Below are 41,302 nucleotides of genomic sequence, written 5' to 3'. Positions count from 1 at the left end.
CAGATCCTTAAGCTTCTGTGCATATGATTCATAGTTCTTCTTCACAGTAAGGGAATAACCTGTACCATCACCTGTTGCACTGGAATTCGTAATATCCTTTTTCCCCAGTATGAGTACATGCAGGTTGTGTACTGCAATTATGACCTCCTCATCTGAATATAGTCTTTCTATGGTTTTGTATGATACATCTATTCCTGATAACATGGAGAATATGGCAAGCATGTTTGCAAACATCCTGTTTGATTCACCCACAAGCTGCTTGATCATCAACAGCTTGACCCTCTGTTCCAGGGTGAGAGAATGTGGATGTCCAGCTCTTGGAACTATCCGTATCATTGAAACAGCTTCATTTATCAATGGATCAAGATCCTCCATCGCCATCTTGATTCTCTGTGCAAATTCTTGCTCGTAGGTTCTCCAGTCCCTTTCCTTTTTAGGGTGTTCAAGTACATATTTCTTTGATAGGATGCTGTCAAGTTCATGCAGTTTATCCTTAATGTCCCCGGATACGATTCTTGACATAAATGGTAATGTAACAAAAGGTTAAATAGTTATCTATAGATATCCATATACATGGTAAGAAGACTTGAAGTGGATAATGGAAAACTTATACTGAACGAAAATGAGATTGAGGGTTTTCTCGAGCGCACGGTAACACCCATAGGAACATCAGGAAAAGCGGATGTTCCAAGAAGGTATATTGGACGTAGGGTTTATGTGATAATCACAAAAAATCCCGGAACAATTCAGGAAAAGGGTAAAAAATAATTACGTCCCACACCCGTTAAGCCTGTAACAGACATTTATGCAACAGTAATCGGGATCACACACAGTACAGTGGTACTGGAGAGATACCGTATCATTGTAAGGGCGTGGAAATGGTTTGAGTCTGTAAGGAATGCCTTAAGGGTATCAAGGGATATGAGTTCCCATGGATTCAAAAATGAATCAATGGATATCAATGCAATGGGGAAGGACCTGGATGATGCACTCTCTGATATAATAAAAGAGGGTGAATTTACAGGTGGTGAACTGAAAAGGATATCTGGAATATTCAGCAAACGGATAGAGGACCATAGAAAAGAACTACTGTCGCCTGTAACAGGAAAGAACGGCAAAACAATTAATGTTGTGAGGCACAATGGAATAGAGGAGATTGGGCACAGGTGGTCAAGGATGCATATACGCAGGCGGACTGGAAGATCACAGACAGCAAGGGAGATGGGAAAGTATGGTGCACTTACTGCAGTTCTTTCCAATGTGGAGAATAAGCATTACATAGAGAATATTCTTTCAAAGATTGATTTTCTTAAAGAATTCACATCCATAACAGAGGATGAACTTGACAGTGCAAGAAAACTTATAAGGCCCAACCCATGTGAGCCAATAATAGGGAAGGACAAAGAAAGAAAGCCTGCTCTAATAGCCCTGGTGAAGATACTGGAGATTAACAATAACTTATCCAGTAAGGATCTGAATGCATGGGTTGAATCAATCAAAATCTAATCGGATTTTGATACCATATAAAAATAATTGCCAAATATTGAAAAACATAATATATACCTAATAATTATAGGTGTATGGGAGAAAGCCTTGCTGATATTGAGATATCTAAAGATGGTGAAATATACTATGTCCGCATGACTTTGCCGAGTGGCGAGGTTGTGAGTATGGAAAATGAAAACTTTGAAGAGATACTGGAAGAAATTGCCAATGATCTGCAGGACAGGTATCCAGCGTAAATGCGGGGATGGCCCAGTGGTACGGCGGCAGCCTGCTAAGCTGTTTCTCGAAATGAGAGCATGGGTTCAAATCCCATTCCCCGCGTTCTAATTTTAATTTCTTAAATATTTTTGGTCAATCCGAAATTATGTAAAACTGTGAACTACCTCATGCCGTGTCATAGAGGCTCCCTGTTTCACATACAAAAATTACATAGGGGTGTATATAAAATTCTTTCAGTATGGAGGCACCATGCCTGAATTTCATGTACGACACTGGAACGGTTAATTTTTTTAAAAAATCCTTAAATTTTTGTGGTCTCACCTTATAATAAATGTTATTTAATCTTCTTTACAAGAATTTACCACATAATAACACGGTGACTTTCTTCTAGATTGATATACAAATTAAATTCCACCCAGAAGGAAACATATCATGCCCCATATCATTGCCACCTTCGAAACCTTTTGCCCTCTCGATATATTTGCATTTAAATACCATATTGTAAGGGCGAATAATAAATCATCAAGTAGCACGGCGTACAGGTAATAGATAGAAAGTATATGGAAATAATAGGGCAAAAACGATATAAAAATTGTTGTAACCACAAATGCAGCAGATACAATTTTTGCATTCTTGATTCCGTATCTTTTTGGAAGTGTGATTCTGTCAATATCTCCTTTGACATCTTCAATATCTTTCATTATTTCTCTGGACATATTAGAGAAAAATGCCAGGAAGAAGAGCAGAATCATTTTTGAAAGCATGTCCGTGATAAAACCCCCATAGAGGAATATCATACCTATGAGAAGACTTATTGTAATATTTCCGGGCAGACCAAGTTTTTTTGTTTTGAACTCATAGCTGACAAGAAGCAATTCAGCGAGTATAACTACTGTGCTGATAAGCAGAGATATGAAAATAGAAATTAAAAATCCTAAAATGAAAAACGACAGCGCCAGGTAATATGCAGATTTTTTAGTTATGGTTCCTGCAGGCAATGGTCTATCTGGATGATTATACCTATCCGTTTCAAGGTCGCTTATATCATTTATTATATTTCCTCCAGCCGTTACAAGAAATACACTTATTGCACCGAGAGTCAGAGGGATTATAAATTTGGTTATGTGCACGTTTACGGCTATAAATCCAACTATGTATATTGAAAAGAAACCCATGAATCCATTCACCGGCCGTGTAATTTTAAGCCATCTATTCATTTAAAGCCTAATAATCACATTAATATTATATTTTTGTTACCTTTTCATAGGCAATCATGAAAATTATGAGACTATATGCAAACGTTTATATATGAAATTTTATATAGACAACTATGGATATATCAGGTTACATATTATTAGCAATTGCATTAATTGATGGTTTACTCTTTGGTCTAGCGATTAAAAAGGGAATTGTTTCGGCTATTTTACTTATAATCGCCTTTATTTTGGCAGGTTATGCCGGGTTGTCATTTATACCCAATATTTCAACTAGCAAGGTAATATCTTATGCCACTACGTTCTTTTATAAGAATATGAGCAATGCCCCGGGATTACTGAATCTTGGGCATGCAGGCGCAGTGACAATTGTCCTGGTATTATTCCTTATAGGACTGGGAATAGGTATATGGAAAGGATAAAGATTTTTTAACTTTTCATTTATACATTTTAAGAATTTCAGGAAATGAGTCAATATAGAAATAATTGGTATTAAAATGCCCACTGGGATATTCTTTATAATAATGCTCTATTTTGTTTTTCTCCAGTATTTTGTGAATCATATTCATGCCAATGTTGATTTTGTATTCGTCTCGATTCCCTGTCTGGAGTATTATTTTTTTCCCGTTTAGTTTTTCAGTTTCATCAATAAGCCTTCTAACAGGATCAAATTTCAGCCATTTATTCCATATATCTTCTATTATTTCGCCAGTATCCAGTGAAAATGGCAGTTCTATTTTTGTACCATTTGGCGAATATGAGGCCGCCATGGCCACGACATTATATGCTGTCAGCTCATCCTGGCTATGTATAAACTCCTCCCTGTATTTTTCTATGAAACTATCGAGAGTATTATCTTTCATAACCATATAGGCTGTTGCAAAATCAGGCATATAACAGTATGGAAAATATGAGTCCCCGGATATATCTATGAATCCTCTGAACATATTGGGATAATCCATAACAATGGAAATAGAACCAAAGCCTCCAGAAGACTTTCCGAAGAGGTAAATGTCCCGATCTCCATATAGTTCATGAATATAATTTACAAGGTCAAGGACTATAAAACTTTTATAATTACCTATTGCTGTAGAATCCACAAATTGATTTCCACCAAATTTTGTCATTGTATCTGGTAATATTATTATATAGCTATATTGATCTTCCATTTTTTTCAATACATCCATGAAATCGAAAGATGTATAACTTTTATTTAGAAAACTATTTCCTGAACCAAAAAATCCTGGAAGTCCTATGAATACAGGAGTATTCGAGGTTACACAATTTTCTATTCTTATTATTTTTCTTTTGTATTCATCTCCCAGGGGATTTCCATTCAGCGATTTGGCGACTAATTTATCTTCCATAATTTTATACATAATATCCCATGTTTTTGGCATATAAAGATTTGATCCCTTTTATAACCTTATTTTCAAAATTGTAAGGAAATCTACCAAAAAGCTTATTAACCCATAAATTAATTTAGTTATTGGAGGTGCTTCAATGGTCAGTTTCACAATGCATTACGACGATGAAGATGATGATGAAGATGAGGACGACGATGATGACGAGTAATCCGATTCTCGATAAACTCCTTTTAGCAAAGACCTATTATATTTTATATTGATTTTTTGTTAAATTTAATCTTTAAGGTTAAATAAACCTTTGATATGAATAGCCATGAATATTGTTATTATTGGTGGAGGAGCAGCTGGTATGTCAGCCGCATCTAAGGCGAGGAGAATGGATAAAAATGCCAGAATAACCGTACTTGAAAAGACAGGCTATGTATCCTATGCAGAATGCGGAATGCCATATTATCTCTCTGGTTATTTTGAAAATGTCAATGACCTGCTACATTATCCTCTCAGTGAATTTATCGAGCATAGAGGCATAGATGTAATCACAAACGCAGTTGTGGACTCAATAAACAGAAAGGAAAAATATATAGAATCAAATGGAAAAAAATACCCATATGATAAGCTGGTCATAGCGACGGGTGCAGAGCCCAGGATTTCGGAGGGATTTGCCAATTATGTGCTGGCACTGAGGAACATGGACGATGTGATTCGAATAAAAGGAAAGATCAGGGGTGTTAATGATATTACCATAATAGGTGCAGGTGTCCTGGGAACAGAACTGTTTTCATTGCTTGGAGAAAAATATAATGTAAGGCTTATTTCCAAACACGAATATGTACTACCCCATATGGACAGGGATATGGGAAATATACTTACAGATATTCTAAGTAGAAATGGGAAAGAAATAGAATATAATTCAGTTCCCACAGCAATATCCGGTTCTCCGGGAAATTATTCTGTAACCACAAGTAGAGGTACATTCAATACAGAACTTGTTATATCTGCCACAGGAATAAAACCTTCAACTGAACTTGCAGAAAAAGCAGGACTGAAACTCACCGCAAATGGACTTATAAGTGTGAATGAGTTTTTGCAGACATCTGATCCCGATATTTATGCCGCCGGAGACAATGTGGCTACAAAAAATATTGTTACCGGATCTTCTGATTATTATCCACTTGCACAGATTGCAAATAAGATGGGGAGAACCATAGGAATCAACATATTCGGGAATAAGAGGGTGTTTCCGGGGGCACTTGGAACTACCATTATAAATGTAATGGGATACCAGGTAGGATACACCGGAATAAATGAAAATACTGCAGCAAAACTGGGAATTAATTATGGAAGCGTTTCCATAAAGGCAAAGAGTAAATCTAACTATCTGAATGGTTCCGATATATTCCTAAAGATAATTTATAATAAAAATACCGGGGAAATTGCTGGTGGGCAAATTATAGGAAAGGACAACGCTGCATGGAGGCTCAACGTAATAGCCACGGCAATATGGGGACATATGAAATTGTATGACCTGCTTTACGATGATCTGGGTTATGAACCTGAGTACGGACCGGTATGGGATCCCATACTAATATCTGCCAGTCTTGGATTAGACAAAACGGATCAGGACAAATGAAAGAATAACCATCAGTATGGTAAGTGAAAACAGGCTAACTATAAGTTTGAATATTTTTTTATTATAAATCACAAAGAGAAAGAAATTTACTATTTCTCGCATTTTAAGCTTTGATTTGCCTTCAGTTCTCTTGACGAATACCACTGGATATTCGGTAATCTTGAATCCATGATGTGTGAGCCGATTCACAATATCAACCTGGCCCACATAACCATTTTCTATGTCAACCTGTTTTCCCAGATAATCACATGCTTTTCTACTGTACACCCTAAATCCAGATGTGCAGTCATGGAGATTTATGCCAAAGGAAAGCCTGAAAAGCAAATTTGCACCCCTGCTTATTATTTTTCGAATAAATTCATCGTTGGTTATTCCACTGTCAGTATATCTGGAACCTATGACAAGATCAGATGATGTGTTTATAGCCTGCTCTACCATTCCTGGAATATCCTCTGGCCTGTGGGAAAGGTCAGCGTCCATCACAACAACATACTCAGAAGCGGTTAATCTCATCCCATCTATCTCAGCGCTTATAAGTCCCAACCTTCCCTTCCTGAAAAGAAAATGAACGTCTGGAAACTGTTTAATCAGATCGGCAGTACCATCTGTGGAATTGTCGTCTATAATATATATGAATGAAATATTATCTTTTTTAAGATCGGGTATAAGCTTGCCAAGATTTTCCTTCTCGTTCAGGGCAGGGATAACAACAGAGGCATTAAATTGCATATTAAACCAGAATAATCTTATTCAATTTAAAATATTTGATATTTTCAATTATCATCCAGTATATTAAAAGTCAGAGAAAAAGAAATTATTTACCGGGAATTTTTTCAGCATTCAACCTAAATTTTTCCAGCCTAATATCCTCGATACGGGTAAGTCTCCCTCCAACTGTGAATACTCTTTCATCAGTTTCTATTAAAAATGAATTCTTGTATCCAGGAATTACATCAGTTCCTTTTATACTTCCACTGACATCAATTTCACCATTTTGTGTGCCACCTATAACCTGCCCGGTCAGTTTAAATCCATTATTCATGAAGACATTGATTGCCTCACATGATATCCATGAAGTTTTAAATTCCCAGTTATTTTTTATCTGGAACTTTGAGATGTAAATTGATGGTTTCCATACAATATTATAGTAATAATAATTGATTATGTGAATCATTTCTTCCTCCTGAAAATCTATGGCATATTTTGTTTTTGTGCTTATATTATCCACATATACTATTGCTTCATCCCTGTCCTTAATCATTATTTCTGGAGAAATACCAGGTCTTCTCTTTATCACCACCTTATTAACAAGTTCCACAATATCATATCTGTCAGAATCCGGGAATATTGTCAGTATTACAGAAATTCCCCTTTCAGCAGCATCCAGTATATATTTATCCAAATATTTCAAGAGAGGAAGCCGTAATGATACTATAATTTCAGTTTCGGCATTGATGATCATATTTTTCATCTGTTCCCTGATAAGATTTGCATTATCCATGTACCATAGATAGGGGTTATATTTGGTATTCTCTGGTTCTGTGACCTTTACATATTCCGAAAGTTCATCCTTATATGTCGTCATTTCATTAATGATCCTGTTCAGTGCGATATCCACAGGAACTGCCCTGTATATTTTTTTCTTTCCTGGGCTGATCTCTATCAATCCCTTGTTCAGGAGATTATTAAAAAGATCGTAAACTCTTGGCTGTGGAACACCTGCGGTTGACACTATTGATGTGGATGTCTGTGGCCCGTTCAGCAAAAGAGTCTTATAAACTTTGATTTCATACGGCGACAACCCAAACTTCGAGAGTTTATCAAATAATTCATCACCAGTCATATAGGTTTATTGTAATAACATAAATAAATATTTATATTGAAAAATAAAAAAATTATAACTTTCCTATGTCTTTTACTATATTTATATCCAGCGGAGATTCTCCGGGAGTCCAGTCTGCCGGGATTGCACACATATGCCCTTCGCCTTCAGGGGTGTCATGCAGTACCTTCAATCCCATGAATGCACCATATATATGTCTTACATCTTTACCAAGACCATCATTGAACAATGCTTCATACTGTATTTTACCCTCGGGATCTATAATCACTAACCCCCTCTGTGCCTGGTAGCCCTTTGAGTCAAGGAACCCGTAGTTCTTTGCTATATCCTTTGTATAGTCGTCTATCAGCGGTATCTTGCTTTTGCTTACCCTTGGGGATGTGTCGCACCATGCCTTGTGTGAAAATACGGAATCCTCACTGATGCCGAAAACCTGGGCCCCTTCCTTCAGGAATTTGTCATATGACCCCATAAGGGCTTCAATATCTGTTGCGCAGACGAATGTAAAATCCCCTGGGTAAAATGTCAATATTACCCATTTTCCCCTATAGTCTGACAACTTAATCTTCTTAATCTCTTTCTTTTCCGGAAAATATGTATCCGTTTCAAAGTCAGGTGCTGAGTCTCCTATCTGTAACATTTCTATCAGTATTGGATAATTAAATGTTATATTAATTTAATCTTTTAAAATAAAATATAAATAAAAGATTTATGTTATTGAATGAGCTTACTGGCAAATTAATAAAATAGATATAATACAAAAATTTAATTAGGTATACCGAATTTATATATATGAATTTTAAAAATAATGAGGAGGATTACGTTAAAACTATTTTTTCTCTATGTGAAGCTTTTGGCACTGCGAATGAAAATCAGATCAGTAAGGACCTTGGTGTGTCAATGGCTACGGTTTCAGAATATCTGTCGAAGTTGGAGAAGAAACACCTTATAAGGAAAGACAACAGAAACATATACCTGACAACAGAGGGATACACCATGGTGATTCCTGTAATTAAAAAACATAGAATTTCAGAGGTTTTTGCTGTAAAAATGCTGGAAGTCCCATGGGAATATTCCCATTCCGCAGTAATGAATTTAGAACATACTATAGATGACAGATACTTTGAATCATTCGCCAAAAATCTTGGAAACCCACACACATGCCCTCATGGAAATATGATATACAGAAATTATGATGTGAAAGATGTAAATGCAAGGCTGGCCACGCCTGGAAAATACAAGCTGAACAGAATTGTATATGAAGATACAGAAATACTGAAAAAATTGGCAGACCTGGGCATGTATCCCGGTACGGAGATAGAAATTATTCCGGATAATAACACAGTGATATCCAATGAAAATGGAGAAATAAAGTTATCACTTTTATGGGCGAAGACAATAAGACTTGTTAAGTGAGCTACCTCATGCTTAAAACATTGAGGCTTCCTGTTTCACTGACAGAACTTGCACTTACTGCTGATTGAATTGTAATTTATTCTTCAATATGTAAATTATAATTCAAAATTAAAAGTATAATGAGGAAATTTATATGTACCAGTATTCCTTTTAAACTTGCTTCATGGACTGCTTTTCTTTGTCTTCATAGATTTTTTGGTTGTTATAGAGCGTTTTCTCACGGTCATATTACTTTCCAGAAGAAAACGGTATTTTTCCAGCAATGCCTTGAAATTATCATTCGCTGCATTTAATAATTCTAATGTATCCTTTAAACTCTTTTCATTTATTTCATGCGTTCTGATTTCCATGTTAAGTTCATAGTTATGCATTTCCAACTCATTTATATTGGAATTCTTTCCCTTCAGTTCATTTTGCTGAGAAACGATTTTTGATGCCTGCTCCCTATTTGCCATTGAAAGTTCCCTTATGTTATTCTCCATCTGTTTAGTTTTTGCCTCAAGTTCAGAAATATATTTCATATTTTTAGTAATTTCCTCATTTAGTTTTAAAATCGAATCCTGACTGGAAGCACCCCTATTCTCCATATCATCCTTAAGTTGCCCATTTTCTGCCCTTAGCATCTCAATTTTTTGCTCCAATGACTGGATAATTGTCCTGTTATTTTCCAATTCCGTATTTCTGTCTTCCAGTTCCAGCTGCATATTTTGGTTTTGTTTACCTGCGGCCTCCAGTGCCTCATTGGCGTCAAGAAGGGATTTGTTAAGAGATTCGTTCTGGTTTTTTAACTCTTCCTCCCTTTGTTGGCATGACGCCAGTTTATCATTAAGAGTGTCAATCTGGGATGTTAATTCTTGATTGTCTTTCTGAATTTTTTCCATGCCCATGTGCATTTTCTGGATTTGTTCCTGGAAATCTTCCAGCTGTTTTTTTGCATTTACCATAGTAGAATATATATTATTCAATATATAATTCTTTGTATGAAATATAGGTGGATAAATTATTAAAAAATTCTAATTTCAAACACAAATATCAACACTTTTGGGTTATAATCAGAAAATTTGCCCTATTATGAATAGTTTAAGTATTTATTGTAATTGCTGAATGCATGATTAAAATTGCTGGGCTTGGAATATCTGGAACATACCTCTATCACAGGCTAAAAAACGCCGGTTTTGATGTCAGTGCATACGATCCCAGAAAAGAAAAATACTATATTCCATGTGGTTACGCAACAAATGAGTTCAAAATATCTGAATATATGTCCAGAATAAATATGGATTTTGAGGATTATATACTGAACAGAGCAGGTGATATTACATTCACCGGGAACAATTTTGCCGGAAAAACATTGCAGTCTTCAGGGTTGTGCACATTTGATAAAAACTCACTGGAGGCTGATGCACGTAAAAATATTCACACTGAGCTGTTGAGGGTGCAAAATGATGATATTATAATAGACGCTACAGGCATTTCAAGGGCGTACATTGGCCACAAAATAGGCGATGTCCAGTATAAAACGCTGGAATACCTGACTGAACGTTCAGATTATAAAGATTTTTATTTTTATTTTTTGCCTGGAGGAAGGGGCTATTTCTGGAGTTTCCCATTAGGGAAAAATTTTCATATTGGCGTAGGAACTTTGTCGGAAGAGGATTTTTCATTGGTAAGAAAGTATAAGAAAATAAAGGTTACCTCAAGAAATATCAGGATGGCACCAATGTTTGAAAATGTTTACCATGGAAATGTGATTGGTGTTGGAGAAGCAATCGGAACTGTCTCTCCAATTACTGGTGAGGGCATTGTCCCGTCACTTCAAAGTGCGGAAATACTATATGAATGTCTAAAAATAAATAAAGCCGATGATGTTGGTATCAGATACCAGGAGAAAATTAGAAAGAAATTTGGATATTATAATAAATTGTCTTCAATGGTTTCTAATATACAGAAAGGGGATGTGATAAAAGTTGAGAATATATTGGCATTAAAATCCGTAAAAAGAACTATAAATGACTTTGGAATCAAATTTGATATAGTTCCATTTCTCAGACATTTTATATGATAGAATTGTTATTTGATTTTTGCAAGGAATTCTTTAATTCTTTCATTGAACCCCTTGCTGTCATCAAGATAACATGCATGCTGTCTTCCTATATTGGAAAATTCGGCAGATTGATTGTACCGCATCAACAATTCATAATTTCCTGGAGCTGAAATTGAATCATTTTTTCCCCAAATAAGGAGCATGGGCTTTCCATCAAGTTTGCTTAAATCAGATTCAAATTCAGCAATTCCCACTGCTCCAACGAGGATTAATGCCTTCACTTTGTCTGGATACTTGGTTGCAAAGCCTGTGACTGCCTCACCACCCATGGATGCACCAAGTATAACAACGGGTTCCAGTTTTAGTGCATCGATAAAGCTGGAAATGAAGGTAGACATCTCCATGGCAAGATTCTCAGATTTCCCATAACCGGGAAAATCAATGGACATAGCATGGAATCCCGAGTCCACTACTGCCTGTATTGTTCCTGTTTCTTCGTATGTTCGTGCATTAAATCTGGCGCCATGGCAGATGATAAAGGGAAAACCTTCACCATCCTCTATATAATGTATTTTTGCATCATTAATTGTTACAAATTTGTCTTCCAACATAGCTGACTATGTTTCCCTCTTAGTTAAAATTTTTGCATTTAATGAATATAATCAGCCTCCTATTCTATACAATTATTTTATTTAAAACTTTTGTTTTAATGTATCCTATAATAAATTTATAGGAAATATGTTGAAAACAATTAAAAATATGGCATTTTGAATCAATTAAAATGAATAAAGTAACATACAGATTAAAATTTTAGAAACTTTCACTATATATTATCTACGTGGATTGACGAAAAATTGCTATTATTATGGGTAGTAGTTAAATATCAAAAAAAAATATTTAATCAATGACAGATAAAATCAGTGCCAGAATACTGTGGTTTAGTGAGATATCAAAGGAGGATTTGCCCATTGTTGGAGGGAAATCGTCCAACCTTGGCGAAATGGTAAGGTTGAAAACTATTCCTGTTCCCAATGGATTTTCCACAACAAGTTATGCCTACAAGGAATTTATTAGGGAGAACGATCTGGATGATAAGATTCTTGATATAATAAAAAAAACAGATATAGACGATTCAAAAAAATTGAAAGAGGCAAGTGAAGAAATCAGACAGCTTTTCCTTAATGCACAGTTTAATGACCTATTGGCTCATGAGATCAGGGATTATTACCGCAAGCTCATTGACAGGGAAAAAAATATATACGTTGCCGTTAGATCATCCGCCACATCAGAGGATCTTCCAGACGCAAGCTTTGCTGGAGAACAGGACACATATCTTAATATACATGGAGAGGACGATGTAGTCCAGAACATAAAAGCATGCTATGCAAGCCTTTTCAGTCCAAGAGCGATATATTATAGGGAAAAGAAACACTTCGGGCATTTCAATATTTCCCTGGCCGTGGCTGTTCAGAAGCAGCTATTTTCTGAGGTTTCCGGAGTTATGTTCACTGTTGATGTCTCTACTGGGGACAGTTCCAAAATAATTATTGAGTCAAGTTACGGTTTGGGAGAATATATAGTTGGAGGTGTGGTAACTCCAGATACATACTATGTGGATAAGGCTACAATGAAGATAACCAATAAGATAATAACCAACAAGAACAAGATGCTGAAATGCCTAGAAACAGGTGGTACTGAAGAGCTGGTAGTTGAAAAAGAAATGGCAAACAGGCAGTCACTAACAGATGAGGAAATTATTCATCTTGCCAATTACGGCCTTCAGCTGGAGAAGCATTATGGAAACAGCATGGATGTGGAATGGGCAAAGGATTCCTTTGACCATAAAATATATGTTTTACAGGCAAGATTTGAAACTGTCTGGAACGAGAATAACAGGGGTGGAGAAAAAGTGCAGCAGGAAAAAGAAGCGGATGAAAATGATGTTATTTTAAAGGGATTGCCTGCGTCTCCTGGGAAGATTGCAGGTGTTGCCAAGGTATTGCTCTCGGTAGATGAAATGGAGAAATTCAAGGATGGTGACATACTCGTAACCAGGATGACCGCACCTGACTGGGTGCCCATTATGGGAAAGGCCAAAGCCATAGTTACAGATGAAGGTGGGCTTACATGCCATGCCGCAATAATATCCAGAGAACTTGGAGTACCATGCATAGTCGGTACATCATCCTTCGGGAAAAAGGCTACAGAGGTTCTAAAGGATGGAGAGACTATTACAATCGATGCAAAAAATGGCCTTGTATACCGTGGGGGGATTACCAATGTGGCGGAAGAGGAAGTCCCTGCGCAGAATGTTTACCATGAAAGCGACATAATAACTGGAACAAAGGTTCTGGTAAACATGGGTGAACCACAGCTCTCTGAGAAAGTTTCAAAGCTTCCATCCGACGGAATAGGACTTATGCGGGAAGAATTCATATGGGCGGAAATAGGTGAACATCCCCTCTCTTTGATAAAAAGTGGAAGAGGTGAATATTTTGTGGACAAACTATCCTCAGAGCTGGCGAGGGTCTGCAGGGATTTTGCCCCAAGGCCAGTTGTTCTGAGATTTTCCGATTTCAAATCTGACGAATATCAGAGCCTGAAGGGGGGAAAGGAATTTGAACCTGAGGAAGACAATCCACTCCTGGGATGGAGGGGTGCTTCAAGATATTATGATGACCGCTATAAAGAGGCATTTAAGCTTGAGCTTAAGGCCATAAAAAAGGCAAGAGATGAATATCTTTTAAAAAATCTATGGGTAATGATACCATTCACTAGAACCGTGGAGGAATTGAAAAAAGTGGTAAAAATTATGGAGGACAACGGACTGGAAAGGACAAAGGACTTCAAGCTGTTTCTTATGTCTGAGATACCAAGCAACATTATCCTTGCGGACAAATTCAATCAGTATGTTGATGGATATTCTATAGGTTCAAATGATCTTACCATGCTTCTTCTTGGTTCTGACAGGAATAATGGGAAAATGAGCTCAATGTTTGATGAACGTGACCTTGCAATAAAGAGGGCAATAAGATATCTAATAAAAATAGCACATAGAGACGGAAAAATAGTTTCAATATGCGGCCAGGCACCGTCACAGTATGATGAAATTGTTGATTTCCTTGTGAGATCCGGAATAGATGACATATCAGTTAACCCCGATGCAGTTACGCATGTAAGGAAAATGGTAGCATCTGTGGAAAAGAGGATACAGCTAGAGGCTGCACTGGGAAAGGTTCAGACAGACCCGGACTGGGATCTGCCATAATCAGTCAAAAATATTTTTTTCTGTCAATTTATAATTTTTTTTAAAAATATAGGCATTGTTATTTTTATCAAAATTTATCAGAACATAACCTGCTGAAAAGATTTCGTGAAACTTCTGTCTCAGCATCAACTTTGTTTTAACTGCCTTATCAAGATCCGTTTTTTTGAACTCATAAAAATCCCGGATAATTTTTATCCCTATCACTTCCTTTTCTGCTTTTTCAACGAATTCCAAATTATAACCATCCACGTAATTTATGAACTGTGGGTTTTCGTAATTCACATTGTAATGCTCCTTTATATGCCATTCGGCAACCAGCCTGTCCGTTGGAAGCCCTCTGTTAATACCGTCATTCATGGTACCATAAAAATTGTCCAGATAATTCCTTGACACTGCGCCAAGCTTGCCTATATTGAAATATCCGTTGAGGCTCATTACGGGATCAAATGTCCATGCTATCATCCTGTAACCGTAAGCAAGGGCAAGCTCCTTTTGCTTCATTTTCATCATATAACCTGCTCCTGAGTATTTTTTCTGGTCAATGACACCGGTCATATGAGAATATAAATATGTATAACCCTGTTTATATCCGGGATAAGAAAAACTCATTCCAATTAATTTACCTCCATCCCATGCCCCGAGGACTAATCCACCATGATATGCCATTGAATGTATGGTATCCTTAAATCCATATATGACAGTATCACTATGCCAGGCAGATTTGATAATTTCCATGAAATCTTCTATCTCCGATGAATTTTCTACAATCCGGACATCCATGTACTTCCATTGCAAACTAAACTTAAATATATCTGGGTGGAATCATAACATGTCATATTATAAGCAGAAAAAAACCGGAATAAAAAACTTATTTATATGTACTAATGATTACCCCATATGTCAATTAAGAACAAGGAAATACTTGTCACCGGTGGCGCAGGTTTCATAGGGTCTAATTTAGTAAATACATTGTCAAAGGATAACCATGTCTACGCACTTGATGACCTCCAGACTGGATCTGTACACAACCTCAGGGACTCAATAGAAAGGGTGGAATTTATCAAGGACAGGGTAAAGAATATAAACGACTACGAAATAAATCCTGATTATATTTTCCACATAGGTATATATTCATCATCCCCAATGTACAAGAACAACCCCCATTTAATGGCAAATGCCATAGATGACCTTATAACTGTACTGGAATATGCAAAAAAGAACAAATCAAAAATAGTTTATGCATCAACATCATCCATTTATAACGGCATAAAGGAACAGAAAGAGGATGTCATACCAAAAGTATCTGACTATTATACAGAAGCCAGAATAGCAATGGAGAGAATAGCCAACCTTTACTGCAATCTATATGGCATGGACGTTTCCGGAATGAGATTTTTCTCAGTATATGGTTACAATGAAAGATCTAAGAAAATATATGCAAATCTCATTTCTCAGTTCCTCTGGGCAATGCATGACAATATTTCACCGGTATTGTATGGTGACGGAGAGCAGAAGAGAGACTTTGTATTCATTGAAGACCTTGTAAATGCACTTATTCTTGCTGCCGAAAATAACAAAAAATTCAATGTTTACAACGTGGGAACTGGAAAAAATTATACCTTAAATGAACTTGTACAGATACTAAACAAGCATCTTGGCAAAAACATAAAACCAGAATACATTGAAAATCCTATGAAGGACACATATGTTTACTATACACTGGCTGATATCAAAAAGACAGAGGAGAAAATAGGGTTCAAAGCTAAAGTTTCACTTGATGAGGGAATTGATAAACTCATAAAATATTATAATTATTAAATTTTAAAAATCATTATTTTCCAGTAAAACAAACATAAATTTTAATATTATTTTTTCATTGTTAATGATATGGCAGTATCACCAAGAAAAGGAATGTTTATCCCCAAAAAATCAACATTCGTACGAAAAAGAAAACATTCATCCAGGGAACGGTTTGAACCCGGATATCTGACCAAAGAAAAACAGAAATTGAAAAATGAAAAGGATAACATCACAAACCTTAGAAAAGCCCTTAATAAATGTGGGGCCAGGATGGACTGTGCCAGGAAGGTTATAAAGAGAAGCAGAATCTGCAGGCATAATTTTGAGGAAATTGAATCTGGCTATCATAAGGTAATAAGGGTTTACCTGCGCAATGGTGGATACATGCATCTGGAAAATGACAGGTGGATATACCATAAAAAAGAATAATCAATCAACATAATTCCTGATCTCCCTTAATAAGGATATGAAATCCTCCTTCTTCAGGAGTCCGGTATTCACATTTCTTGGACTCGGATGGTATGAACAGTATACCCTTATGCCAGAAATATCGTAGTGCGTGCCATGAGAAAACCTAATGCCAGAAATTCTTATACCCCTGGATTTAAAGTCGTTTATTACAGAATCAAAGGCTATCTTTCCAAGGGACAGTATGGCTTTCAGATTTTTCATAAGCCTAATTTCATTTTCAATAAATCCCCTGCAGTTTTCAAGTTCGCTTTTAAGTGGTTTATTGTCCGGTGGAGCACATCTAAGTGCCAGTGTAATATACATATCATTATATTCCAGCCCATCACCGGTTCTTTCCGATGTGGGAATATTTGTAAGACCAACTTCATACATTGAAGATATTAAAAAATCCGAACTTTTATCCCCTGTGAAAATTCTGCCTGTTCTGTTGCCCCCATTGAAGGCAGGTGCAAGCCCCACAGCAAGAATTCTACCATTTATATCTCCGTGACCTGTGATAGGTTTATTCCAGTAGTTTTCGCCAGAGTATCTTCTAGGAATGCCCATGCTATTTCTGTATTCAACCAATCTTGCGCATTTTCTGCATGAAATTACCCTTTCATTTAATTTACCGGGGTTCATTTCAAGCTATGTCCCCCATCGACCGGTATCACAGCACCATTTATCCATGAGGACTTCCCTTCAATTAAGTAATCGATCACATTTGATATGTCTTCCGGAGGTGTTTCTAAGTCTCCGTACTTCCTCATTTTCGAATAATCTCTTCCTATTTCAAAACTCTGTTTTATGTATTCCGGCGCAATCACATTTACCCTGACACCTTTCTGAAGCAGCTCGACAGCCATCGTCTTTGCAGCCTTTTCCAGTGCATACTTTGAAATGGAATATGAAAGAAGGTTTGTTTTGTTTTTTGTTGATATTGAAGAATTACTAATGAAAATTATGGAAGACCCATATGCCATGTGTTTTACTGCGTATTTTGAAAGATAAAGTGGAATTTTCAGATGGTTCAATATCATCTGATCCAGCCCTTCCAGCCCCTCAATGGAGTCTTCCATAAATCCGCCTACCATTACGACCAGTGAATCAAGAGATTTGAAATATTTGGATGAGTCTTCAATAAGTGCCTTGCAGCTTTCCTCATCCTTCAATTCCATTGCAATAGAACGAATACTGCCGTAAATGGAATACTCCGAAACAATCTCTTTGAGTTTTTCCTGATTTCTTGAATTTATTATAACATGGTTGTTCTGCAGAAGGAGATCGTAACTAAGAGATTTCCCCAATTCCCCGATTCCTGCAATCAGTATATTTTTTCCAGACATAGATATATAATCGACTGCTATCTAAAATATATTTGGTATTTGCTGGAATCTCAATATTAATATATTATAATCAGATTGATTTTACATGGGGCAGATAATAATAATAGGTTACATACTTGATACAATAGTGGCATTTTTTATTGGCGCATGGTTTTCCAGATTCTGGCTGAGACATCCTTTCAGGGTAAAGCCAGCAACTGGAAAGGATTCGCTCATTGGAAAAACTGGAGAAATAAAATCCACCTTAAAGAACAATTTTTATGAGATAGCTGTAGATTCACAGATATGGCGGGCTCTTCCTGACGATCCCAGTGAGACTTTCCAGAAGGGGGAAATTGCCTATGTGAAATCGGTTAGAGATTTAACGCTTTACATATCGAAAATCAAATAATTATATACTTTTTAATACTGTATTATTATGTACGGATATCACATTGGGGTAATTGGCGGAAGTTTTGCAGATGAAAAATATTGTAATATAGCATATGATGTGGGAAAATATCTTGCCGAAAATAATTGTGCTGTATTCTGTGGAGGAAAGGAGGGTATAATGGAATGTGTTTCCCACGGGGTATACGACAATAATGGCATGGTTGTTGGCATTATTCCCGGAGAAAACCGGATGGAAGGAAATAAATATCTATCCATAGCCATGCCTACTGGTATCGGGTATTTGAGAAATTTCTTTATTATAAGAGCATCTGATGCAATAATTGCCATTGAAGGTTATTCCGGAACTACATCAGAGGCAGCCTTCGCAATATCAGAGGGAAAAAGCGTTGTATCCATTGGAGATCTACAGATCAGGACAAAGGATAATGATGGAAAAATAATATATGAGAATGATCCACAGAAAGCCGTTTTCATAGCATTGCATGAGGCAAGAAAATATATTGAAAAATTTCGTTAATTTTTGTTTTTCATGAGATGAACCTTGGTAAGATGTGATACCATGAATAATATGAAGAACAATCCTATCAAATATTCAACTATGACATCTCCCAGAAGTCCGAAATGCACCACGAACATCTTGTATGGCACAAGAAGGTAATAAAGCAGCACTATTCCTATTATCACAATAACAAGTATTGTAAGCCCAGGTTTTAATGATCTCAATTTCTTGAAATAGAGAAATGCTGGGGATACAATGAACACTATACTGAGAGGCAATGCAATCTCACTGAATTCATTCCATTTTACATGGGCTATACTCTTTATCTGCACTGATGCAACTATCATTAAGATAATACCTACTATTATTATTCCAATTTCTATGTAAAGTTTAACATTGGATTTGGGCTTTTCCGGAGGAACATTAACAGGCTGCTGATTCTGGTTATTTGTCTCTGGCCCCGCTGTATTTTCCATATTCTGGGAAAAGTTCTGTTCTTGATTAGAATCCTCGCTGTTTTGATCTGACATTCTGTTCACATAATTTAGTTATTATTAAATTTTCCTATAATCGCCAATAGACGAAGGTAAAATACATAAAGCCATGGGTTATATGGAAAATATGTCAGATGTATATATTGTTTCTGCAAAACGTACACCTATAGGAAAATTCGGGAAATCACTTTCAAAAATCAAGGCGACTGAACTTGGTGCAGCTGCGATTAAGGGCGTGATACAGGATTCAGGCATAGATAAAGACCTCATAGAGGAGGTTATAATGGGCAATGTCATCCAGGCAAATGTTGGTCAAAATCCTGCAGGACAGGCTGCTTTTTATGCAGGGCTCAAACCAGAAGTGACAAAAAATACAGTAAATGTTGTATGTGCTTCCGGCATGTTAGCTACTGAAAATGCCGCCAGGGAGATTATGCTTGGAGAACACGACATTATTGTTTCAGGAGGATTTGAAAATATGAGCAATTCTCCCCTTATGATGCCATCAGAATTCAGGTGGGGTCCAAAACAGCTTTTGTACAAAAATTTGAAAATTGAAGATTCAATGCTTGTTGATGGACTTGTTGATGCCATTTACGGAGACCATATGGGTGTTTCGGCAGAGCGTTCAGCCAAAAAATACGGTATAACAAGAACCCAGACAGATGAATTTTCCGTGGAAAGCCAGAATAGGGCTATCAGAGCCACGGAATCTGGAGAATTTGCAAAGGAAATTGTGAAACTTGACAATCTTGAAAAGGATGAAGGCATCAGGAAGACATCCATGGAGGACCTGGCAAAATTAAATCCTGCATTCGACAGAAATGGAATACTTACAGCTGGTAGCTCTTCACAGCTATCAGACGGTGCCTCCGCATTGATGCTTGCCTCAGAGAAAGCACTGAATGAATATGGATTAAAACCTGTAGCGAAAATTACAGGTTACAGCTCAGCTTCACTGGATACCAGAGATTTTGTTGAAGCTCCCATACCTGCCACAAAGAAACTTCTTGAGAAGCAGCATAAGAAAATAGATTACTATGATCTGGTTGAACACAATGAGGCTTTTTCAGTGGCATCCATTATAGTGAGAGACCAACTTGGAGTGGAAAAGGATCGGTTCAATGTGAACGGCGGTGCAATTGCTATCGGCCATCCTCTTGGAAATAGCGGTTCCAGAATAATTGTTACTCTGATCAATGCACTTCAGAGCAGACATATGAAAACAGGTCTTGCAACCATATGCCATGGTGGTGGAGGAGGACATACCCTTACCCTTGAATTAATGTGAGAAATATGCAGATTTTGAATTTAAAAATGATCTACGTCATTGACCCTTTTTACGGGAAATCTTTGAAAATATGAAAGAAGAAGATTAGATCTGAGAGATACATACCTGAGAAATCAATCGTTGTAAAAGGAGGAGAAAAGAAGATGAATATAAACACAAAGAAGGTTAAACTGGTAAAATACGGTGAGGGATTGAGATGAAAGATGTTTACATAACATATTACAAAAGGACTCCATTTTCCAGGGCTAAACCCGATAATCCTTCCAGGGATGTATATAATGGAGTTTCAATGGATGTTTTATTTTCAAAGCTTATAAAGGATTCTTTGAATACGGGAATAACTCCTGAGGAAATAGGAGACGTGATTACTGGGTGTGCCATACAGGCTGGTGAAAACTGGACTTATGGTGGCAGGCATCAGGTGCTTCTATCAGAATTGCCTGTTAGTGTTCCATCAATGTCCATAGACAGGGCATGCTCATCCTCACTTAATGCCATAACAATAGGAACCATGGAAATTCAAACTGAAAATTCAGACATAGTCCTTGCTGGTGGAATGGAGCATATGACACATGTGCCGCTGTACAATGACCCATATATAAAATACAACAGCGAATTGATGGAAAATCCAAAATACAGTAAATATGACATGGATGTTTCATACCATGTGGGATTGACTGCAGAGAAACTGGCACAGATTAATAATATTTCAAGGGAAGAGATGGATAAATTTTCATATGATTCACAGAGGCTTACTGCAAGATCCATAGAGGAAGGATACTTCAGGGATGAGATTTTACCTGTCACTGTGACACATGAGGGAAATGCAAAGACTGTAGACGCCGACCAGACTCCAAGACCCAATACAACACTTGAACAGATGAGGCAGCTTAAACCTGCATTCAAGGAAAATGGCAGAGTCACAGCTGGTAACTCTCCTCCACTTACCTCCGGCTCATCACTTTTAATGCTTATGTCTGGTGAAAAAATGAAAGAGTACGGATTAAAACCACTTGCAAGAGTTATAGACTACGCAGCTGCAGGCGTTGATCCAACAATAATGGGACATGGGCCAGTACCAGCTACAGAGAAACTTTTAAAGAAAAACAACCTTTCGACAGACGATATAGATTACTGGGAAATAAACGAAGCATTTGCCGTTGTTGCCCTGAATGCAATGAAACATCTCAATATTGATAGAAAGCGTGTGAATATTCATGGAGGATCAATAGCAATAGGTCATCCCCTGGGAGCAACGGGGGCCAGGATAGCCGGCACGCTGGCCAGAACTTTGCAGGAAAAGAAGGCAGACATGGGTGTGGCTACACTTTGTGTGGGTGGCGGTCAGGGGTATTCGCTTCTCATTGAAAGGGTTTAAAGAATATTATAGCCATGTCTACCAGAATGTACATATAAACCATAAAATTTTTTGAATAAGTACCAGATACAGTGGAATTTCAGTGCTTTAATTTATAATATAAATATTTTATAAAAATTTATAATTTTCTGAGTGTATTTAAATAGTCCACTAAATCCTCATAATCTCTTATAAGATGAAGTATGTCTATTCCCAGTGCTTCCATCATTGTCAGTGCCAGTGAAAGGTTTTCCTCGTTTTCCTCTGAGAGTTTTTGATTGCTCAGTTTGTCATATATTTCGTTGAAATTCCTTTCAGCCGCTTCCCTGAAATTATCAAGTTTCTCTGTGATATCCTCTTCCAGTTTCTTAAAATCTTCTGTGCTATCCATCAACATGAATTAATCAAAAATATAAAGTATTTTGGTTATTCCATTACTGCACCCTTCGATGAGGATGAAACCAATTTTGCGTACTGGTTCAGCAATCCGGTTGTGTATTTGATAGGAGGCTTCTTCCATTCCTTCATTCTGTGTTCTATCTCTGCCTGGTCAACAAGGAGGTTTATTTTCCTGTTTGGGCCATCTATTTCTATCATATCCCCATCCTTAACTATGGCAATTGCACCACCGTCCATTGCTTCAGGTGCTATATGGCCAATCATGATTCCTCTGGTGGCGCCAGAAAATCTTCCATCTGTTATTAATGCCACGCTGTCTCCGAGACCTTCTCCTATAAGTTCAGAGGTAACAGAAAGCATTTCCCTCATTCCTGGTCCTCCCTTAGGTCCTTCATAGCGTATAACAACTGTATCGCCAGCCTTTATTTTTTTCTCCTTAATGGCTTTGAATGTTTCCTCCTCTGAATTAAAGACCTTCGCAGGACCCTTGTGATATTTTACCTTTGATGCTGATGTCTTGAATACGCCTCCCTCTGTGGCAAGATTTCCCTTAAGGATACTTATGCCCCCATCCGATTTATACGGTTTGTCGAATTCAGATATGACGTTTCCTGTTGTGTAAATTTTTATATCCTTCAGATTTTCCCTTATTGTTTTTCCTGTAACGGTAAGCTGGTCACCGTCTATGAGTCCGTGATCAAGAAGAACCTTCATAAGAACGGGCACACCTCCTATATTATTCAGATCTGCCATCACATATTCTCCAGAGGGTTTCATATTTACTATTTCAGGGACTTTTCTTGAAATTCTGTCAAAATCACCAAGATTAAGTTTTAATTTTGCCTCATGGGCTATTGCAAGAAGATGCAGGACAGCATTGGTTGAACCGCCGGAGGCCATAAGTACTGTTATTGCATTGTAAAATGATTCTTCAGTTAATATATCCCTGGGTTTCAATCCAGTTTCTAGTAACTGCATTACAGTTTCCCCGTTTTATATGCAAACTTCTGTTTGGCACCATCCACAGCGGGTGGTGATGCACTACCAGGCAGTGCGAGTCCAAGCACCTCTGTCATCATGGCCATAGTGTTTGCCGTATACAGTCCCCCACAGGATCCTGCTGTTGGAACTGCATTATCCTCCATGAGCTTGAAATCCTGTAATGTCATTGTATTGTTCATGTACGATCCTACAGCCTCAAAAAGATCTCCCACCGCTATGCGTTTTCCCTTATAGTAGCCAGGCAATGTGGTTCCGGAATACATAACTATGGATGGTATATTCATTCTTGCCATTGCCATCATCATTCCTGGAGATGTCTTGTCGCATCCGGATAATGCTGCAAATCCATCATATCCGTGGGCATTCACAGTGAGTTCAACGGTATTTGCTATAAGCTCCCGGCTCACCAGAGAGTATTTCATCCCCTCTGTGCCCATGGCTATTCCGTCTATTACCACAGGAGTTGTAAACACACGGGGAGTGCCATCCTTGCTTCTTATGCCCTCCTTTGTATGATTCGCCAGAGATAATACATGTATATTGCACGGTCCCGCCTCGTTCCATGCTGCAGCTACACCGACCATGTAATTCTTAAGGTCATCGTCATTCAGTCCCATGGCTTTCATATAGGCTCTATTTGGTGCCCTTTCCGGGCCACTATAGGTTAAATCAGAACGTTTCATTTTTAAATCAAAGCTATTATAATATTTAATGTTTTGTGATAAAATTGGAAACGGAAGGGAATTGAAGAACAATGATTAAATAGTTTGAAGTATTAGAAGGAATTACCTTAATTATTATATTGTTACTGTGAGCAATACGGCTGACTGTGACTAGCAATGGCAGTAATATAGGTTAAGGGAAAGGTGACAAAATTGAAAAGCGTGAGTGAGTTTATCTAACATCTGTGGCGAAGTTTTTAGGTTTAGTTTTTACAAGTGCCGGCTATTGATTATGGGAATTTTTAGGGGTGTTTTTTGTTGAAAGGTTCTAAATTATTAGTTGATTCTCTGAAAAGGGAGGGAGTAAAAAATATCTTTGGAATACCGGGGCTTTATAATATGCCCATGTATGATTCGTTCATAGAGGATATAGAATCAGGCGAGTTACGGCATGTGCTTATGAGACACGAACAGGCGGCTGCACATGCAGCTGACGGATATGCAAGGGCAACGGGAAATCCTGGAGTTTGCACTGCAACGGCGGGACCTGGAGTTACAAATATCGTAACAGGGCTCATAACGGCATATCAGGATTCGTCACCTGTTGTGGCAATAACAGGTGCTGTTAACAGAAATGCCATGGGAAAATTGTCCTTCCAGGAATCCGATACTCTGGGTATTTCATTCCCTGTGACAAAATATGCAGTCGAGGTCAAAACCATTCAGGAAATACCTGTATGGGTTAAAAATGCATTCTATATTGCATCCACAGGAAGGCCAGGACCTGTTGTGGTTGATGTTCCCAGGGATATCCAGATGGAGGACATAAACAATGTTGAATACCCTGAAAAATACACAGTGCATTACAGGCCTTTCGGAACAGAGGTAAATATGGATAAGGTAAGGCAGATGGCACAGAACCTGTTAAGGGCTGAAAAGCCAGTAATACTTGTGGGAACTGGCGTTGTGTGGGCCAATGCCACTGAAGAAGTATTAAAATTATCTGAATTCCTTGGATGCCCTGTAGTGTCTACTTTACCGGGGAAATCTGCAATACCGGCTGATTATCCATTATATATCGGTGCCATGGGATATTATGGAAGAGCAGAGGCAAGCATGGTTGCCCTGGAATCCGACCTTCTTCTTGCTGTGGGTGCAAGATTCAGTGACAGGACTTTTACCTCCTACGATGAAATGACAGATACTAAAAAGGTCTTTATGTCCATAAATTTGGATCCAACTGATTTCTCCAAGGGGATAAAGCCTGATGTTGCATGGCAGGAAACGCCAAGATACTGGTGAATGAACTACTGAATGCACTCTCTCAGATGTCCAAGAAAAAGGCAAATTATGCCTGGAATAAGAGAATCAATGAGCTAAAGGAATACTATTCCCAGTTTTCACATCCAGTGGATGATGGACATATGAGACCATGGCAGATACTGAAAACTCTCAGGGAAGTACTTCCAAGGGATGCTATAATGACTACTGGAGTGGGACAGCACCAGATGTGGGCAGAAACACACTGGGAAAACCTCGAGCCAAGGTCTTTCTTTTCATCCACAGGAATGGGGACAATGGGCTTCGGGCTTCCATCTGCCATGGGTGCTAAGATTGGAAGGCCGGATAAGGTCGTTGTAGACTATGATGGTGACGGTTCATTCATGATGACTGGAAACAACCTCGCAACGGCGGTTGATGAAAACATACCCATAATAGCTGTGGTAAATGACAACAGAACTCTTGGGCTGGTAAGGCAGGTTCAGGATATGTTCCAGGACAAACGGATAGTGGGAGTGGACTACGGCAATTCACCGAACATAGTGAAATATGCTGAATCCTTTGGAGCCGATGCTTATGAGGCGAACAATTATTCAGACATATCTGAATTTATAAAGAAGGCCATAAGGGAAAACGTACCAACTGTGATACGCGTCCCAGTAGATAAGGAGGAGCTTGCCCTGCCAACACTCCCACCGGGCGGCAAACTTAAGGAGGTGATAGTTAGTGACCCAAGAAAGGGTAATAAAAGTTCAGGCAGATTATAGGGATTCAGGCTTGGTTGAAAGAATAGCAGCAAACTTCAGGAGATTCTGGGTTGACTTAAAATGGATGAATATGGAATGCCAATCAGGAATATGTACGCTCTACATGTCAATATATGACGGACATAATCTAGGAAACCTTGATCTGTCCATTATCACACTGAGTAAGATGGTTGATATTGACTATGTTGAAGAACTGGAAGAATGTGAATATAAAAAATTTGAAATAAATTATAAAAAATCTAAAAAATTTGAATGGGGTGTTGTGAGTGAGTAAAATACTTGGAAAAGTCTATACGGAAAATGATGCAGATTTGAAATATGTTAAAGATAAGAATATAGCAGTGCTTGGATACGGAAGCCAGGGAAGAGCATGGGTACTGAATCTAATGGATTCTGGGCTTAATGTGAAACTGGGGCTGGAAAGAGAAGGGAATTCATGGAAAAAAGCAATGGAAGATGGAGTAAAACCCATGAAGACGGAAGAAGCACTGAAGGATGCAGATATAGTGATATTTCTCGTACCGGATATGGTGCAGAGAAAGATATATTCAGAGAAGGTACGGCCTGTGATAAAGCCGGGGATGGATCTGGTATTCGCACATGGGTTTAACATACATTACAAACTTATACAGCCACCGGAAAATGTAGATGTATATATGGCTGCTCCAAAAGCACCTGGACCTTCAGTGAGGGAATTCTTTGTGAAGGGCGGCGGTGTTCCGGTATTAGTAGGTGTGCACCAGGATTATTCAGGACAGGCACTAAACAAGGCTCTTGCCATTGCCAAGGGCCTGGGAGCCACAAAAGCAGGAGTGCTTGAGACATCATTCAAGGAAGAAACTGAAACAGATCTTATGGGAGAACAGCTGGATCTTGTTGGAGGACTTACAGCAATGCTGCGAGCTACATTCCAGACAATAGTTGACCTGGGTTATAGACCGGAAATGGCCTATTTCGAGGCAATAAATGAGATGAAGCTTATTACTGACCAGATATATGAGAAGGGACTCTCAGGGATGCTGCGTGCTGTTTCTGATACTGCGAAGTACGGCGGACTTACTGTTGGCCCCTATGTGATAAATGAGGATGTTAAAAAAAGAATGAAGGAAAAAGCCGAGAGAATAAAGAGCGGAAAATTCGCCGATGAATGGATAGAGGAATTCGATGAGGGGTCAAAAAACCTTAATTCATTGATAGATGATCTGGACAATTCCCTTGAGGAGCAGGTAGGTAGGGAACTCAGGGAAATAGTACTGAGAGGCCGTCCTAAAAAATAATTTTAATTTTTATATTATAAACAGAAGCAGTAATATAGCCATTCCTATTACTATTGCAGTGAAAATAAAAAGTTCAGTTTTTCTTGAATAATACTTATTATTATCAATATCCTTTTCATTGGCAGAATATTCATAGAATCCATATCCAATTGTTATTATTCCCACGACTATCATGATTTCTCCTGCTATGAGCGAAGTACTGAACGCTGAAGTTGGCTTGCCCTCCAGTGCATGCAGGAATATTACAAACTTTGCAATTACGAATCCGAATCCCATCAACGATATTCCTGTTCTCATCCATGCTAGAAATGTTCGTTTGTTTGCAAAGTGGTCGGTATCAGATGACATCCAGAATAGATAACACGAAATAATATAATATTTATTATAAATTTTTCAGTGAGTCCTGTTCAGTATTTCCTTCCGGAAAAAGATTATCAGACAGGTTATTTTCCTTTAAATAATCGAAAATGTTGTAATACATCTTCCTTTTTTTACCTATCATATGGAAAGTTTTGAAGTTAAAGCATAGAGTGCATGTTTTTACGCTGGATTCTAAAAAATAGCATTTCCCTTCCCTGTTGAAAACACATTCTTCCTCTATACTTCCATCAGCCATTAATTATTATAATTGTACGGCATTATTAAATATTTTCTAAAAGAATACCCTTTTCCCTGAATATGTCAGCCTTGTTCTCCCAAATTCATCCATTGATTTTAATTCTGCTATTGAGAATACCGGACCGTCACTGCATACCTGGTAACCGTTTATGGAGCAGGAATCACATAATCCCACACCACATTTCATGGATCTTTCAAGGGAAAACTGGCAGTTAACATTTTTATCCTTTAAATAATCCACAACGGATTTCATCATAATTTCAGGGCCGCAAACATATATCATGTCAAAATCTTCAATGTCCAGTTCGTCCATTGCTGTGGTTACAAACCCTTTCTTTCCTGCCGTTCCATCATCTGTAACAATGTGCAGCTTGCCTTCAGTGAACCTGTCACTGAATAGTATGTCTTCAGCGGTTTTTCCGGATATTAAACCAGTTGTGTTGCCATCTATTAAAGGCATCAATGATGCGATACCACTACCGGCACCTATAAGCAATTTTTTGCCCGGGACTATATCATAGCCATTTCCGTATGGACCTTCGTAGAATAATCTGTCACCTGGCCCTAATCCGGCAAGATACGCCGATGCATCACCATAAACCTTTATTGTTATGGCTTTAGGATCGGAAACCGATGAGAATGAAAGAGGTATATCGTTAATCCGTGGAGCCCATGCCATTATAAATTGCCCGGGAACAATGGAAATATCATCATGGAAAACTAGTGTATTTACATTATGGGTTTCTCTTTTGTTTTCTGCTACTGTAAAATATTTCATCTAACTCCCCCCAAAGAGATCCATATGCGATAGCGTGGGGAGGAATTGGGTAGTGAACCTCAGTCCCTTGCCGTATTTTACCAACTTTACCTTCTTTATGTTAACATCCATCTTCTTTTCACCATTCATTATTATTACATAATTTCCATAACTATGAACCCCAACAACGCCGTATCTGCTCTCCCCGAATTCCACTACATCACCGGGTTGTAAGGGGTACCTTCTCCTTCTTATTGATGGCCTGAATCCCTTTCTGTTAATTTGAAGGGAACGGTTATTTCTCCTTCTCTGTGTTACATCAAAAACAGTGGGTCTTGCCTGCGTGGTTCCTCCAGCAATCACAAATGCATCGTTGGCATGGCTCTTATCCAGACCAGGGGATATGCGGTTCTTCTTTGTTATGTACCCGAATGTATGTATTGCTTCCGTAAGCTGTGTGAGCTTCCACCTTACAATATTCATGAATGTTGCATCTTTTAATGATTTCAGTGCTCTCTTTCTCACTTCAGGATATCCAAACTCTTCTGCTGTTAAATCATTCTTCCTTTGATTGCATTCATGGCATGAGATGGCAAGGTTGTCTACTGTATCAGGGCCATTTCTTGATCTTGGTGTGAGATGTTCTATTTCCATTGGTACATTGGTCTTTCTACAGTACACACACTTTCTATGGAATTTCTCAAGGAGGTATTCTCTGATATCATATCCCTGAAGTTCTCCCTGCTGGTATTCTATCCCACTTATCTCAGGGTTCTTCATCTTCTGCTGATCGAATGAAGCAACCTCAATAATAACCTTGGATACGGGAAGTATTTTTTTCAGTTTCTCAATCAGTCTTATATGAGTCTGTAGTTTGTGAGCTATGCTAGGTGCAAACCATCCCTTACTATTATTTCCCCGGTTTATGAACCGTGGTTGCCTGTACCACAGCCTGTTTCTCCTGTTCCTGCGATACATGGATTTCTCCTGATTGAGTTTGGGTATATTGGTTCTTATGACCGCTTCTCCTGATATCAGTTCCTTCTTTTCTGTGACTGCTGAGAATCCAATATGCTTGTATCCTGCATCTATACCCAATATTGTAGGATCTGTATATTCCTCACAATGCCAGAGCAATTGTAATGTGAATGGATTGGAAGAAACTACCCTTGCTTTTTTCTCCTTCAAGAGATGCCTTGCCTTTGCAGGCTTGCATGGCATTAATGGTTTACCATCATCGTTTAAAATAAATACCAGCATATCGACTTTATGCCCTCCTGCTGGCTGGAGTATGTCCACATCGGGGTTGTTAGAAGGGGTTTTTAAACCATGCACACTGAGAGTTTCCTCTCTGTTTAATGCATGATCACAGTTGCCACGGACTTGTGGAGCATCCGTGGGTGTGTATGTATCTCTCCTATCTAACTTCTGCCTTTCTTTCATGTTTTTCTCCATGTTTTTAAAGCCCCCTAATCAACTCTTGCGCTGTTCCTCACGGAACAAGCCCCCTGCGTGAGCTGGGGGTAGTTGACTGGATTGCCACCCCTATGATTTCCCCTATATCATCTATTGAATTACTCTCCATATATTCCTTCAATGCTCTGGACATGTTATTAAATATCCCTATTCCATTTTTCGAAATTGCTGTGCCTATCTGTACTGCCGATGCCCCTGCCATCATATATTCCAGTGCATCCTCAAAGGTGGTTATACCGCCCACTCCAATAATAGGCTTGCCAGTTATCTTTTTAACCTCATATACATACCTTATACCCACTGGTTTTATAGATTCTCCACTGAGCCCTCCGTATATATTGCTCAGTACGGGCTTTCTTGCGTGTATATCTATCTTCATGGCCTTTATTGTGTTTATGAGCACGTAAGCGTCGGATTTCTCTGCGGCTGTTGCCTGTTTTATCATATCAGAAGTATTTGGTGAAAGTTTTGAATATATGGGTATATTTACCTTGGACTTTACTTCTGATACTATTGCAGCAACAAGTTCAAAATCAGATCCGACCTCCATACCGTAACCGTTCACATGGGGGCATGAAAGATTAAGTTCCACGGCCGAGGCACCGTATGACTGCATTTTTTTTGCAAGCATGGCAAATTCCTCTGGTGTCTGGCCGAAAATACTTCCTATGACAGGTTTCCCTGAAGAAATAGCTATTTTCATTTCCTGCCCATAATTTTCTATGCCGGGGTTTGAAAGCCCTATTGCATTGATTGCTGAATTATTTTCCTTATATATTACTGGTGGATCAAATCCCCTTCTTTCCTCGGATCCTATAGATTTAGTCACTGCGGCTCCAGCACCAGATTCAAGAATTCTTTTTATTGTGTATCCATTTTCATCAAGTATGCCTGAGGCAAGAATAAATGGATTTTCCAATTCTATTCCTATGTGAGTGTCAAATTGCATATGTATCTAAAGTTATTCATAATATCTAAATTATTCTAATCCATAAAGTTTGCCGGAAAATTTTGAAGCTGGACAGAATCTTTTATTGGAAAACCATTATAGCTATATGCCAGAGTATATGGGAGCATTACCTCCTTGTCAGTAAGGTACATATTGCCACCTTTCTCTGAGAAATAAATGCATGTGTCTATGTATTTGTATCTCATTGCAATATTCTGTGTGAAGTCCAGATATTTAGCTATTCTACTGTATGTGAGGTTGTTGTTTATGACAACCACAGATGCCCCGTTTATAATGGTATCCATAAGATCGTTTTCAGTCTCTGGGTAGTTCATTACTGTTAGTTCAAAAAATTTTGAAAGCTCGTCATATAATTTCAGATTCAAATATCTGTGTGTTATAGCATCATAATCTATAACAAATATGGAGTCAACCTTTAATTTAAGAATCTGATATATATTTTCATAATTTGATACCTGTTTATCCTTAATAGTTACGCAATACACCTGTAAACATTAAATTAAGCCTTATTAATATTTTTATCCTGATTGGATAATGGGATACCTGAGAATCCGTAGTATAGCTTTATATATGAATTAATATTTGCATTATGAAAAAAGGCGTGAATATAAGACAAAAGCAAAAACCAGAACCTGCGACGGGAAAATATATTTCAATTATTGTTAACATAATGACGATTGTTTCAATATTCTTCATATTTGTAGGGATAATAGCATCCTTGTATGCTGGACTGGTTATGAAGCATGGGACAATCATAGAATATACATTTACTCTCTGGTTCTGGCTTGCCAGTGTATTTTTCGGAATACAGAGTATCGGTTACTTTCTTTCATTCCGGAGAAGCAAAAGTAAATATCTAGAAACCATAGATAATGGCTATGTGTCTGGAATCCATGACAGAGTAGCCGTACTTGTCCCAATCTATAATGAAGATCAAGAAATGGTTATAACAAATCTGATTGCCATATACTCCAATGCTAAGGATAATGCAGATGTTTATGTCCTGGATGATTCAACAAAAGGCGATTCTACCTATATAGTTGAATTATGCAAAAGACTGGGAATGAAATACGTACACCGCGAAAATCGCAGAGGCTACAAAGCTGGAGCCCTGAACGATGTTCTGAAAACTTTGAATGAGCCATATGCCTGTGTTCTTGATATAGACCAGATGCCATCACCAGATTTTTTGAGAGAAACTACAGCCATACTGGACAAAAATCCAGAAATAGGATTTGTCCAGGTTCCACAAATATATTCTAATTCTGATTCCAGCGTTCTTGCGGAAATTGCACAGGCACAGCAATTTATATTTTATGAAATACTCACAGAGGGAAAGAGTGTTTCGGGGACACTATTCTCCTGTGGGACCAATGTGGTCTACAGGGTAGAGGCATTAAAATCAGTAGGTTATTTTGACGAATCAAACATTGTGGAGGATATAGCCACAACAGTAAATATGGCAATAAAAGGTTGGACAGGTATTTATTTCAATAAAAAACTTGTGTTCGGCCGTGCACCGGTTACTATGCAAGGTTATGTGAACCAGCAATGGAGGTGGATGTACGGCTCACTAACTTTAATGCCGAAAATACTGAAAACGATTATGTTCAGCAAAAATTTTTCCCATAGACAAAAACTGGACTGGTTTGCTACAACAACATGGTATACATTTGGGTGGTTCTATCTTATATTCCTTTTATCACCAATACTTGATCTTTTTGGAATAAGAGTCCTGACAATCAATAACCTGCTTTATTTAGTTGCCTGGCTTCCATACACCATGCTCGTGATGACAACATTTGTGCTTTCACATGTCGACAAAAAAGCACCATTGCGGTTTGTATTCTTAAACATGGCTGCAAATGTCCTTATTTTCCCTCTGAGCATTTCTGCTACAATAAGTGCATTGCTAAAGAAATCAAGGCCGTTTACGACTGCAAGGACTGGTGGAAAACTCCCATGGTCCCATTTCTGGCCGCAAATTACCATTATGGTTTTTCTGCTCATTGCCTCAATTTATATGGTTATCCAGAACAATCTATACACAGATATATCAGCATTCTGGGGGTTTTTCCAGTTCATGCTTTTGGTACCAATTTTCTTTGTTAATAGAACACCAAGGGAATCTTCGATAGATTCTCCAGTTTTCAAGGGTCAATAACAATCATACTATTTCTGCCTTTTATATATCCTGTAAATGGAGTTTCTATTTTATCCATTATTCCTGTTATATTTATATTCTCTATATTTTCACCAAAATTTATGCCAGTTTCTATTTGATTCCCGGTCGTGTTAGAAATAATAGCATCAATATAGATGTTCCTGGCATTCGCTATGGCTAAACCCGTTATTCCACTGTCAATGATTCTAAGATTCATTCTTATATTCCTACTGAATGTTTTGCTATATTTCCCTATCAGGAGTCCACATGTGTTATTGATTCCCTTATAATCCTTTGTATTACTCCATATTGTCCCCTGAAAATAGGAGTTTTCTGTTGAATCCACCTGCACGCCAGTATAATTACAGGAATCTATTGAAAAGTTAGAGAAACTCAGGTTATTGGCATTGAATACCCTGATCCCCGTGGAGCATGCGACAATTTGCATCTCCTTGATTCGTATATCCGCGGCATGTTCAATGCTAAGCCCTACATTTCCTCTGTAGATATCTACTGTATCTATTGCAATATTGTACCCTCTGATCAGAATAGCGCGCATGGGTTCTTTATCATAATTTGTTCCGGTATTGTACACCTTTAGATATCCCACATTAATGTTGTTGTTTTTTCGACTATTCCCCAATAAGATTCCACTCTTTCCGTTTGAATTGGCAATTAAGTATTCTATGTCTGCATAGGGTTCAACCCTTATAAAAGGTTCAAAACCATCTTCAATGTCATTAACAAGTATTGCCTTATTAGATGAAATAAGCCGTGTCCCACTTTTTATAATTAAGGATTCTCGTATATGGTATTCACCAGATCCTAGTATGACGAATCCATCAATGCATGAATCTATGGCCTCCTGAATTCCGGAGGTGGGAGAGTTGTTATCTGGCTTTACTATTGGCATAATATAGAATAATGTGGTGAATAATAATAATTTCTTTCCACTTGAACATCTTCTCTCCCTTAAACTATCGTACTTTTTGTGTAGGGGAAATTAAAAAGACCGGGAGATCAACAATTTTAATATATAGCGATATGAATAAAGAATATTTATATCGAATTATAAGGAAACATGGTACCCGATGCTTCTTAAAAATAGTCCCTTATGTTTAGTAATGTTTCATTGTCTCCGGGAACAGAAAAGAGTATTCCCGTAAGCCTGTACTTTTTAAATTTCTTCATGTAGAGGTGCAGGTCTTCGACTCTAACAGATGATTGATTGATTTTTTCAAGTATATTTCCATTTTTTTGAGTTTTAACAATTATGTATGGGATAAGTCGTTCCGTATTCATGCTCTCTAGAATTGAAAGATCGTCGAAATTTATTACAAGGAATAAATTTGCGTTTAGCTCTAACCTTCCATTTATATCTTTTAAGGCTTTTCTAAAGCTTAAAATTAATCCAGATTCTACACCCCTGTGCCTGGCAAGGTTCATAGCATAGACAGAATCCAGATCATTTAGCTCCTTACCATAACGTGGTTTGTCGCCCTGTGTAAATATGATTGATGCTTTTATTGCCTTAGCTGCTGTGATTATGGACCTTAATTTAAGCTCATTTATATCCTTCAATCGCTGGTTAATAATAATGTCTTTTTCTGGAAATTGCCTCCTAATTATATAACCTATGAGCTCTGGAGGCATAGTGGGATACCCCAGTGGATTGTCCGGTATATTGAAGCCATCAAACATATCCATGTGCTCAATCATACCCCTGAGACTCTCTAAGTTTCTTGAAGGATATATTTCGGCATATATTTTCATTTATTACCATACACATAATAAAATAAAGAGTTTTTTGTCCATGGTCAATAGAACCTGTAATATTAATTTTAAATTACCATGGCTAATTACCGTGAGAATTTTATATCTCAATCAAATTTTCGTCCCCCATTTTTTATACTATAATATAATCATATTTCCATGAGAGTGGAATACAGTTATGGAATTGTTGTATATTCCAGATGTAAGGATAAATATAATTTCCTCCTGCTGAAAAGAAAGGAAGGTTGGCTTGATTTTCCAAAGGGGCATATAGAAGAAGGAGAAACTGGAATACAGGCCGCGCTAAGAGAAACTATGGAAGAATCCGGTATAAATTTAGTTCCAGAAAACCTTGTTCCATTTTTTCATTATGATATTACTTATTACTTTACCTTCAGGGGAACAAAAATATTGAAGCATGTAAGAATGTTTCTTTCCGAGGTATCTGCTGATATTGCTATAACTGTATCGCACGAACATAGAGGGTATATATGGCTTAATTATGAGGAGGGTATGTCAATTCTTCGTTTTGCCAACCAGAGAAAATTGCTGGAATACGCAAATAACTATATTGTAAAACAGGATAAAATGAAAAAGTTGAACGATGAATACAGAGATATTCCCCAAAATAGAAAATGGGACCTGAGCACTGATTTTGTTCCGGGAGAGGGAAATTTGAATGCCAGAATATGCTTTATTGGACAGGCTCCGGGCAGGAATGAGGATATAATAAAACGGCCTTTCGTAGGGAGAAGTGGGAAACTACTTGATAGCCTTATTGAGGAAATTAACCTAAAGAGAGAGGACTGTTATATTACCAGCATTGTACAGTTTTTTCCACCAAAAAATAGAGCCCCAACAGATGAGGAGATATCTATTTGCAAACCGTATTTTCTCGCTCAGATGGATATTATACAGCCGGAAATCATAGTCCTATTAGGTTCAGTGGCGGCACGGTCTCTAATATCTATTGACAGTGTAATGAAAGATCATGGCAAACTATTCAATGAAAAATATTTTGTAACACTCCACCCTGCTGCTGCATTGCGCAACCCTGCAAACTTAGAAATAATGAAGAATGATTTTCAAATTCTTAAAAATTTTTTCAACGGATCTTCATAGACTTAGTTTCCCTGCCATATAGCATATAGAGTGAGGACCCCACGAATCCTGCCAGATAAACAATAAGAATAAAAAAAGCATATGTTTCTATGCCGGCATTTATAAGAATGAAAATAATAACAATATAAAGTGCATATCCAACGGATCTCACTGATCCTATTCCTCTACCTCTATACTTGCTTATAAAATTTTCTGGTTCCAGTAATTCTCTAGACCCCCATGCTATTTCCCCGAATATTGAACTAATAGAAAGTATAGCTAAAAGGTAAAATAAATTTGATATGATTATGTTCAGGAATATAACGGCGATTACCCATGATGCCAGCATTCCAGTGAATCCGACCATTGCCAGAGTTTTTCTACTACTTTTACCCATATAATATCCACCCAGAACACCAAAAACTGATTCAGCCAGAACGGAAAAGAAAATTATAACTCCTGTATACTGGGGAAAATGGAAAGGACCGAGAACAAGATCTGAAAATGCAAATCCAACTATTATGGCGATTCCCATGAATGAAAGTGCCAGAAATTTTATGGCATTACCTGCTGTAATTTTATTATTTGTTCCTATTTTTGTTCCCAGTATCCATAACCCACTTTCTTCCATGTGGTATCGTGCTATTATAGAGATTATCCCTGATAATATTGCAATGGTAATAAGCCACATTTTTTGAATTATAACCGATGAGGTAAAAACAAGGAATAACCCCGCTATCAGAGTAATGCCTATATTAGCCATATTTGACGATTCAATGATGGCAAATCCTCTATTTTTAAGTGGCAGATATTCAACCATGATTGCCAGTGAAAGTGTCTCATCGCCACCAAGGCCAAATTCGGCAATAAATACAAATATTATCAGATAGATGTAATTGTATGATATTCCTATACCCAGAAGCCCCAGAACAGTTATACCTATTGTCAGTAGAAAAATATTCTTTCTTCCAAGGCGATCTGATATATAGCCCATCGTCATATTGCCTAATAAAAGCCCAGCTGGCGCTGCCCCTATAATATAATAATATGAAAATTGTGGAACAAAATACCATGTTGTAATCAGTGGTGCAATTGCCAGGGTTATGCCCCACATAAAAAAGGAAGTTGATATAGCTATAAAAATAATCCAGTGTTCCCTGTTCCATGGTGTCTTGCTGATTTTTTCTGATATTTTACTGTATTCTACATTATCGTATTCCATTTCATTCCCTCCGCCGGTATTAACCGGATCAGGTTCATGGGGTCGATCCCTATCCTCTCAGCCAAAAAGCTCCCCCAGAATATTAATTAACTAAATTTAAGATAAATATTTAACCTTTGCCCGATGAAAATTTTATGTTTGATAAGTTTTATACTATTAATTTCAACTCGTATCCGGCTATGGTTACTATTATCCCAACTGTAACCATAACTAATATCCAGAATCTGGCCCTGCCGGCAGTAGTTTTGCTAATGAATAATCCTAGAACAGCAAGAGAGGCATATGAAAGGAATAGTGGAAGTTCAATATTGTTTTTAATAATCAGCGATGAAGACAGTGGAATCAGTGCACCCAGAAAACCGAAAAAGGCTGCTATAAAGGCACCCAGCAGGGATTCGACAAATATTTCTATGCCCAGATGCCCCTTCAGTAGATAATTTGTAGATTTAAGGTTCAATTGCAGTGCTGTCCTGTGCAGTTCTTCGTTCAGACCGGCGTACTGAGCTATGAAGTAGCTGAAAGCCCCGGCAAACGCGGATCCGAATGAAATCTTGAAAGCCTCAAATAAATCTATAGTACTTTTTCCTATAATTCCCCCGGACGCAAGTATTAATGCTGTTATAATACCATCAGAAAGGCCTATGCTTACGGGAAATATGTATTTTTTATTCATTTTATGACGTGTTTTCCTGTAATGACTTCATCAATGGAATGTATTGCGCAACCCATATCCTCTATTACCTTTATAAGATAATTATAATTTATGTTTATTCCCTCAACAGTAATACTTGTTCCCATTGTTTCCATATCCATCTCGGTAACAGTTATTTTAACTGCATCCACTCCCGGCACATCTTCGATGGAACCGGCAAGTTCTGTCAAAGTTGGTCTATTCAATCCCTTGTCAACATCCAGTAAAATTCTCCTCAGATTCATAAGTATTTCAAACCTCGAAGATTTTAGCCATCGGCTTCATTCTTCTCTATTTATATCAAATATTAAATGATGATTTATTAACCTTTTGCAATTTGATTATTTCCGTGTATAACCTGCATATATTTTTATATTAAATTGCATATCAAAACCAATGATTACCATTGCATTCGTCATACCTTCCAGCATTAATTATAATGGAGGCATAGAAAAAACAATTTCGCGTTACAATTCCTTCAAAACACAGAATTTTAGAAAAATAGTGCTTCAGGGTATACCCGCACATGGCACAGAGAATCTTTATGGAATCAGATCAGTTTACTCTAAATTGATAATAGGCACTTCGGGCAAAATAAATTTTGTCATAAGATTAATGGCACCTATTATTCTCAAATTTGACAGAATAATGAATTTGACAATTATCAGAAACATTGAAAAGAATTCCAATATAATTTATCTGACAAATGATGATTACTATTATCTGTTTAAACATAATTCATTTTTCGTATGGAGTGAACACGGGAATATACCTTCAAACTATACAGGAGTAAAAATACTCAATAATGCCATATCTGCCTTAATAAAAAATAATCTAATGTTCAGAAAAATCAAAGCAATACACCTCATAAACTGCTATAACAGTGAGCACATACCATTCAGTAAATATTTTTGTGTACCAAACGGTGTCGATTCTTCCAGATTCTATCCCGCAGAAAGGAAACATAATACAATTAGGCTACTTTTCGTGGGAAGGCTGGAAAAATCCAAGGGAATAGACAAAATTGTCAATATATTCAGGAATCATAACTTAAATATGGAGCTAACAGTAGTAGGTTCAGGTGAACTTGAATCACTTTTTTCATCCCGAATCAAAAATGTTAATTATATAAAAAATCCTGATGATGATAGATTAGGGGAGATATACAGAAATTCAGATGCCTTTATTTTTCCATCGATACTGGAAAACTTCGGTAACGTTGTCCTCGAAGCAGTGTCATCAGGTCTCTATGTTGTGGCCTCTGAATCCCTGAAACCACGTTTTGATGGCATAGAAAAAATGAATTTTCTGGAATATATGGATAATACAGAAGCAGGAATACTGAAATCACTGGAGAAGATAGGAGAAAAAATAGAATATACAGGCAAATATGAGAATAAAATCGCCATACATGATTATATATCCGGGAAATATGGGTGGGACATTATCCTTAGAAAATTTTATGAGGAAATGGAAAAGGTATACTCTGGGAAATGATTTTTATATATTCATAAAAACATGATAAAAGGATATGAAAAAAATAAAAATTTTATAGGATATGGGAATTAAATATTTATGAAAACTGAAATAACTTGGCATGGACATGCAGGATTTTCAATAACGAATGGCATTAGTATACTTGTTGACCCATTTTTCAGCGGAAATCCACAGGCGAAGGCAGATGCCGAAGACGTGAAAGCCGATCTTATACTGGTAACACACGGGCATTTTGACCATGCAGGGGATGCCGTTAAAATAGCAAAGAAAAATCAATCCCCTATTGTTTGTTCCTTCGAACTTTCCGAAATTATCAAAAAGGAGCAGGTTGAGACCATAGATATCAACCCAGGAGGAACAATTGAGTATAAGGGCGTAAGGGCAACAGCTGTTCCTGCAATACATTCCTCAAGTTATAACGGTTTATATGCAGGTGAGGCAATGGGGTATATTATAAACAATAAAGATGTAAAAATATATCACGGGGGCGATACCACCTTTTTCAAGGATATGGAACTGATAGGAAGTGTGTACCACCCGGACATTGCCATGGTGCCTATAGGGGGCATTATACTATGGATGTTGATGGGGCAGTGGAAGCACTTAAGCTTCTTAAGGTAAAAAATGCCATTCCAATGCATTACAATACATTCCCACCTATTAAGGCTGACCCAGTGGAATTCCAGCAAAAGGCCGAAAAATTAGGCATAGTGGTAACAATTCCCGAAATAGAAAAAACCTTCAAAGTATAGAATTGTTAACCATAAATCAGTTATTTTTCACTATTCCCATAAATTTTTAATTTTCTTATAAGTGTTCCAGTGGCATAGAAACATTCGGAATAATCAGAAGAATTTCCGCCAGCCAGAGCTGTGGGGTCAATTTCGTATCCCAGGAAAAGTCTGTCTTTAATTTTCCCATGCTGCCTGAATATAAAGTAATTGATAGAATTCATGAGTACTGATTCAGAATAGCTATTCATGTAGTAATCTTCTATACAGTAGATCAAAAATATATTTCAGCTGACAATTGTCTGGCATGAGTCTACCGACTTTGATGATGAAAAACATGCCAGACAGAGCCCATACTACAGGAAGTTACATAAATTTTGTGCAGTCCATAAAGGAATCTCTCAACTTTGGAGATTCCAGGAGCGAGAACCTTACCCTTAAAACGGTTCTTCTGGCCTGCATGGATAACAGCTATGTTGAGGGATCATCTCAACTTACAGGTATATCCGGACAGACTGTGAGGAATCATCTCCGTGATAAGAATCCGGAAGGACTGCTACAGATCAATGCAGATCTTATTGCCACAATGAGAAAGAAAGGATTCTTCAGGAAACCTCTCATCATCGCCATAGACTGGCACGACGAGATGTATTATGGTGACATTGAAACAGAGGGAATAATAGGCACAAAGAATAAGGCCGGAACCAATTATGCATATGAATATGCCACTGCATCCATAGTGATAAAGGGAATCAGATTCGTTATTGCCGTATCCCG

At 37.6% G+C, this 41,302-nt stretch carries 45 protein-coding genes, 1 tRNA gene, 4 pseudogenes and 1 riboswitch; of the genes and pseudogenes, 24 read left to right on the top strand and 26 right to left on the bottom strand.

Going from position 1 to position 41,302, the window contains the following annotated elements; all coding sequences use genetic code 11:
* Positions 1-522, bottom strand: a pseudogene (locus AMDU4_RS09405) (ISNCY family transposase); the annotation flags it as partial.
* Between the two features lie 51 nt (positions 523-573).
* Between AMDU4_RS09405 and AMDU4_RS09400 the strand changes: the two are divergent.
* The 4 genes from AMDU4_RS09400 (at position 574) to AMDU4_RS09385 (ending at position 1,827) form a co-directional block, all read left to right on the top strand.
* Positions 574-768, top strand: coding sequence for a DUF2080 family transposase-associated protein (locus AMDU4_RS09400; RefSeq protein ID WP_021786119.1), 195 nt, complete (start codon positions 574-576; stop codon positions 766-768).
* A gap of 69 nt (positions 769-837) precedes the next feature.
* Positions 838-1,506: a hypothetical protein gene (locus AMDU4_RS09395; protein ID WP_290704859.1), complete on the top strand. Its 669-nt coding sequence runs from the start codon at positions 838-840 to the stop codon at positions 1,504-1,506.
* 74 nt (positions 1,507-1,580) lie between these two features.
* Entirely contained in the window at positions 1,581-1,742 is a 162-nt protein-coding gene (locus AMDU4_RS09390; RefSeq protein WP_009886324.1) for a hypothetical protein, read from the top strand.
* A 2-nt stretch (positions 1,743-1,744) separates the two neighbouring features.
* A tRNA-Ser gene (locus AMDU4_RS09385) sits at positions 1,745-1,827 on the top strand.
* A gap of 302 nt (positions 1,828-2,129) precedes the next feature.
* On the opposite strand, the gene AMDU4_RS09380 is transcribed toward AMDU4_RS09385, so the two are convergent.
* The gene (locus AMDU4_RS09380; RefSeq protein WP_021787743.1) at positions 2,130-2,942 is read right to left on the bottom strand and encodes a UbiA family prenyltransferase; all 813 of its coding nucleotides are present in this window, start codon (positions 2,940-2,942) and stop codon (positions 2,130-2,132) included.
* Positions 2,943-3,055: 113 nt separating this feature from the next.
* On the opposite strand from AMDU4_RS09380, the gene AMDU4_RS09375 reads away from it, so the two are divergent.
* Positions 3,056-3,361, top strand: coding sequence for a hypothetical protein (locus tag AMDU4_RS09375; RefSeq protein ID WP_021787742.1), 306 nt, complete (start codon positions 3,056-3,058; stop codon positions 3,359-3,361).
* 15 nt (positions 3,362-3,376) lie between these two features.
* Here AMDU4_RS09375 and AMDU4_RS09370 read toward each other — a convergent pair whose 3' ends face one another.
* A complete protein-coding gene (locus AMDU4_RS09370; protein WP_290704856.1) occupies positions 3,377-4,318 on the bottom strand; it encodes an alpha/beta hydrolase-fold protein in 942 nt (313 codons plus the stop codon).
* 301 nt (positions 4,319-4,619) lie between these two features.
* Between AMDU4_RS09370 and AMDU4_RS09365 the strand changes: the two genes are divergently transcribed.
* Positions 4,620-5,936 carry an FAD-dependent oxidoreductase gene (locus AMDU4_RS09365; RefSeq protein WP_021787740.1) on the top strand — a complete coding sequence of 439 codons (1,317 nt, stop codon included), beginning with the start codon at positions 4,620-4,622 and terminating at the stop codon, positions 5,934-5,936.
* On the opposite strand, the gene AMDU4_RS09360 is transcribed toward AMDU4_RS09365, so the two are convergent.
* The 3 genes from AMDU4_RS09360 to AMDU4_RS09350 form a co-directional block, all read right to left on the bottom strand.
* Positions 5,910-6,665 (bottom strand): polyprenol monophosphomannose synthase, encoded by a 756-nt coding sequence (locus AMDU4_RS09360; protein WP_021787739.1) that lies wholly within the window; start codon positions 6,663-6,665, stop codon positions 5,910-5,912. The genes AMDU4_RS09365 and AMDU4_RS09360 overlap by 27 nt on opposite strands.
* A gap of 85 nt (positions 6,666-6,750) precedes the next feature.
* A complete protein-coding gene (locus tag AMDU4_RS09355; RefSeq protein WP_021787738.1) occupies positions 6,751-7,779 on the bottom strand; it encodes a TrmB family transcriptional regulator in 1,029 nt (342 codons plus the stop codon).
* A gap of 52 nt (positions 7,780-7,831) precedes the next feature.
* Positions 7,832-8,419 (bottom strand): peroxiredoxin, encoded by a 588-nt coding sequence (locus AMDU4_RS09350; protein ID WP_021787737.1) that lies wholly within the window; start codon positions 8,417-8,419, stop codon positions 7,832-7,834.
* A gap of 152 nt (positions 8,420-8,571) precedes the next feature.
* On the opposite strand from AMDU4_RS09350, the gene AMDU4_RS09345 reads away from it, so the two are divergent.
* Positions 8,572-9,195, top strand: coding sequence for a metal-dependent transcriptional regulator (locus tag AMDU4_RS09345; RefSeq protein ID WP_021787736.1), 624 nt, complete (start codon positions 8,572-8,574; stop codon positions 9,193-9,195).
* Positions 9,196-9,356: 161 nt separating this feature from the next.
* Here the strand turns inward: AMDU4_RS09345 and AMDU4_RS09340 are convergent, their stop codons facing one another.
* Entirely contained in the window at positions 9,357-10,139 is a 783-nt protein-coding gene (locus tag AMDU4_RS09340; RefSeq protein WP_021787735.1) for a hypothetical protein, read from the bottom strand.
* A 164-nt stretch (positions 10,140-10,303) separates the two neighbouring features.
* Here AMDU4_RS09340 and AMDU4_RS09335 point away from each other — a divergent pair, with 164 nt between their 5' ends.
* Positions 10,304-11,257, top strand: coding sequence for an NAD(P)/FAD-dependent oxidoreductase (locus AMDU4_RS09335; RefSeq protein ID WP_021787734.1), 954 nt, complete (start codon positions 10,304-10,306; stop codon positions 11,255-11,257).
* 8 nt (positions 11,258-11,265) lie between these two features.
* Here AMDU4_RS09335 and AMDU4_RS09330 read toward each other — a convergent pair whose 3' ends face one another.
* On the bottom strand, positions 11,266-11,850 hold the full coding sequence (locus AMDU4_RS09330) for an alpha/beta fold hydrolase (protein WP_021787733.1): 585 nt from the start codon (positions 11,848-11,850) through the stop codon (positions 11,266-11,268).
* 293 nt (positions 11,851-12,143) lie between these two features.
* Between AMDU4_RS09330 and ppsA the strand changes: the two genes are divergently transcribed.
* Positions 12,144-14,507 (top strand): phosphoenolpyruvate synthase, encoded by a 2,364-nt coding sequence (gene ppsA / locus AMDU4_RS09325; RefSeq protein ID WP_021787732.1) that lies wholly within the window; start codon positions 12,144-12,146, stop codon positions 14,505-14,507.
* On the opposite strand, the gene AMDU4_RS09320 is transcribed toward ppsA, so the two are convergent.
* The gene (locus tag AMDU4_RS09320; RefSeq protein ID WP_021787731.1) at positions 14,508-15,287 is read right to left on the bottom strand and encodes a hypothetical protein; all 780 of its coding nucleotides are present in this window, start codon (positions 15,285-15,287) and stop codon (positions 14,508-14,510) included. It abuts the gene before it with no gap.
* 117 nt (positions 15,288-15,404) lie between these two features.
* On the opposite strand from AMDU4_RS09320, the gene AMDU4_RS09315 reads away from it, so the two are divergent.
* Together AMDU4_RS09315 and AMDU4_RS09310 are read left to right on the top strand one after the other, a co-directional pair.
* Positions 15,405-16,325 carry an NAD-dependent epimerase/dehydratase family protein gene (locus AMDU4_RS09315; RefSeq protein ID WP_021787730.1) on the top strand — a complete coding sequence of 307 codons (921 nt, stop codon included), beginning with the start codon at positions 15,405-15,407 and terminating at the stop codon, positions 16,323-16,325.
* A gap of 69 nt (positions 16,326-16,394) precedes the next feature.
* Positions 16,395-16,736, top strand: a complete 342-nt coding sequence (locus AMDU4_RS09310; RefSeq protein WP_021787729.1) for a hypothetical protein — start codon at positions 16,395-16,397, stop codon at positions 16,734-16,736.
* Here AMDU4_RS09310 and AMDU4_RS09305 read toward each other — a convergent pair whose 3' ends face one another.
* A complete protein-coding gene (locus tag AMDU4_RS09305) occupies positions 16,737-17,399 on the bottom strand; it encodes a uracil-DNA glycosylase (RefSeq protein WP_021787728.1) in 663 nt (220 codons plus the stop codon).
* Complete coding sequence (locus AMDU4_RS09300) at positions 17,396-18,103, bottom strand: SDR family oxidoreductase (RefSeq protein ID WP_021787727.1); 708 nt, start codon at positions 18,101-18,103, stop codon at positions 17,396-17,398. Before AMDU4_RS09300 ends, AMDU4_RS09305 begins: the two co-directional genes overlap by 4 nt.
* 85 nt (positions 18,104-18,188) lie before the next feature.
* On the opposite strand from AMDU4_RS09300, the gene AMDU4_RS09295 reads away from it, so the two are divergent.
* Positions 18,189-18,494, top strand: a complete 306-nt coding sequence (locus AMDU4_RS09295) for an NfeD family protein (protein WP_021787726.1) — start codon at positions 18,189-18,191, stop codon at positions 18,492-18,494.
* A 27-nt stretch (positions 18,495-18,521) separates the two neighbouring features.
* Positions 18,522-19,013 (top strand): TIGR00725 family protein, encoded by a 492-nt coding sequence (locus tag AMDU4_RS09290; protein WP_021787725.1) that lies wholly within the window; start codon positions 18,522-18,524, stop codon positions 19,011-19,013.
* Here AMDU4_RS09290 and AMDU4_RS09285 read toward each other — a convergent pair.
* Complete coding sequence (locus AMDU4_RS09285; protein WP_021787724.1) at positions 19,010-19,525, bottom strand: hypothetical protein; 516 nt, start codon at positions 19,523-19,525, stop codon at positions 19,010-19,012. The two genes, AMDU4_RS09290 and AMDU4_RS09285, sit on opposite strands and share 4 nt — an antisense overlap.
* Positions 19,526-19,616: 91 nt before the next feature.
* Here AMDU4_RS09285 and AMDU4_RS09280 point away from each other — a divergent pair, with 91 nt between their 5' ends.
* Positions 19,617-20,780: an acetyl-CoA C-acetyltransferase gene (locus tag AMDU4_RS09280; RefSeq protein ID WP_290704853.1), complete on the top strand. Its 1,164-nt coding sequence runs from the start codon at positions 19,617-19,619 to the stop codon at positions 20,778-20,780.
* A 196-nt stretch (positions 20,781-20,976) separates the two neighbouring features.
* The gene (locus AMDU4_RS09275) at positions 20,977-22,158 is read left to right on the top strand and encodes an acetyl-CoA C-acetyltransferase (RefSeq protein WP_021787722.1); all 1,182 of its coding nucleotides are present in this window, start codon (positions 20,977-20,979) and stop codon (positions 22,156-22,158) included.
* A gap of 118 nt (positions 22,159-22,276) precedes the next feature.
* Here AMDU4_RS09275 and AMDU4_RS09270 read toward each other — a convergent pair whose 3' ends face one another.
* Together AMDU4_RS09270 and ilvD are read right to left on the bottom strand one after the other, a co-directional pair.
* Positions 22,277-22,528 (bottom strand): hypothetical protein, encoded by a 252-nt coding sequence (locus tag AMDU4_RS09270; protein WP_021787721.1) that lies wholly within the window; start codon positions 22,526-22,528, stop codon positions 22,277-22,279.
* Between the two features lie 35 nt (positions 22,529-22,563).
* Positions 22,564-24,221 (bottom strand): annotated as a pseudogene (gene ilvD, locus AMDU4_RS09265) (dihydroxy-acid dehydratase).
* A 294-nt stretch (positions 24,222-24,515) separates the two neighbouring features.
* Between ilvD and AMDU4_RS14090 the strand changes: the two are divergent.
* From AMDU4_RS14090 to ilvC, 3 genes and pseudogenes are all read left to right on the top strand, one after another.
* Positions 24,516-26,248, top strand: a pseudogene (locus AMDU4_RS14090) (acetolactate synthase large subunit).
* Positions 26,208-26,522 (top strand): hypothetical protein, encoded by a 315-nt coding sequence (locus AMDU4_RS09250; protein WP_021787716.1) that lies wholly within the window; start codon positions 26,208-26,210, stop codon positions 26,520-26,522. Before AMDU4_RS14090 ends, AMDU4_RS09250 begins: the two are co-directional and overlap by 41 nt.
* A complete protein-coding gene (ilvC, locus tag AMDU4_RS09245) occupies positions 26,515-27,525 on the top strand; it encodes a ketol-acid reductoisomerase (RefSeq protein WP_021787715.1) in 1,011 nt (336 codons plus the stop codon). The genes AMDU4_RS09250 and ilvC overlap by 8 nt, the downstream gene beginning before the upstream one ends.
* A 9-nt stretch (positions 27,526-27,534) precedes the next feature.
* Here the strand turns inward: ilvC and AMDU4_RS09240 are convergent, their stop codons facing one another.
* Genes AMDU4_RS09240 through AMDU4_RS09215 form a run of 6 tightly spaced genes read right to left on the bottom strand, consistent with a single transcriptional unit; the run spans position 27,535 to position 31,831 of the window.
* Entirely contained in the window at positions 27,535-27,873 is a 339-nt protein-coding gene (locus tag AMDU4_RS09240) for a YidH family protein (protein WP_021787714.1), read from the bottom strand.
* A gap of 34 nt (positions 27,874-27,907) precedes the next feature.
* The gene (locus AMDU4_RS09235) at positions 27,908-28,141 is read right to left on the bottom strand and encodes a hypothetical protein (RefSeq protein WP_021787713.1); all 234 of its coding nucleotides are present in this window, start codon (positions 28,139-28,141) and stop codon (positions 27,908-27,910) included.
* Positions 28,142-28,177: 36 nt separating this feature from the next.
* Entirely contained in the window at positions 28,178-28,921 is a 744-nt protein-coding gene (locus AMDU4_RS09230; protein ID WP_021787712.1) for a dihydroorotate dehydrogenase electron transfer subunit, read from the bottom strand.
* A complete protein-coding gene (iscB, locus tag AMDU4_RS09225) occupies positions 28,922-30,343 on the bottom strand; it encodes an RNA-guided endonuclease IscB (protein WP_290704850.1) in 1,422 nt (473 codons plus the stop codon).
* 49 nt (positions 30,344-30,392) lie between these two features.
* The gene (locus AMDU4_RS09220) at positions 30,393-31,325 is read right to left on the bottom strand and encodes a dihydroorotate dehydrogenase (protein ID WP_021787710.1); all 933 of its coding nucleotides are present in this window, start codon (positions 31,323-31,325) and stop codon (positions 30,393-30,395) included.
* 35 nt (positions 31,326-31,360) lie between these two features.
* Positions 31,361-31,831 carry a hypothetical protein gene (locus AMDU4_RS09215; protein WP_021787709.1) on the bottom strand — a complete coding sequence of 157 codons (471 nt, stop codon included), beginning with the start codon at positions 31,829-31,831 and terminating at the stop codon, positions 31,361-31,363.
* 104 nt (positions 31,832-31,935) lie between these two features.
* Between AMDU4_RS09215 and AMDU4_RS09210 the strand changes: the two genes are divergently transcribed.
* Positions 31,936-33,510, top strand: a complete 1,575-nt coding sequence (locus tag AMDU4_RS09210) for a glycosyltransferase family 2 protein (protein ID WP_021787708.1) — start codon at positions 31,936-31,938, stop codon at positions 33,508-33,510.
* Here the strand turns inward: AMDU4_RS09210 and AMDU4_RS09205 are convergent.
* Complete coding sequence (locus AMDU4_RS09205) at positions 33,497-34,423, bottom strand: hypothetical protein (RefSeq protein ID WP_021787707.1); 927 nt, start codon at positions 34,421-34,423, stop codon at positions 33,497-33,499. The genes AMDU4_RS09210 and AMDU4_RS09205 overlap by 14 nt on opposite strands.
* A 185-nt stretch (positions 34,424-34,608) precedes the next feature.
* Positions 34,609-35,283, bottom strand: a complete 675-nt coding sequence (locus tag AMDU4_RS09200; protein ID WP_021787706.1) for a hypothetical protein — start codon at positions 35,281-35,283, stop codon at positions 34,609-34,611.
* 159 nt (positions 35,284-35,442) lie between these two features.
* Here AMDU4_RS09200 and AMDU4_RS09195 point away from each other — a divergent pair, with 159 nt between their 5' ends.
* Positions 35,443-36,405, top strand: coding sequence for a uracil-DNA glycosylase family protein (locus tag AMDU4_RS09195; protein WP_021787705.1), 963 nt, complete (start codon positions 35,443-35,445; stop codon positions 36,403-36,405).
* Here AMDU4_RS09195 and AMDU4_RS09190 read toward each other — a convergent pair.
* From AMDU4_RS09190 to AMDU4_RS09180, 3 genes are all read right to left on the bottom strand, one after another.
* Positions 36,389-37,606 (bottom strand): MFS transporter, encoded by a 1,218-nt coding sequence (locus AMDU4_RS09190; RefSeq protein ID WP_021787704.1) that lies wholly within the window; start codon positions 37,604-37,606, stop codon positions 36,389-36,391. The genes AMDU4_RS09195 and AMDU4_RS09190 overlap by 17 nt on opposite strands.
* A riboswitch (TPP riboswitch) is annotated at positions 37,594-37,692 on the bottom strand. Its footprint overlaps the gene before it by 13 nt.
* Before the next feature lie 62 nt (positions 37,693-37,754).
* Positions 37,755-38,279 (bottom strand): hypothetical protein, encoded by a 525-nt coding sequence (locus AMDU4_RS09185; RefSeq protein WP_021787703.1) that lies wholly within the window; start codon positions 38,277-38,279, stop codon positions 37,755-37,757.
* Complete coding sequence (locus AMDU4_RS09180; protein WP_021787702.1) at positions 38,276-38,542, bottom strand: DUF211 domain-containing protein; 267 nt, start codon at positions 38,540-38,542, stop codon at positions 38,276-38,278. Before AMDU4_RS09180 ends, AMDU4_RS09185 begins: the two co-directional genes overlap by 4 nt.
* A gap of 151 nt (positions 38,543-38,693) precedes the next feature.
* Between AMDU4_RS09180 and AMDU4_RS09175 the strand changes: the two genes are divergently transcribed.
* The 3 genes from AMDU4_RS09175 (at position 38,694) to AMDU4_RS09165 (ending at position 40,546) form a co-directional block, all read left to right on the top strand.
* Complete coding sequence (locus AMDU4_RS09175) at positions 38,694-39,794, top strand: glycosyltransferase family 4 protein (protein ID WP_021787701.1); 1,101 nt, start codon at positions 38,694-38,696, stop codon at positions 39,792-39,794.
* Positions 39,795-39,872: 78 nt separating this feature from the next.
* Positions 39,873-40,415, top strand: a complete 543-nt coding sequence (locus AMDU4_RS09170) for a metal-dependent hydrolase (RefSeq protein ID WP_021787700.1) — start codon at positions 39,873-39,875, stop codon at positions 40,413-40,415.
* Complete coding sequence (locus AMDU4_RS09165) at positions 40,370-40,546, top strand: metal-dependent hydrolase (protein WP_021787699.1); 177 nt, start codon at positions 40,370-40,372, stop codon at positions 40,544-40,546. Before AMDU4_RS09170 ends, AMDU4_RS09165 begins: the two co-directional genes overlap by 46 nt.
* 20 nt (positions 40,547-40,566) lie before the next feature.
* Here AMDU4_RS09165 and AMDU4_RS09160 read toward each other — a convergent pair whose 3' ends face one another.
* Positions 40,567-40,776 carry a hypothetical protein gene (locus tag AMDU4_RS09160; RefSeq protein WP_021787698.1) on the bottom strand — a complete coding sequence of 70 codons (210 nt, stop codon included), beginning with the start codon at positions 40,774-40,776 and terminating at the stop codon, positions 40,567-40,569.
* 56 nt (positions 40,777-40,832) lie between these two features.
* Here AMDU4_RS09160 and AMDU4_RS09155 point away from each other — a divergent pair.
* Positions 40,833-41,302, top strand: a pseudogene (locus AMDU4_RS09155) (hypothetical protein); the annotation flags it as partial.

The sequence above is a fragment of the Ferroplasma sp. Type II genome (assembly GCF_000496155.1).
Note: the sequence above shows the minus strand (reverse complement) of the source record. Positions and strands in the feature narration are given on the sequence as shown.

Coding starts and splice junctions, on each gene's coding strand:
- AMDU4_RS09285 (WP_021787724.1), bottom strand. CDS start 19,525: ATGTCAGATCAAAACAGCGAGGATTCTAATCAAGAACAGAACTTTTCC.
- AMDU4_RS09275 (WP_021787722.1), top strand. CDS start 20,977: ATGAAAGATGTTTACATAACATATTACAAAAGGACTCCATTTTCCAGG.
- AMDU4_RS09310 (WP_021787729.1), top strand. CDS start 16,395: ATGGCAGTATCACCAAGAAAAGGAATGTTTATCCCCAAAAAATCAACA.
- AMDU4_RS09200 (WP_021787706.1), bottom strand. CDS start 35,283: ATGAAAATATATGCCGAAATATATCCTTCAAGAAACTTAGAGAGTCTC.
- AMDU4_RS09365 (WP_021787740.1), top strand. CDS start 4,620: ATGAATATTGTTATTATTGGTGGAGGAGCAGCTGGTATGTCAGCCGCA.
- AMDU4_RS09165 (WP_021787699.1), top strand. CDS start 40,370: ATGGATGTTGATGGGGCAGTGGAAGCACTTAAGCTTCTTAAGGTAAAA.
- AMDU4_RS09305 (WP_021787728.1), bottom strand. CDS start 17,399: ATGAACCCCGGTAAATTAAATGAAAGGGTAATTTCATGCAGAAAATGC.
- AMDU4_RS09370 (WP_290704856.1), bottom strand. CDS start 4,318: ATGTATAAAATTATGGAAGATAAATTAGTCGCCAAATCGCTGAATGGA.
- AMDU4_RS09390 (WP_009886324.1), top strand. CDS start 1,581: ATGGGAGAAAGCCTTGCTGATATTGAGATATCTAAAGATGGTGAAATA.
- AMDU4_RS09340 (WP_021787735.1), bottom strand. CDS start 10,139: ATGGTAAATGCAAAAAAACAGCTGGAAGATTTCCAGGAACAAATCCAG.
- AMDU4_RS09195 (WP_021787705.1), top strand. CDS start 35,443: ATGAGAGTGGAATACAGTTATGGAATTGTTGTATATTCCAGATGTAAG.
- AMDU4_RS09270 (WP_021787721.1), bottom strand. CDS start 22,528: ATGGATAGCACAGAAGATTTTAAGAAACTGGAAGAGGATATCACAGAG.
- AMDU4_RS09175 (WP_021787701.1), top strand. CDS start 38,694: ATGATTACCATTGCATTCGTCATACCTTCCAGCATTAATTATAATGGA.
- AMDU4_RS09235 (WP_021787713.1), bottom strand. CDS start 28,141: ATGGCTGATGGAAGTATAGAGGAAGAATGTGTTTTCAACAGGGAAGGG.
- AMDU4_RS09290 (WP_021787725.1), top strand. CDS start 18,522: ATGTACGGATATCACATTGGGGTAATTGGCGGAAGTTTTGCAGATGAA.
- AMDU4_RS09315 (WP_021787730.1), top strand. CDS start 15,405: ATGTCAATTAAGAACAAGGAAATACTTGTCACCGGTGGCGCAGGTTTC.
- AMDU4_RS09230 (WP_021787712.1), bottom strand. CDS start 28,921: ATGAAATATTTTACAGTAGCAGAAAACAAAAGAGAAACCCATAATGTA.
- AMDU4_RS09360 (WP_021787739.1), bottom strand. CDS start 6,665: ATGCAATTTAATGCCTCTGTTGTTATCCCTGCCCTGAACGAGAAGGAA.
- AMDU4_RS09190 (WP_021787704.1), bottom strand. CDS start 37,606: ATGGAATACGATAATGTAGAATACAGTAAAATATCAGAAAAAATCAGC.
- AMDU4_RS09185 (WP_021787703.1), bottom strand. CDS start 38,279: ATGAATAAAAAATACATATTTCCCGTAAGCATAGGCCTTTCTGATGGT.
- AMDU4_RS09220 (WP_021787710.1), bottom strand. CDS start 31,325: ATGCAATTTGACACTCACATAGGAATAGAATTGGAAAATCCATTTATT.
- ppsA (WP_021787732.1), top strand. CDS start 12,144: ATGACAGATAAAATCAGTGCCAGAATACTGTGGTTTAGTGAGATATCA.
- AMDU4_RS09330 (WP_021787733.1), bottom strand. CDS start 11,850: ATGTTGGAAGACAAATTTGTAACAATTAATGATGCAAAAATACATTAT.
- AMDU4_RS09210 (WP_021787708.1), top strand. CDS start 31,936: ATGAAAAAAGGCGTGAATATAAGACAAAAGCAAAAACCAGAACCTGCG.
- AMDU4_RS09375 (WP_021787742.1), top strand. CDS start 3,056: ATGGATATATCAGGTTACATATTATTAGCAATTGCATTAATTGATGGT.
- AMDU4_RS09380 (WP_021787743.1), bottom strand. CDS start 2,942: ATGAATAGATGGCTTAAAATTACACGGCCGGTGAATGGATTCATGGGT.
- AMDU4_RS09160 (WP_021787698.1), bottom strand. CDS start 40,776: ATGAATAGCTATTCTGAATCAGTACTCATGAATTCTATCAATTACTTT.
- AMDU4_RS09240 (WP_021787714.1), bottom strand. CDS start 27,873: ATGTCATCTGATACCGACCACTTTGCAAACAAACGAACATTTCTAGCA.
- AMDU4_RS09335 (WP_021787734.1), top strand. CDS start 10,304: ATGATTAAAATTGCTGGGCTTGGAATATCTGGAACATACCTCTATCAC.
- AMDU4_RS09295 (WP_021787726.1), top strand. CDS start 18,189: ATGGGGCAGATAATAATAATAGGTTACATACTTGATACAATAGTGGCA.
- AMDU4_RS09280 (WP_290704853.1), top strand. CDS start 19,617: ATGTCAGATGTATATATTGTTTCTGCAAAACGTACACCTATAGGAAAA.
- AMDU4_RS09300 (WP_021787727.1), bottom strand. CDS start 18,103: ATGTCTGGAAAAAATATACTGATTGCAGGAATCGGGGAATTGGGGAAA.
- AMDU4_RS09350 (WP_021787737.1), bottom strand. CDS start 8,419: ATGTTACAGATAGGAGACTCAGCACCTGACTTTGAAACGGATACATAT.
- AMDU4_RS09205 (WP_021787707.1), bottom strand. CDS start 34,423: ATGCCAATAGTAAAGCCAGATAACAACTCTCCCACCTCCGGAATTCAG.
- iscB (WP_290704850.1), bottom strand. CDS start 30,343: ATGAAAGAAAGGCAGAAGTTAGATAGGAGAGATACATACACACCCACG.
- AMDU4_RS09180 (WP_021787702.1), bottom strand. CDS start 38,542: ATGAATCTGAGGAGAATTTTACTGGATGTTGACAAGGGATTGAATAGA.
- AMDU4_RS09400 (WP_021786119.1), top strand. CDS start 574: ATGGTAAGAAGACTTGAAGTGGATAATGGAAAACTTATACTGAACGAA.
- AMDU4_RS09355 (WP_021787738.1), bottom strand. CDS start 7,779: ATGACTGGTGATGAATTATTTGATAAACTCTCGAAGTTTGGGTTGTCG.
- AMDU4_RS09320 (WP_021787731.1), bottom strand. CDS start 15,287: ATGGATGTCCGGATTGTAGAAAATTCATCGGAGATAGAAGATTTCATG.
- AMDU4_RS09170 (WP_021787700.1), top strand. CDS start 39,873: ATGAAAACTGAAATAACTTGGCATGGACATGCAGGATTTTCAATAACG.
- AMDU4_RS09345 (WP_021787736.1), top strand. CDS start 8,572: ATGAATTTTAAAAATAATGAGGAGGATTACGTTAAAACTATTTTTTCT.